At 44.3% G+C, this 57433-nt stretch carries 55 protein-coding genes and 1 riboswitch; of the genes, 17 read left to right on the forward strand and 38 right to left on the reverse strand.

Features of this window, described 5'->3' with window-relative positions; translation table 11 throughout:
* The first annotated feature begins 419 nt into the window (after positions 1-419).
* On the forward strand, positions 420-872 hold the full coding sequence (locus ACED25_RS18340) for an RNA recognition motif domain-containing protein (RefSeq protein WP_371695843.1): 453 nt from the start codon (positions 420-422) through the stop codon (positions 870-872).
* Here ACED25_RS18340 and murI read toward each other — a convergent pair.
* From murI to ACED25_RS18355, 3 genes are read right to left on the reverse strand one after another with little or no spacing between them, the layout of a single operon-like run.
* Entirely contained in the window at positions 835-1641 is an 807-nt protein-coding gene (gene murI / locus ACED25_RS18345) for a glutamate racemase (protein WP_371695856.1), read from the reverse strand. The two genes, ACED25_RS18340 and murI, sit on opposite strands and share 38 nt — an antisense overlap.
* Positions 1642-1701: 60 nt before the next feature.
* On the reverse strand, positions 1702-2367 hold the full coding sequence (locus tag ACED25_RS18350; RefSeq protein ID WP_371695844.1) for an ATPase: 666 nt from the start codon (positions 2365-2367) through the stop codon (positions 1702-1704).
* A 48-nt stretch (positions 2368-2415) separates the two neighbouring features.
* Positions 2416-4176, reverse strand: coding sequence for a TonB-dependent receptor domain-containing protein (locus tag ACED25_RS18355; protein ID WP_009848255.1), 1761 nt, complete (start codon positions 4174-4176; stop codon positions 2416-2418).
* A gap of 39 nt (positions 4177-4215) precedes the next feature.
* Positions 4216-4419, reverse strand: a riboswitch (cobalamin riboswitch).
* Between the two features lie 154 nt (positions 4420-4573).
* Here ACED25_RS18355 and trmA point away from each other — a divergent pair.
* Positions 4574-5683: a tRNA (uridine(54)-C5)-methyltransferase TrmA gene (trmA, locus tag ACED25_RS18360; protein ID WP_371695845.1), complete on the forward strand. Its 1110-nt coding sequence runs from the start codon at positions 4574-4576 to the stop codon at positions 5681-5683.
* A 91-nt stretch (positions 5684-5774) separates the two neighbouring features.
* Here the strand turns inward: trmA and ACED25_RS18365 are convergent, their stop codons facing one another.
* Both ACED25_RS18365 and fabR read right to left on the reverse strand, forming a co-directional pair.
* The gene (locus tag ACED25_RS18365) at positions 5775-6146 is read right to left on the reverse strand and encodes a YijD family membrane protein (RefSeq protein ID WP_012605017.1); all 372 of its coding nucleotides are present in this window, start codon (positions 6144-6146) and stop codon (positions 5775-5777) included.
* The gene (gene fabR, locus ACED25_RS18370) at positions 6146-6787 is read right to left on the reverse strand and encodes an HTH-type transcriptional repressor FabR (RefSeq protein WP_010438693.1); all 642 of its coding nucleotides are present in this window, start codon (positions 6785-6787) and stop codon (positions 6146-6148) included. The genes ACED25_RS18365 and fabR overlap by 1 nt, the downstream gene beginning before the upstream one ends.
* Before the next feature lie 327 nt (positions 6788-7114).
* On the opposite strand from fabR, the gene sthA reads away from it, so the two are divergent.
* Complete coding sequence (gene sthA, locus ACED25_RS18375) at positions 7115-8515, forward strand: Si-specific NAD(P)(+) transhydrogenase (RefSeq protein WP_009848252.1); 1401 nt, start codon at positions 7115-7117, stop codon at positions 8513-8515.
* A 106-nt stretch (positions 8516-8621) separates the two neighbouring features.
* On the opposite strand, the gene dinF is transcribed toward sthA, so the two are convergent.
* From dinF to ACED25_RS18395, 4 genes are all read right to left on the reverse strand, one after another.
* Positions 8622-9977, reverse strand: coding sequence for an MATE family efflux transporter DinF (gene dinF, locus ACED25_RS18380; RefSeq protein ID WP_032499673.1), 1356 nt, complete (start codon positions 9975-9977; stop codon positions 8622-8624).
* 141 nt (positions 9978-10118) lie between these two features.
* Positions 10119-10997, reverse strand: a complete 879-nt coding sequence (locus ACED25_RS18385; protein WP_065679467.1) for a class I SAM-dependent methyltransferase — start codon at positions 10995-10997, stop codon at positions 10119-10121.
* A 97-nt stretch (positions 10998-11094) separates the two neighbouring features.
* Entirely contained in the window at positions 11095-11715 is a 621-nt protein-coding gene (gene lexA, locus ACED25_RS18390) for a transcriptional repressor LexA (RefSeq protein WP_009848249.1), read from the reverse strand.
* 94 nt (positions 11716-11809) lie between these two features.
* Positions 11810-12172, reverse strand: a complete 363-nt coding sequence (locus ACED25_RS18395; RefSeq protein ID WP_269337478.1) for a diacylglycerol kinase — start codon at positions 12170-12172, stop codon at positions 11810-11812.
* Between the two features lie 219 nt (positions 12173-12391).
* Here ACED25_RS18395 and plsB point away from each other — a divergent pair, with 219 nt between their 5' ends.
* Positions 12392-14815 carry a glycerol-3-phosphate 1-O-acyltransferase PlsB gene (gene plsB, locus ACED25_RS18400; protein WP_269337476.1) on the forward strand — a complete coding sequence of 808 codons (2424 nt, stop codon included), beginning with the start codon at positions 12392-12394 and terminating at the stop codon, positions 14813-14815.
* Positions 14816-14919: 104 nt separating this feature from the next.
* Here the strand turns inward: plsB and ubiA are convergent, their stop codons facing one another.
* Entirely contained in the window at positions 14920-15774 is an 855-nt protein-coding gene (gene ubiA / locus ACED25_RS18405; RefSeq protein WP_371695846.1) for a 4-hydroxybenzoate octaprenyltransferase, read from the reverse strand.
* Positions 15775-16317, reverse strand: coding sequence for a chorismate lyase (locus ACED25_RS18410; protein ID WP_162924288.1), 543 nt, complete (start codon positions 16315-16317; stop codon positions 15775-15777).
* 162 nt (positions 16318-16479) lie between these two features.
* Between ACED25_RS18410 and ACED25_RS18415 the strand changes: the two genes are divergently transcribed.
* Complete coding sequence (locus ACED25_RS18415) at positions 16480-16887, forward strand: flagellar basal body-associated protein FliL (RefSeq protein WP_009848242.1); 408 nt, start codon at positions 16480-16482, stop codon at positions 16885-16887.
* Between the two features lie 87 nt (positions 16888-16974).
* Here the strand turns inward: ACED25_RS18415 and glpG are convergent, their stop codons facing one another.
* The 6 genes from glpG to ftsY all read right to left on the reverse strand — a co-directional run bounded on the left by glpG (position 16975) and on the right by ftsY (position 22630).
* Positions 16975-17817, reverse strand: coding sequence for a rhomboid family intramembrane serine protease GlpG (gene glpG, locus ACED25_RS18420; RefSeq protein WP_017104246.1), 843 nt, complete (start codon positions 17815-17817; stop codon positions 16975-16977).
* A 55-nt stretch (positions 17818-17872) separates the two neighbouring features.
* Positions 17873-18193 carry a thiosulfate sulfurtransferase GlpE gene (gene glpE / locus ACED25_RS18425; RefSeq protein WP_009848240.1) on the reverse strand — a complete coding sequence of 107 codons (321 nt, stop codon included), beginning with the start codon at positions 18191-18193 and terminating at the stop codon, positions 17873-17875.
* Between the two features lie 441 nt (positions 18194-18634).
* On the reverse strand, positions 18635-19492 hold the full coding sequence (gene rpoH, locus ACED25_RS18430) for an RNA polymerase sigma factor RpoH (RefSeq protein WP_029223159.1): 858 nt from the start codon (positions 19490-19492) through the stop codon (positions 18635-18637).
* Positions 19493-19669: 177 nt separating this feature from the next.
* Positions 19670-20638, reverse strand: coding sequence for a permease-like cell division protein FtsX (gene ftsX, locus ACED25_RS18435; RefSeq protein WP_371695847.1), 969 nt, complete (start codon positions 20636-20638; stop codon positions 19670-19672).
* Complete coding sequence (gene ftsE / locus ACED25_RS18440; protein ID WP_009848236.1) at positions 20625-21302, reverse strand: cell division ATP-binding protein FtsE; 678 nt, start codon at positions 21300-21302, stop codon at positions 20625-20627. Before ftsE ends, ftsX begins: the two co-directional genes overlap by 14 nt.
* 77 nt (positions 21303-21379) lie before the next feature.
* Positions 21380-22630, reverse strand: a complete 1251-nt coding sequence (gene ftsY / locus ACED25_RS18445; RefSeq protein ID WP_371695848.1) for a signal recognition particle-docking protein FtsY — start codon at positions 22628-22630, stop codon at positions 21380-21382.
* A 230-nt stretch (positions 22631-22860) separates the two neighbouring features.
* Between ftsY and rsmD the strand changes: the two genes are divergently transcribed.
* Together rsmD and ACED25_RS18455 are read left to right on the forward strand one after the other, a co-directional pair.
* Complete coding sequence (rsmD, locus tag ACED25_RS18450) at positions 22861-23463, forward strand: 16S rRNA (guanine(966)-N(2))-methyltransferase RsmD (protein ID WP_017061036.1); 603 nt, start codon at positions 22861-22863, stop codon at positions 23461-23463.
* Between the two features lie 10 nt (positions 23464-23473).
* The gene (locus ACED25_RS18455; protein ID WP_009848233.1) at positions 23474-23740 is read left to right on the forward strand and encodes a DUF1145 domain-containing protein; all 267 of its coding nucleotides are present in this window, start codon (positions 23474-23476) and stop codon (positions 23738-23740) included.
* A 118-nt stretch (positions 23741-23858) separates the two neighbouring features.
* Here ACED25_RS18455 and ACED25_RS18460 read toward each other — a convergent pair whose 3' ends face one another.
* The 4 genes from ACED25_RS18460 to ACED25_RS18475 all read right to left on the reverse strand — a co-directional run bounded on the left by ACED25_RS18460 (position 23859) and on the right by ACED25_RS18475 (position 26899).
* Entirely contained in the window at positions 23859-24443 is a 585-nt protein-coding gene (locus tag ACED25_RS18460) for a YhgN family NAAT transporter (protein ID WP_009848232.1), read from the reverse strand.
* Between the two features lie 205 nt (positions 24444-24648).
* Positions 24649-24885, reverse strand: a complete 237-nt coding sequence (locus tag ACED25_RS18465; RefSeq protein WP_009848231.1) for a YecH family metal-binding protein — start codon at positions 24883-24885, stop codon at positions 24649-24651.
* Between the two features lie 90 nt (positions 24886-24975).
* Positions 24976-25596, reverse strand: coding sequence for a lysoplasmalogenase (locus tag ACED25_RS18470; protein ID WP_041472940.1), 621 nt, complete (start codon positions 25594-25596; stop codon positions 24976-24978).
* 928 nt (positions 25597-26524) lie between these two features.
* Positions 26525-26899, reverse strand: a complete 375-nt coding sequence (locus ACED25_RS18475) for a DUF4145 domain-containing protein (protein ID WP_371695849.1) — start codon at positions 26897-26899, stop codon at positions 26525-26527.
* A 244-nt stretch (positions 26900-27143) separates the two neighbouring features.
* Between ACED25_RS18475 and ACED25_RS18480 the strand changes: the two genes are divergently transcribed.
* A complete protein-coding gene (locus ACED25_RS18480; protein ID WP_009848228.1) occupies positions 27144-27473 on the forward strand; it encodes a DUF2500 domain-containing protein in 330 nt (109 codons plus the stop codon).
* 60 nt (positions 27474-27533) lie between these two features.
* On the opposite strand, the gene ACED25_RS18485 is transcribed toward ACED25_RS18480, so the two are convergent.
* The 7 genes from ACED25_RS18485 to rhtB all read right to left on the reverse strand — a co-directional run bounded on the left by ACED25_RS18485 (position 27534) and on the right by rhtB (position 34132).
* Complete coding sequence (locus ACED25_RS18485; RefSeq protein WP_017104242.1) at positions 27534-28547, reverse strand: acyltransferase; 1014 nt, start codon at positions 28545-28547, stop codon at positions 27534-27536.
* A gap of 183 nt (positions 28548-28730) precedes the next feature.
* Complete coding sequence (gene arsJ, locus ACED25_RS18490) at positions 28731-29951, reverse strand: organoarsenical effux MFS transporter ArsJ (RefSeq protein WP_017097107.1); 1221 nt, start codon at positions 29949-29951, stop codon at positions 28731-28733.
* Positions 29952-30172: 221 nt separating this feature from the next.
* Positions 30173-30664: a cyclin-dependent kinase inhibitor 3 family protein gene (locus tag ACED25_RS18495; protein WP_371695850.1), complete on the reverse strand. Its 492-nt coding sequence runs from the start codon at positions 30662-30664 to the stop codon at positions 30173-30175.
* Positions 30665-30705: 41 nt separating this feature from the next.
* Positions 30706-31707, reverse strand: coding sequence for an ArsJ-associated glyceraldehyde-3-phosphate dehydrogenase (locus ACED25_RS18500; protein WP_017098542.1), 1002 nt, complete (start codon positions 31705-31707; stop codon positions 30706-30708).
* 101 nt (positions 31708-31808) lie between these two features.
* Positions 31809-32150, reverse strand: a complete 342-nt coding sequence (locus tag ACED25_RS18505; protein ID WP_009848223.1) for a metalloregulator ArsR/SmtB family transcription factor — start codon at positions 32148-32150, stop codon at positions 31809-31811.
* Positions 32151-32248: 98 nt separating this feature from the next.
* Entirely contained in the window at positions 32249-33469 is a 1221-nt protein-coding gene (locus ACED25_RS18510; protein ID WP_009848222.1) for an EAL and HDOD domain-containing protein, read from the reverse strand.
* Positions 33470-33514: 45 nt separating this feature from the next.
* Positions 33515-34132 (reverse strand): homoserine/homoserine lactone efflux protein, encoded by a 618-nt coding sequence (gene rhtB, locus ACED25_RS18515; RefSeq protein ID WP_009848221.1) that lies wholly within the window; start codon positions 34130-34132, stop codon positions 33515-33517.
* 81 nt (positions 34133-34213) lie between these two features.
* Between rhtB and ACED25_RS18520 the strand changes: the two genes are divergently transcribed.
* A complete protein-coding gene (locus tag ACED25_RS18520; protein ID WP_009848220.1) occupies positions 34214-35194 on the forward strand; it encodes an alpha/beta fold hydrolase in 981 nt (326 codons plus the stop codon).
* A 190-nt stretch (positions 35195-35384) separates the two neighbouring features.
* A complete protein-coding gene (locus tag ACED25_RS18525; RefSeq protein WP_009848219.1) occupies positions 35385-36212 on the forward strand; it encodes a Cof-type HAD-IIB family hydrolase in 828 nt (275 codons plus the stop codon).
* Between the two features lie 88 nt (positions 36213-36300).
* Here the strand turns inward: ACED25_RS18525 and ACED25_RS18530 are convergent, their stop codons facing one another.
* On the reverse strand, positions 36301-36768 hold the full coding sequence (locus tag ACED25_RS18530; protein ID WP_017098543.1) for an EVE domain-containing protein: 468 nt from the start codon (positions 36766-36768) through the stop codon (positions 36301-36303).
* Between the two features lie 39 nt (positions 36769-36807).
* Between ACED25_RS18530 and ACED25_RS18535 the strand changes: the two genes are divergently transcribed.
* Both ACED25_RS18535 and ACED25_RS18540 read left to right on the forward strand, forming a co-directional pair.
* Positions 36808-38346 (forward strand): COG3650 family protein, encoded by a 1539-nt coding sequence (locus ACED25_RS18535; RefSeq protein WP_017098544.1) that lies wholly within the window; start codon positions 36808-36810, stop codon positions 38344-38346.
* 2 nt (positions 38347-38348) lie between these two features.
* Positions 38349-38945 carry a tRNA-uridine aminocarboxypropyltransferase gene (locus ACED25_RS18540; RefSeq protein WP_371695851.1) on the forward strand — a complete coding sequence of 199 codons (597 nt, stop codon included), beginning with the start codon at positions 38349-38351 and terminating at the stop codon, positions 38943-38945.
* Between the two features lie 180 nt (positions 38946-39125).
* Here ACED25_RS18540 and ACED25_RS18545 read toward each other — a convergent pair whose 3' ends face one another.
* The 8 genes from ACED25_RS18545 to ACED25_RS18580 all read right to left on the reverse strand — a co-directional run bounded on the left by ACED25_RS18545 (position 39126) and on the right by ACED25_RS18580 (position 49186).
* Positions 39126-41606, reverse strand: a complete 2481-nt coding sequence (locus ACED25_RS18545) for an EAL domain-containing protein (protein ID WP_371695853.1) — start codon at positions 41604-41606, stop codon at positions 39126-39128.
* A 191-nt stretch (positions 41607-41797) separates the two neighbouring features.
* Positions 41798-44296 carry an EAL domain-containing protein gene (locus ACED25_RS18550; RefSeq protein WP_029224012.1) on the reverse strand — a complete coding sequence of 833 codons (2499 nt, stop codon included), beginning with the start codon at positions 44294-44296 and terminating at the stop codon, positions 41798-41800.
* 165 nt (positions 44297-44461) lie between these two features.
* Positions 44462-45178: a 5-amino-6-(5-phospho-D-ribitylamino)uracil phosphatase YigB gene (yigB, locus tag ACED25_RS18555; RefSeq protein WP_017098548.1), complete on the reverse strand. Its 717-nt coding sequence runs from the start codon at positions 45176-45178 to the stop codon at positions 44462-44464.
* A 15-nt stretch (positions 45179-45193) separates the two neighbouring features.
* Positions 45194-46126 carry a tyrosine recombinase XerC gene (gene xerC, locus ACED25_RS18560; RefSeq protein WP_017098549.1) on the reverse strand — a complete coding sequence of 311 codons (933 nt, stop codon included), beginning with the start codon at positions 46124-46126 and terminating at the stop codon, positions 45194-45196.
* Positions 46095-46793: a DUF484 family protein gene (locus ACED25_RS18565; protein WP_012605049.1), complete on the reverse strand. Its 699-nt coding sequence runs from the start codon at positions 46791-46793 to the stop codon at positions 46095-46097. The genes xerC and ACED25_RS18565 overlap by 32 nt, the downstream gene beginning before the upstream one ends.
* 43 nt (positions 46794-46836) lie before the next feature.
* Complete coding sequence (dapF, locus tag ACED25_RS18570; RefSeq protein ID WP_009848210.1) at positions 46837-47667, reverse strand: diaminopimelate epimerase; 831 nt, start codon at positions 47665-47667, stop codon at positions 46837-46839.
* An 11-nt stretch (positions 47668-47678) separates the two neighbouring features.
* Positions 47679-48932 carry a diaminopimelate decarboxylase gene (lysA, locus tag ACED25_RS18575; RefSeq protein ID WP_009848209.1) on the reverse strand — a complete coding sequence of 418 codons (1254 nt, stop codon included), beginning with the start codon at positions 48930-48932 and terminating at the stop codon, positions 47679-47681.
* A 41-nt stretch (positions 48933-48973) separates the two neighbouring features.
* The gene (locus tag ACED25_RS18580) at positions 48974-49186 is read right to left on the reverse strand and encodes a lipoprotein (RefSeq protein ID WP_009848208.1); all 213 of its coding nucleotides are present in this window, start codon (positions 49184-49186) and stop codon (positions 48974-48976) included.
* Here ACED25_RS18580 and cyaY point away from each other — a divergent pair.
* On the forward strand, positions 49166-49480 hold the full coding sequence (gene cyaY, locus ACED25_RS18585) for an iron donor protein CyaY (protein WP_009848207.1): 315 nt from the start codon (positions 49166-49168) through the stop codon (positions 49478-49480). The two genes, ACED25_RS18580 and cyaY, sit on opposite strands and share 21 nt — an antisense overlap.
* A gap of 71 nt (positions 49481-49551) precedes the next feature.
* Here the strand turns inward: cyaY and ACED25_RS18590 are convergent, their stop codons facing one another.
* Positions 49552-52080 (reverse strand): class I adenylate cyclase, encoded by a 2529-nt coding sequence (locus tag ACED25_RS18590; RefSeq protein WP_017098550.1) that lies wholly within the window; start codon positions 52078-52080, stop codon positions 49552-49554.
* 344 nt (positions 52081-52424) lie between these two features.
* On the opposite strand from ACED25_RS18590, the gene hemC reads away from it, so the two are divergent.
* Genes hemC through ACED25_RS18610 form a run of 4 tightly spaced genes read left to right on the forward strand, consistent with a single transcriptional unit; the run spans position 52425 to position 56520 of the window.
* Positions 52425-53363, forward strand: a complete 939-nt coding sequence (gene hemC / locus ACED25_RS18595) for a hydroxymethylbilane synthase (RefSeq protein WP_009848205.1) — start codon at positions 52425-52427, stop codon at positions 53361-53363.
* Between the two features lie 2 nt (positions 53364-53365).
* Positions 53366-54094: a uroporphyrinogen-III synthase gene (locus ACED25_RS18600; RefSeq protein ID WP_009848204.1), complete on the forward strand. Its 729-nt coding sequence runs from the start codon at positions 53366-53368 to the stop codon at positions 54092-54094.
* 18 nt (positions 54095-54112) lie between these two features.
* Entirely contained in the window at positions 54113-55339 is a 1227-nt protein-coding gene (locus tag ACED25_RS18605) for a uroporphyrinogen-III C-methyltransferase (RefSeq protein WP_371695854.1), read from the forward strand.
* Positions 55339-56520, forward strand: coding sequence for a heme biosynthesis protein HemY (locus tag ACED25_RS18610; RefSeq protein WP_371695855.1), 1182 nt, complete (start codon positions 55339-55341; stop codon positions 56518-56520). Before ACED25_RS18605 ends, ACED25_RS18610 begins: the two co-directional genes overlap by 1 nt.
* Positions 56521-57433: the final 913 nt, after the last annotated feature.

The following is a 57433-nucleotide window of genomic DNA, read 5'->3' on the forward strand; positions in this document are numbered from 1 at the left end:
TGATATTCATCAACGAGTGCCCACACAGATTGATAGGTTTAAATTGTTAAAGAGCGTTAGCGTTTTGTGACTCACATCTCAGTCGCTAGGGGTGCGTACTATACCTGCACCACTTAGAGAGTCAAGGGTTATTTTCAAACTCTTATTCTCTACCGATTTCGCTGCGTGACTTTCGTCTCACTCCTTGTCGGTGAGGCGGCATTATAGAGAGTTCGATATAGAGCACAAGAGCTTTTTTAAATAAAAGTTTTGTTCGCCTAAAAAGCCACCACATCCGCATTTTTCGAATAAAAACTAAACATTTGAGACGTATCACAGCAATACATTGGCAAAATGGAAGCCATGAACGTAAGATTCATGTGTCTATTTTGTTAATGGTAGATGCGTATATTTCGTTTATTAATATGTAGTATTCCGATATGAACTCAAAAAAATCGATGTTGTTAATTGTCGCGCTAGCTGTATTGGGCGGCATTGTTTTCTCTCAGGTAGATATATCGCCTGCAATTACCTTTATCCTTGGTGTCTTGGCTTCCGCTTTTGTTGTTAATTTTTCAAGCACCGACTCAAAATCAGAGTCAGAACCTAAGGCTTCAACAAAAACACTTTATGTAGGTAACCTTCCATACAAGGCGAATGAATCACATGTACGTGAATTGTTCTCTGAATATGGTGAAGTATTTGCTGTACGTTTAATGAAAGACAAACGTACTGGTAAAAGAAGAGGTTTTGGATTTGTTGTTATGGCAAGTAATGATGTGAATCATGCTATTTCAGAACTTAACGATAAAGATTACATGCAACGTACTTTAAAAGTACGCGTTGCAAACGATCCTAAACATCCAGAAACGGACGAAGCTGAACTGAGCTAAACCCTAACTGCTTCAGCATACTATTTAGTGCACTTTCTTTTTTAGGAAGTGCACTACAAAAAGCCTCACGCACTCCCCCTTCTTCAGTACTGCTCTCTAAATCCAATAAATCTTGAACCCGCTTAGCAATAGCCTTACCTGAATCAATCAACATCACGTTTTTACCTAGCACTTGCTGAATCTCTGATTTGATCAGTGGGAAATGAGTACACCCTAAAACAGCCACATCAATTGTGTTGATCATTGGTTGAAGGATTTGCTGCAGCTCTTCAAGGTTAATCGCCTCACCTCTAAGTTTATCTTCGGCCATATCCACCAGCTGAGTCGAACCTAAAAGCTCAACTCTTTTATTACTAGAGAAGTTTTTGATGAGCTCGTGTGTGTATTCACGAGTAATCGTTGCGGGTGTCGCAATAAGACCAATGGCTTTATTGGCAAGTAGCGATGCAGGCTTGATTGCCGGAACAACCCCGACAATAGGGATTGGGTTATTTGCCCTTAGTGTAGGCAACACAATTGTACTTGCTGTATTGCAGGCTATCACCACAATATCAATAGCGTGGCTAGCCACAAAACTGGCGACGATGCTTTGAACTCTGTGGATAAGGACTTGCTGGTCTAGCTCACCGTATGGGTAAGCCTCGTTATCGAATACATAAGTATAGTTATGATTCGGTAGTAACTGGCTTATCTCTTTATATACGGACAGGCCGCCAACTCCAGAATCAAAGATCAATATGTTTTTTTGTATGCTTTCCGACACAACCATTACCTGTAATAAGTTCCGCTGCAATGATACCCCTTCACTTAGTTTTCGCCAATCATCACTCTACATAATGCAAGCTCGGTAGCGTTGATGCACAAAGCGCTCACCCTGCTCTACATTTTCCAGCTCTATCTTAAGCTTTCCTTTAAAGCATGGCGCTGACGTGACTAAAGTATGAAACTCACCATCTTCGCCGCATGGGTCGACGTGACTCGGTAAACTGCCGATTAGCTCAAGCGTGTATTCTTTCCCGCAATAGCTCATGTCTAATACATCGGTATCGACCGTGACGAGAAAGGTTTCGATTCCTCTCTCTATTATTTCACTCGCAAGTGCCTGACTGCTCTCTCCCATTAAGGGAAACACACACTCCCAACCAGCTGGCTCTATATAACTTCTTCGGTAATCGGCAATGCCATTACAGAACATATCTCCAAACGCGACCGCATCGATTGATAAGCTAGAATCTTTAAGTGCCGAGACAATCGTACTTTGGTAAACCTCATTACTTGGGAAGACTTCCGGTAGCTCAATCATGATTAATGGTAAACCGACCAATCGAGCTTGCATTGCAACTACCTCAATAGGAGTTACCTGGAAAGGAACTTCATCTCCAACATACGTAGTATACAGAGCAACAACTTCATACTCGGTGCTTTCAAGTAGCCGCTCTAACGTTAACGTAGAGTCTTTACCTGATGACCAACTTATGACGACTTTCTTTTTCATTGATATATCCAATAAGAAAAAACCGCCCGAAGGCGGTTTAGTTGTTAATTAGAACTGGTAGTCAGCGTTTATAAAGAAACTTCTTTCTTGTGTTTCATACCCTTTGGCTAACGTGTAATCTTTATCAAAAAGGTTAGCAATACGCCCTCTCATTGTGAAATGATCCGTCACAAAGTAGCTCGCAGCTATATCTACTAGCGAGTACTCATCTAACTCAGCATTGCCGCTATCCATACGTTTACCTTGATATAAATAGCTCAAGTCCGCCTGCCAGTTGTCCGCAAAATACGTCACGTTCCACTTAGCATTTTGTTTCGCTCTACGTAAAAGTTGAGACCCATCGCTTTTATCTGTCGGGTCCATAAAGTCAAGGCTAACTTGGTGAGAAAAACTGCCTGTATCGAATTCTCCCGATAGCTCTAAGCCTTTAATTTCAGCGACACCAATGTTTTTTGAAGGCCATCCAACTATCATGTTTTTAATATCATTTTTGTAAGCCGATACTCTCCAATCAACCAATGATTGATGGGCTTCGAACGCGACTTCATAGTTTTTTGACTCTTCAGGTTTCAAGGTTGGAACACCTGAGCCCGGCCAATATAGTTGATTAAATGTCGGTGCTTTAAATGCCGTACCAGCATTAGCCGTCACGCGATAATTAGCTGCTAACCAATATCCTAAACCCGCTTGCCATGTAGTATTCTTGCCGTAGCGTTGGTTATCGTCACCGCGTAAAGCTAATTCAGCTTGTACGGCTTGGTTGTCATAAAAGCCACTAACATATAGCGAGTTATTCGTACGAGATTTCTCGGCATAGTCTTTTGAGGACTCTGATACGTCATCTTTAGACCAATCAAGACCCGCACCAATAGAAACTTCATTGTTCACAGTGAATAAATTTGTGAAAGCAACGGCCTGGTGGTCCGTTTGATAAGTACTTTTGTAGTAATAATCTTTACTAGAATCTTGAGCTTTACTTAAAGAAAAGTTGCTCGACAACGTTTCTCCAGTATAACTAAGACGGCCAATTGCACTGTAAAGTGTCTGATCTTTTGTAGCATTTTTCGGATCGTACTCTGTTTCACCATCCGAGTAAGTAGAATTAAACTTAAGCTTAAACTCGTCATTCAGCTTATGAGTTATCGCAAGTGCTAGCTCAGTCACTTCATGTCCATCTGCGTCTTGATCACCAGCTGAGTTTTGAACAGAAAACCCATCAGTCTCTGCTCGCTTTACAGCTACAGAACCACTTGTCGAGTCTGTAATATTACCAGACACTGCCACACTGCCTTTTTTGTATGAATCAGATCCAAACCCTACGCTAACTTTTGCTTCTGAACTTGATGTGTCTGTAATAATATTAATTACACCACCAATCGCATCGGCTCCATAAATTGCTGCTCGAGGACCACGCACAAACTCAATGCGCTGAACACCAACTAGTGGAATAGCAGCAAAATTTGCTCCTCCTGATGTTGCACTTGCTGTTTTTACGCCATCAATAAGTACTAAGATGTGGTCAGAGTTAGTACCTCTAACAAAAACACTCTGCTTTTGTCCGTAACCGCCGTTGCTCGCTACCTGAATACCAGGTAAACGACGTAGTACTTCGTAAATATCATTAGCTTGAATCGCTTCAATCTCTGCTCGAGTAACAACTACAACAGGTAACGTTGTACTTTGAGTGCTTTGCTCAAAACGGTTAGCCGTAACGACCATGGTTTCGTCAGCAGATGCTTCTTGTGCGTGTAAATTGGAGATAGGTGAAAGCAGCGATGCTACAGCAACCGCTAAAAGGGATTTGTTCATGTTGTGATCCTAAATCGCGTAAAGTCCTACCAAACCACATTTTATGGTTTGGCCGCTGGCAGGTATTCGGACTTAAGAGCACAACCTTTCGGTTACCTAATATTCGACTTCCCACAAAATGCTATTTGCAGTGTCTATGAATACTCGTTCTCTTTTACCGCTGCGCGTCAGTTCTGGATTTTCACCAGATTCCCTCTTCAGCCATCTATACATCCACATGGCACCAGCTTGCCGGAAATAGTATTGACCTATGAATCATTTGTCTAGTCTAAGATAGTTATAAGCTATAGTTTTCGTCGTCTATTTAGACTGAATGGCTCTCAACACTGGACAAGCGCCTGTGATTGAATAAAATCTGCGCTCTTGATTTAAAAGCACGATAGCAAAAGGCATAACAATGGCGAATTTAGAAGTAAACCCGCAACGCTACCAAGAACAACTGGCAGAAAAGACTGAGCGTCTTACTGAAATGTTCTCAGAATATAATGTGCCTGAGCTGGAAGTGTATGAATCTCCAGAACAACACTATCGTATGCGTGCAGAGTTCCGCGTGTGGCATGAAGGTGACGATATGTATTACGTCATGTTCAATCAAGAGACCAAAGAAAAGTACCGCGTAGACCAGTTCCCTGCTGCTAGCCGTCTTATCAACGACCTAATGCCTCTATTAACGGATGCAATGAAGGACAACCACTCTCTACGCCACAAACTATTCCAAGTAGACTTCCTTTCTACATTAAGCGGCGAGATTTTGGTGTCACTGCTTTACCACCGCCAACTAGGTGAGCAGTGGATTCAAGATGCTAAAGCACTTAAGCAGCAATTAAACGATGAAGGTTTTAACCTAAACCTGATCGGCCGTGCGCGTAAGATGAAAATCGTACTGGACCGCGACTACGTTATTGAAAAGCTAGATGTGAATGGTGATAGCTACATCTACCAGCAAGTTGAGAACAGCTTTACTCAACCAAACGGTAAAGTAGCAGAAAAAATGTTGGAGTGGGCAGTCGACTGCACTCAAGACAGCAAAGGCGACTTGCTTGAACTTTACTGTGGTAACGGTAACTTCTCACTAGCACTGGCACAGAACTTCGAACGTGTACTGGCAACAGAACTAGCGAAGCCGTCAGTAGAATCTGCGCAATACAACATCGCAGCCAACAAGATTGAAAATGTTCAGATCATCCGCATGTCTGCGGAAGATTTTACCGTAGCAATGGAAGGCAAGCGTGAATTCCGTCGTCTACAGCAAGCGAACATCGATCTTAAGAGCTACAACTGCAACACTATCTTTGTTGATCCACCGCGTTCAGGTATGGATGTTGACACTTGTAAGATGGTTCAAGGCTACGAGCGCATCATGTACATCTCTTGTAACCCTGAGACATTGAAAGAGAACCTAAACATTCTAAGCGAAACACACGACATCACTCGTTTTGCTCTATTTGACCAGTTCCCTTACACACACCATATGGAAGCAGGTGTGTTCCTAGAGCGTAAAGCGTAAGCCTCGCTCTCTAGGTCGAGGTTAAAGCTAAGCTAAGCAGCAGATACAAAAAAACGAGCCAATTGGCTCGTTTTTTTATTTATAGATTGGTTTAAGCGGTTTTACCGATAAAGCCTAGCTTCTTACCTACCCAAGCGAGCAGTAGCATCGCGACGATAATCGCAAAGAAGTTTGAACCTGCATCAGGGTGTTGTGCTTTCACAAAAGCCGAGTGGCCAAATGCACCTACAAAGAAACAAGCTAAACCCACTAACGGAATATCTTCAGATACTGGATTTGTTAGGTATTCTTGGTATAGCGCTTGTACAGCCAGCACTAAAGCAATCAGCGGGAAAATAGAGAAGCCCACTTCGCTCATTGTTACCCAAGATAACAGTGCATCACCACACACACCTGCTACAACAGCAAGTACGAGTGTCTTTCTTTCAGAACCATGGTTTACAGTATTATTTTCATTCGACATTATTCAATCCCGCCTTTTAATCGGTTACGTTCACGTTCTTTACGATACCAAAAAGCTCCTTTGGCCATCATTCGCAATTGCATGATCAAACGCTCAGCCAATTCATCTCGCTGACGTCGATCTAAATCTAATGCTTCTGCCCCTGAGTTAAAAACCAAGATGACGGAGGCTTCCGCTTGAGTAAAAGCTTCGTCTCTTGTCATTCCTGTTGTGATTAAATATTCGGTTAACTCAGCAGAGAAATGCTGTATCTCACGAGCTACCGCTGCACGAAACTCAAATGAAGTTCCTGAGCGCTCCCGCAATAACAGTCTGAATACGTTTGGGCTGCTTTCAATGAATTCCATAAAGGTTTCAACCGATGTGCGAATCACGCTGCCTTCTTTTACTATGCGTTGCCTAGCTTGACGCATCAACTGACGCAACAATAAGCCACCTTCATCGACCATGGTTAAGCCAAGCTCATCCATGTCTTTGAAATGGCGATAAAAGGAAGTCGGAGCTATTCCAGCCTCACGAGCGACTTCTCTCAAGCTTAGATTAGAAAAACTACGATCGGCACTGAGTTGGCTGAATGCCGCATCGATTAAGCTACGACGAGTCTTTTCTTTTTGCTGTGCGCGAATGCCCATTGGTTTCATACTTTATCAACATCTTCTTTTACAGCCTAAACAGGCATGTCTAATACTCTATTCAATATAACGCGAATCACTTACTTATATAAGGCACTCTGGTTATATAAGACACTAAACACACCTCTTTGTTCACGTATCGAAGTAAATACGTTCAAAGAAAACATTTCAATATCCGCACCGTCATTTGGAGACATACGACATACCAAATATTATTTTTTCAGTAGCATGACGTGATCTCACCGACTCTCTGATGCCCTTTTCATGTACCCAAGAACAGAATCAGTTAAAATCTCGCTAAAGCAATGTTAATCAAATATAACAAGGAAGATATCTATGTCGCACTCCAACCACTTTGATGTAATCGTAATTGGTAGTGGCCCCGGAGGAGAAGGGGCAGCGATGGGATTAACCAAAGCCGGGTTGAACGTTGCTATCATTGAAAAAGAGAGCAGCGTTGGTGGTGGTTGTACCCACTGGGGGACCATTCCTTCCAAAGCACTGCGTCATGCCGTTAGTCGTATTATTGAATTCAACAGTAACCCTCTGTTTTGTCAGAACAATAAAAGTATCCACTCAACATTTTCCAATATTCTGGGGCATGCTAAATCGGTCATCGACAAACAGACTCGCTTGCGCCAAGGTTTCTACGATCGCAACCAATGCACGTTAGTCTTCGGTACTGCACGTTTTATCGATACCCACACGATCTCCGTAATGCAAAGCGACGGTACTGAAGAACACTACAGCGCAGACAAATTTGTTATCGCGACAGGTTCTCGTCCTTATCAGCCAGACAACGTCGACTTCATGCATGAACGTGTCTACGACAGTGATTCGATTCTTTCTCTGAAACACGACCCACAACACATCATCATCTATGGTGCTGGTGTTATCGGCTGTGAATATGCCTCTATATTTCGCGGTTTAGGCGTTAAAACCGATCTCATTAATACTCGCGATCGCCTGTTGTCCTTCTTAGATAACGAAACCTCAGATGCACTTTCTTACCACTTCTGGAACAGTGGTGTTGTTATTCGTAACGATGAGACCTTTGAGAAAATTGAAGGAACAGATGATGGTGTAATCATTCATCTAGAGTCAGGTAAAAAAATGCGTGCCGATTGCCTACTGTATGCCAATGGTCGAACGGGTAATACTGATAAACTGAACCTTGGTGCGGTTGGCTTAGAAGCGGACTCTCGTGGACAAGTATCAGTCAACAGCAACTACCAAACCAGTGTTGAACATGTTTACGCTGTCGGTGATGTGATTGGGTATCCTAGCCTAGCAAGTGCTGCTTATGACCAAGGTCGATTTGTGGCCCAAGCCGTGGTGAAAGGTGAAGCAGAACGACACCTTATCGAAGACATCCCAACAGGTATCTACACCATTCCTGAGATCAGCTCTGTCGGTAAAACCGAGCAAGAGCTTACTGCAGCTAAAGTACCGTATGAAGTGGGACGTTCTTCATTCAAGCACTTAGCTCGCGCTCAAATTGCAGGTAAAGATATTGGTAGCTTGAAGATACTTTTCCATCGTGAAACTAAAGAGATTTTAGGTATCCACGTGTTTGGTGAACGTGCCGCTGAAATCATTCACATTGGTCAGGCGATCATGGAACAAAAAGGTGAAGCAAACACCATCGAATACTTTGTGAATACTACCTTTAACTATCCGACGATGGCCGAGGCGTATCGCGTCGCAGCGCTTAACGGACTTAACCGTTTGTTCTAAACAAAGAACCAACAGGACTATTTGACCACCTGTAGGCCAAATACATAAACAGCAAGCCATGAGCTTGCTGTTTTTATTTTTTGTTCCCTGAACTAAGCTATGCAAGCTAAGCGAGAAACTCTCCTTTCTTCCACTGAGAAACAAATAAAACACCAAGACCAATCCCACGCATCGCCATAAAGCTCAACATTGCTAGCCACAGCGCATGGTTATCAAAACCTGATGCTAAGTAGAAAATTACGAAGAAACTGCAGGTCGCAACAAACATACTGTTACGCATATCTTTGCCTTTGGTTGCGCCCACGAAGATACCGTCCAGCAAGAAGCACCACATTGAAACCAGTGGCATTGCGATCAACCAAGGCAGATACACCTCAGCTTGGCTTTTTACATCTGGGATGGTGGTGATCATATTAATTAGATTAGACCCAGCGATCGCGAACACTATGGTTAGAACCAAACAAATATTGAAGCTCCAGAAAAAGGTACCAATCAACGACTGATTTAATTCATCTTTATCTTTCGCGCCTATCGCTTTACCGACCATCGCTTCCATTGCGTAAGCAAAACCATCCATCCCATAAGAGATGATCATCAAGAAACTCATCAACACTGCATTGGCCGCAACAACATCATCGCCAAAGCTTGCACCTTGGAAGGTCATGAAAGTGAAAGTCGCTTGTAGGCATAGTGAACGAAGGAAGATATCGCGATTCAGTTTTACGAAACGACTCAAACCTTGGCTGGTTTTCTTAAGCAGCTCCCATGGCGATGGTAACTGCTTCTTCACCCAGATTCGGTAAACACAAATCAGGCCAAATGTTAAACCGGCATAATCAGCCATTACAGATGCCAATGCTGCGCCTTCCACTTGCCAGCCGAGGCCAATCACAAATACGATATCTAAAACGATGTTGGTGATATTAGTAATGATCACCATCCACATGGGTGCTTTGGCATTTTGGGTTCCGAGTAACCAACCTAACAGCACAAAGTTAGTCAACGCAGCAGGCGCACTCCATGCTCGGATAGAGAAATATTGCTGACCATAGTGTTTCACTTGGTCACTGGCACTACTCAGAGAGAAAACCGCATCAGCAACAAAGCTATGCAATAGCAAGAAGAAACCAGCAAACCCTAGTGCCATGGTCACGCCTTGCACAAAGACTAAACCAAGTTGCTTGCCATCGTTAGCCCCATAAGATTGCGCGGCCAGTCCCGTCGTCGACATTCGTAAGAAACCGAGCAGCCAAAAGGTCACGCTGATCATTGTGCCACCCAGCGCCACACCACCTAAATACCAAGAATGCTCTAAGTGACCGATAACCGCAGCATCGACTAAGCCCAACAGTGGAACCGTAATATTAGAAAGAACCATCGGGATCGCGAGTAACAGCACTTTTTTGTGCATCGCCTGATTGGATAGCGTTTGAAAAATAGTTTGGGGATTAAATAACTTCACGATCACCTCTTAGATTAGAGGCGATAGTTTAACCTAGTGAGTGGGCTTTCACTATGTTGTGGGGAGGTGCTTGCCTTTTATCGATAACGAATACCTATAACGAGGCAAGCATTCAGATACCTGTCAACAGAACCGCTAGCACTACCACTTAACAAGCACTAACTGCGGCGTTAAACGCTTTTTGACCTGAGAGATTTTACAAAGAAGTCGCTGCCACAATTTCCAACGATTACACTGCTGGTCAAGTGGAGAAAACGCTTTTACCCACTGAGCCCATGGCAGCCAATTAAGGACGCTGTCTATCGGAGAAGATAAGCCATGTGAGTATTTTCCAGAACCGAGCTTTTGCCCCAGAGCACTAGAGCTTTTATCTCCAGCTAACACTAAACACGCATGTGCGTGGGTAAAATAACGGCTCAAAGACTGAATAAAGTTCGCCGTCTGTTGTTCATTGCAATCCAGCAGAGCATGTTCACACACCACCATCACTGAGGCTTGTTCTGGAATATTAAGTTCATCCAACCAGGTCAGATCATCCACCGAGCCACACTCTAGACGGTAGCGTTCATTCTTGTGGAACAGGCGTTGTCGCCAAACTAAGTTCTCGGTTACATCTAGCTCAACCCAATGACAGCGGCCATTATCTAAACGGTAGAAACGGGTATCGAGCCCTGCTCCCACGTTAATAATCCAGGCATCTGGGTTATGAGATAAAAACTGTTGAACTTGAGAGTCACAAAGTTGAGTCAGTGTCGCGTAAAGGAGTTGTTGCTGGTCGAGTTCACCGGTAAGGCATTCAGGTGCGAGTTGGCAACGCTTGCAGGCTTGTGCTGCAATAGGGTCATAAACAAGACCGTCATCGGCTAGGCTTTCGCGGCTGCGAAACCAAAGGTGTTGAACAAGATTGGTCGGTACTTGGAATTCTTGATGTGCTGACCCGAGATCAGAAGAAGCCTTTTGATCATAGGTGTGCGACTTACGAATAAGCGGCTTCATTTGAGGTTTGGTTGGGTTTGGCATCATCATCTTCCTTGTATCTCGACAAAGAAGATGATAATGAATATCAATTACAATAACAAGTTATTGAGAGTAAATATCAATAAGCTGTTTGCACTGACTACATCCAGTCCGTGTTACGAATAATACCAACCGCAAGTCCTTCAATAGACAAGTGTTGGGATTCTAAGTCCACGTGAATTGGAGAAAACTCTTCATTTTCAGCATGCAACAGAACGGTAGAACCTTTGCGCTCTAGGCGTTTTACCGTTACATCATCGTCGACACGAGCCACGACAACTTGTCCATCACGCACGTCTTGTGTTTTATGCACGGCCAGTAAATCGCCATCCATAATACCGATGTCTTTCATACTTTCGCCATTTACGCGAAGTAAGAAGTCAGCTTGTGGCTTAAACATACCTGGGTCAACTTGGTAATGCATTTCTACATGCTCTTGAGCCAAAATAGGCTCGCCAGCGGCAACCTGACCGATTAATGGTAAACCTTGCTCTTCATTCGCTGCATCTTCAAGCAAAATACGAATACCGCGAGACGCACCCGGGATAATCTCAATCGCTTCTTTACGAGCAAGAGCTTTCAAATGTTCTTCTGCAGCATTTGCAGAGCGGAAACCAAGTTCACGTGCGATTTCTGCACGAGTCGGTGGCATACCGCAATCTTCGATCTTACTTTTGATAAGGTCAAAAACTTGTTGCTGGCGGGGCGTTAACGGCTTCATGATTCACCTGTCTTTTTATACAGTTGACTGTGAGTATATCCAGTAACTGAATAAAAGCAAAGCAATTGGTTGTTTTTAGTTCATTTTTAGCGAGTTACAAAAACAAGATCTCTAACCACACGTAACCAGCTAATACTAAACAGATAAAAACGGCAGCTGAGCCAACATCTTTCGCCATCCCAGAAAGCTCATGATGTTCGCTACCGATTCGGTCAACGACCGCTTCAATCGCGGTATTAATCAACTCGACAACCATCACCAACACGACGGCTGAAATCATTAAGATTCGCTCAACTTGGTTTACATCTAAGTAGAACGCCAACGGAATAAGCACTGCGGCCATAAAGACTTCTTGTCGAAATGCAGCCTCGTTTTTAAACGAGCTCGTGATGCCTTGCCATGAAAAGCCCGCCGCTTTGACGATACGTTTGACTCCGGTGTTTGATTTTTTGGTCATTTTTAACTCTATACTCAATCAGTCGATGAATGATTTTCCACAAACTTAACGGCAATATGACTATTTCCATTAAAAGGTTAGACCAGTTTCTGGTATTCTTGCATCGATTAAATTTACGCCTAGGCTTATCCCTATTTCACTCATAGGATTTATCCTCTCATTATAGAAATAGAGATACGCTTGAGCACATTGAAATAACTATTGAGGCAGTGAACCTATATGTCTTCTGGACAATCTTTTTCACGTTCATTAATGAAGCTACCTTTATCCCTATTGGTAAAGAGCACATCAATCCCTTCAAACCCTGTAGAGGATTTGAACATTGATTTGAGCAAACCGATTGTATACGCCTTACCGTTTCGCTCAAGTGTAGACATTCTTACATTGCAAAAACATGCACTTGAACTAGGGTTGCCTGATCCATTGAGCAAACTTGAAATCAATGGCAAATCACTGCAACGCTACGTTTTTATCTCTTCTCGCAAAACTCTACTGCAAGACGATGATTATGTACCAAGCTCATCAATTGAAGTCTTCTCTGAACTGCTTTCACTGCATGCAGAAGACTCTGAGCTCGACGTTCAAGTTATCCCTGCCACCGTATTGTGGGGTCGAAAGCCTGGTAAAGAGAATAACCAGAAGCCTTACCTACAAGCAATGAACGGCTTAGAGAAATCGAAAGCTGTATTGCTAGCAGGTCGTGACTGTCTGGTTCGCTTTAGCCCAGTGGTATCTCTACGATACATGGCTAACTCACACGGCACCGACAGCACCATCGCGCATAAACTGGCGCGCGTGGCACGCATTCACTTCTCTCGTCAAAAACTTGCAGCATCGGGCCCTAACCTACCAAGCCGCCAAGCTCTGTTCGACCGCCTGCTAAAGTCAGAAGCAATCAAAAAGGCGATAGAAGATGAAGCTGAATCAAAAAATATTTCCATAGAGAAAGCGAGCAAAGAAGCTCAAGACATCATGGACGAGATTGCTGCGAACTTCTCTTACTCGCTAATCAAACGCGGTGAAAAGATTCTTGGTTGGTTGTGGAATAAGTTGTACCAAGGCCTGCATATCAGCAACGCTTCAACCGTTCGTAAGCTGGCTCAAGATGGTCACGAGATCGTTTATGTGCCTTGTCATCGTAGTCACATGGATTACTTACTGCTTTCTTATGTGCTTTATCATGAAGGCATGGTTCCTCCGCACATCGCAGCAGGGATCAACCTCAACTTCTTCCCTGCCGGCCCTATTTTCCGTCACGGCGGTGCGTTCTTTATTCGTCGTAGTTTCAAAGGCAACAAGCTTTACTCAACGATTTTCCGTGAATACCTAGCCGAACTGTTCGCTAAAGGTTACTCAGTAGAATACTTCAGTGAAGGTGGTCGTTCTCGTACGGGTCGTCTATTGCAGGCGAAAACCGGCATGCTAGCGATGACAATCCAAGCAATGCTGCGCGGCATGAACCGTCCGGTAACTTTGGTTCCTGTATACATCGGCTATGAGCACGTAATGGAAGTCGCGACCTACGCGAAAGAACTTCGTGGTAAGCGTAAAGAGAAAGAAAACGCGAGCCTAGTGATTCGTACAATTCGTAAGCTGCGTAACTTTGGTAAAGGCTACGTGAACTTCGGTGAGCCAATTCAGCTGAACCAATATCTGAACGAACATGCTCCTGAGTGGACTAAAGATATCGACCCAATGGGAACCAGCAAACCACAATGGATGAACCCGGTGGTTAATGACTTGGCAACCAAAATGATGACGCACATTAACGATGCGGCAGCGACCAATGCCCTGACTCTTTGTGCAACGGCACTATTGGCTTCAAGACAGCGCGCATTGTCTCGAGACTCTTTGGTTTCTCAGATCAACTGCTACCTGTCTCTACTTAAGAATGTGCCTTATTCAGATACATTCACAGTGCCTAAAGACAGCGCTGAAGACTTAGTAAAACACGCAGAGTCATTGAATAAGTTCTTAATTGAATCAGACACTATGGGCGACATCATTTCACTTGATCGTCACCAATCGATTCTGATGACCTACTATCGTAATAACATCATTCACTTGTTTGCATTGCCATCATTGATCGCTCAGATGACCATTCGTCAGCACGGTTTATCAATCGACGCTATTCAAGAAAATGTTGCCGCTATCTACCCATTCTTAAAGAAAGAGTTGTTTTTAAGCTACGACGAAGATCAGCTTGAAAGCGTGGTTGCGAACATCATTGATGAGCTAGTCGGTCAAGGCATGCTTGTTGTGTCGAACAACCAAGTAACGATCAACCAGTCAAACAGCCAAGCACTGATGCTACTAGGCCGTACGATTTCAGAAACGCTCCAGCGCTACTCAATTGCTCTGAACCTATTGGCAGAGAATCCTGATCTAGATAAGTCAGACCTTGAGCAGAAGAGCCAAGACATCGCACAGCGACTGGGTCGCCTACAAGGTATCAACGCACCGGAGTTCTTCGATAAAGGCGTGTTTGCGTCGATGTTCGCAACTCTGAAACAGCAGCAATATCTGGATAACGATGGTAACTGTGATTTAGAAAAGACTCAGCAATTCGCTAAACTTCTCTACTCAATGCTTTACCCTGAAGTACGTTTGACGATTCAAGAGAGTATCCACCAAGCAGAATAATCTCTTGGTTAGCATTCACTTTAATCACTAGACTGAATACGATCAAAAAAGGCACCCAATGGGTGCCTTTTTCTTTAGCGTTCATTTACTTGTAAAGCGGATGCTTACCAGAAGGTAATGAACAAGCCTACAGTCACCGCCATTCCAACATAGTTATTGTTCAAGAAGGCTTGGAAGCAAAGGTCTCGATCGCGGTGACGCATCAGATGCTGTTGATACACGAACAAGCTTCCCGAAACTAACAGTGCCCAGTAGAAAGTATCACCGAGTTGGTAGTGCATGCCCAATGCAATCAACATCGCCAGTGTAACTAACTGCAGCGCGCCAACCATAAGCTTATCAAAACGACCAAACAGAATAGCCGTCGACTTGATGCCAATCTTCAAGTCATCATCTCGGTCAACCATCGCATATTGCGTGTCGTAGGCTATCGTCCACAACGCATTAATCACGAAGATAAACCACACAATGCTTGGCAGTTCATTGGTTTGCGCCGCCCAAGCCATTGGTATTGCCCAACTGAAAGCCAATCCGAGAAACAACTGTGGAAGGTGTGTAAAACGCTTCATGAAAGGATAAATGAACGCGAGACCAACCCCAATAAAAGAGAGCTTAATGGTCAGCGGGTTCATGGTGAGTACCAACAAAAAAGAAACCACAGCTAACACTAGAAAGAGCACAATGGCTTCCTTGCTGGAAACCAAACCTGAAGGTAATGGACGTTGCTTGGTGCGTTTGACATGACCATCAACTTTACGGTCAGCAAAGTCATTAATCACACAGCCAGCCGATCGCATTAACACCACACCGAGTATGAAAACAACCAAGACATCAAAATCAGGTATGCCTTTCGCAGCAATAATCAGCGACCACAAGGTCGGCCAAAGGAGTAACAGAGTACCAATCGGGCGATTCATTCGCGTCAATTGCCAGTACGCCTTCGCTTTGGTGGCAAGCATTTACACACTCTCCTTAGAGTAAATGGGGGATGTTGGTAAAAAAAGTTCGGCCACAAGCATCGGTTTATGATTCATCCATAATCGAGAACGACGCGCGAGTAATCGCTCATCGCCAGCGATAACCCAACCGACTTGAAGCGCATCTCGCTCCACGTTCTCAGCACTGAAAACCGTTAATCCAAGCGGGACATCCCCTTGTTGAGAAAGGTCAGAGTGCTGATGATCTTCTAGGGTAATTCGAGGTATTAAGGTTCGACCTAACACCCACGGCTCATCATCACCCTTTAAAATCACTTTACGCAGTAAGCAATCATGTGATGATAAAAGGCGTTCTTCGTCCTGTTGCAGAATTGATCGTTCCACAACTTGATTATGAAGCAACTCAACAGACAGGTGCTTGCAGCACTTGCCCAACTTACGGGAAAGCGATCCTTGTTCCATAAGCCACTCTTTGGTGGTTTCATTAGGAAAATTAAATTTTTCTGTGCTTTGCCAATCTACATTCATTAATGAATTTAGATACAATGATATTGACTGATTCATACTAGTATTCAATAGGTGACTTTACACGTACAATAAAGCTTCAACTTTCGAATAAAATTAAAGCGTCCTTCGAATTGTAAACGTATTTAGATTTAGACCGCTCATTGTAACAAGACTAATGCGTTTCGAATATCGCGAATAAACTAAAGAAAAGTCTCAAATATGCACAAACGTTATGTAGCCCAACTATTTATTGCGATTAATCTACTGTTTTCAGCATCAAGTTTCGCTGAAGAAGAATCGACACCCAAACTAGCCTACTTCACGCTAGAGCCCGATCTCACCACCAATTTTTACACTAAAGGTAAAAAACTGGGCTATATTCAGGTCCGTCTCGACATAATGGTCGCAAATAGTAATGACTTAGAAGCCATTGAGCATCATCAGCCATTGATTCGTGATGCGGTGATTGAATTACTCGGCAAACAAAATGAAGAGACAATTAAGTCTCTATCCGGTCGTGAAGATTTGAGAAAGTCCTTAGTTGAGCACCTCAATAAGATTTTACTTCCAGAAACAGGTAAAACTCTCATTGCTGACTTATTGTTTACCAAATATCTTTATCAGTAATGATGTAAAAACGAATCCCAATAAAAAAGCGGCTCATCTGGCCGCTTTTTTGTCTCTATCGTTTGGCTACTCACTAGAAAAAATGAGTTAGCTTCTTGCCGAGCTCGGTGCTTTCATCGCATCGATAAAGCCAATAATGACACCAGCGGCTAGGCCAGCTAAATGCGCTGTATTGGCGATCGCCATAAATGGCTGCATGTACCCAAGCACTAACCACACCAACATAAAGCCGACAATCTGTCTTGGGATACCTAAACCAAGTTGTGGCGCCTTCGCACCGACAACCCATAAGTAACCAACCAAAGCGTACACAACACCAGACAAACCACCGAAGTTCGCCCCTTCAACCCAATACTGACCAGCACCTGAAAGCGCAGAAGAGACAGCAAAGATCTGAAGTAGCTTGAGGCTGCCTAGTTTCTTCTCAATATCCCCACCTAGCTGCCACCACCACAAAATATTGAATGCGATGTGCATAACAGAGAAATGCAGAACAGCATGGCTCAACCAACGCCACAGCTGCCATTGCTGTCCATCAACTGCTGGGAAATGCAGGGCATTGAAAATAGCTTGGCCAAAACCAATCTGTTGCAGCGCAAAAATCACCACACACACCAACATTAGGCTCAGTGTCACAGGACCTGCTTTTGCTTTGATCATGCCCAAAAAGCTTGGTGTGTGGTAATGGAAATGACTCTTTCTAGACTCAGCCATATCCCAAGACGCCGCTTGATAGCGTTTATGATTGGGTTCAGCAAGAAAACGATTCAGCTCAGCTTCGGTTTCAACCTGAAATTGACCATCAAGAAGCCACAAAGCAAAACGCCCTTCTCCCTCTGGAGACATCTGAATAGGGATCTGACGAGAGGCCATATAATCAATAAATGCTTGAGCAAGACGTGGGTTGTCTAACACCATCAATCTAATCATTGTTACTTCCTATTCATACTATGGAGATGCTTGAAGCGTTTAAGTGATAAAGCTATTAACCCGCAATCACCGGAAGTTCAGCACGATGCCAAGCTTCGAAACCGCCATCAACACTATATACCTCTTCAAAGCCTTGGTTCACTAAATATTGTGCCGCGCCTTGGCTACTAATACCGTGGTAACACATCACTAAGATAGGCTGTTCGAACTCAACCTCATCCATAAACGACACCATTGTATCGTTAGTCAGGTGGTAGGCGGTTTCTGAATGGGCTACCGCAAAAGATTGCGGATCTCGTATATCGACAAGTCGAGCTTCACTTTGTTCAATAAGGGCTTGAGCGCCTTTAACGTCGATATGTTTAAACTGGTCCATGACTTTCTCTTTTTATACTGATTTACTTTGCTGCCATTGTAACCTATCCCAAGGCTAACAATCACACTCACTTAATAAGGTTATCCACCAGCGATCACTTTTACACCATTTGTGGATAAATCTGTGAATTGCGTGAATAAAGTGCCTTTTTAAAAATAGATCCACAACATGTAGTAATGATCCTGATCTAACTGTGGGTTAACTGAAACATATCCCCACTCAAAAAACCCTGTCAAAGCCTTACTACACCCTGCTTTTAGACAGCTGACGAATAAATTCCTCACAGAGTTATCCACAAAATCATTTTGCAAATTTCGATCGCAAAAGTTGAGAAATCGATCCAAAACAAAAAGGCCGAGATCTCTCGATCTCGGCCTTTTCAAAATTAAGCTATTTGCTTGCTACTATGAGAAACCAAATACTATTAAAAATTAAATACTATTAGAAGTCGCCAACTGCTTGCTTCAATTTCTTCATCGCATTCTTTTCTAACTGGCGGACACGCTCTGCAGAAATGCTATAGGTATCCGCTAAGTCTTGCAGTGTTGCTTTGTTGTCGTCTAACCAACGTGAGCGAACAATGTGTTGACTACGCTCGTCTAAGCTCTTCAATGCGAGACCTAAGCGATTATTAGTATGAGATTCCCAGTTAGCTGCTTCAACCGTCTCAGCAACGTCTGACGCTTTATCTTCTAGGTAATAAACTGGAGCTGTGTAAGCAGAACCACCGTCGTCGTCGTCCATAGGCGCTTCAAACGTCGCGTCTTGTGCCGCTAAGCGAGATTCCATTTCACGAACTTCTGAAGGCTCAACACCCAGTTCACGCGCAACCGTCTCAACTTCACCGTTATTGAACCAACCTAAACGCTTTTTAGACTTACGAAGGTTAAAGAACAATTTACGCTGCGCTTTAGTCGTTGCGATCTTAACGATACGCCAGTTACGCAATACGTATTCATGAATTTCAGCTTTGATCCAGTGAACAGCAAAAGAGACTAGACGGACACCAACTTCTGGATTAAAGCGCTTAACAGCCTTCATCAAGCCGATGTTACCTTCTTGGACAAGATCAGCCATTGGCAGCCCGTAGCCAGAGTAGCCTCTTGCAACGTGCACCACGAATCGTAGGTGTGAAAGGATCAAGCCTTTCGCAGCGTCGATCTCACCTTTGTAATGTAATCGCTCTGCAAGTCCACGTTCCTCGTCAGGCGTCAGCATTGGGTAACTGTTCGCTGAGCGGATATAGCTATCTAAACTATCTTGTGTGACTAAAGCCATTTGATACGCTTGGTTTGCCATTCGGTTCCTCATCAATCTCTGATCTGGAGTAATACATCTATTAAAACCCGACAATCTTGAACCTAAAATGAACAGGTTTCAAGGAGGGGGAAGTAATTATGCATAATCAATTCGTCTATACAAGGCAAAAACTGGTTAAGAACTGCCTATTTTTCGTATAAATATGACTCTATTCACCTAAACTGGTTCAATTTCTTTTAGATGACGCTGTGCAGAAAGCTTCGCAGCTACACTACCAAGCAAGGTTCCGACGATCAAAAGCAGTAAAGATTCATCCCAACTCAGGCCAATTAAGCGGAAGTGGCTATCGTACAGCTGAGCCAAGTCATCCACAGCACTGTTCAGTAATACGGTAATCAATGCCGTCATTACCCACGCGCTAATCGAACCTAAAACACCAAACCACATTCCAGCATAGAGGTATGGTCGAAGAATGTAGCTGTCGGTAGCACCAATCAGCTTCATGGTTTGAATCTCTTCTTTATGCGCCAACACATTAAATCGTAATGTGTTGCCGATAATCAGAAATACTGCGCCCAGCATCAACACAGTTAAGGTAATCACGATGACAGCCGCAAGTGCTTTGATAGCATCCAGTCGAGCTAACCAGTCTTCATCTAAACGAACATCGGTGACTAACTCTTGCTTCTTAACCTTGCCTGCCAGTTCTTTAATTAACGTGTCGCTGTGTACGCTTGGCGTAATCACCAAAACACCTGGCAATGAATAATCATCTAGGATAGTTAGGGCGTCCTCAAAACCAGAATACTGGCTAAGATCTTCAAGACCTTGCTGCGGAGAAATGTACTCAACCAGATCGACTTGGTCCCAACTTTCAATTTCATCCTTAAGCACCATGACTCTCGGCTCAGGGATACCATCCTCTACATAGGCACTAACTTGTGACGGGCTGGTGACATCTTGCGCCACTTCACCAACGTTCTTGCCCAGTAGGTACAAACAAGCGGGCATAGCTAAAGCCATTGAAATCACCGCAAGCGTCAGCAAGTTACCCAACGGACGCTGCCACATTTGCGAGAACGATGACTTGGCTTGTTTCCAATGAACAACAAAGAAACCGTCGCTTGAAGCTCGGTTTGCTGCTCGATTGGATTGAGGTTTCTTAATGCGCTTATTCGCGGCCATAATCTTCAACCTCACTCAAAAAGCCTTGGTTTAATTCCAGATGACGATATTGAGGGCGAGTGTTCACTAACCCGATATCGTGCGTCGCTAGCATGATCGTGACACCCGCACGGTTGAACTCTTCAAACAAGCGTAATACACGACTCGATAGTTCAGGATCTAGATTACCAGTTGGTTCATCCGCTAAAAGCAGAGTTGGACGGTTAACCACAGCGCGAGCAATACCGACCCGTTGTTGTTCACCTCCAGAGAGCTGGCTTGGCAAACAACGGGCTTTATCTAATAAACCGGTTTTGTCCAACGCGGCGCTGACTCGACGTTTAATTTCGTTTTCAGAAATAGATTCTATACGCATAGGCAGAGCGACGTTATCGAAGATCGAGCGATCCATAAGTAGGCGGTGATCTTGAAAGACAATCCCGATGTTACGGCGTAAAAAGGGAATGTCTTTGGCTGGGATACGAGTAATATCGTGATCGTTAAACCAAACACGTCCGTCAGTTGGACGCTCTATCGCGCAGATCAACTTCAGCAAGGTACTTTTACCAGCACCAGAGTGCCCGCCTAAAAATGCCATCTCTCCTCGTTTGAGATGAAAGTCCACTTTTTGGAGCGCTTGTCGTCCGCCTCGGTAGGCTTTGCTCACTTGCTGAAATTTGATCACCGAAAATTCCTCTTACGATCACTCATATCAAATTTAAAACGGTAGCAGGTTAAGGATAAACCACTTTGCTACACGCGTTACTCTTCGCGGCTAAATAGTGCTTCAATAAAGTCTTTCGACTCAAATGGACGCAGGTCGTCAATGCCTTCACCCACGCCAATGTAGCGGATTGGAATCTGGAACTGGTCAGCAATTGAGAAAATTACGCCACCTTTCGCCGTACCATCTAGCTTAGTTAGCGTAATGCCCGTTACTGGTGCCACGTCACTAAACAACTTCGCTTGGCTAATCGCATTCTGACCGGTACCTGCATCTAGCGTTAACATGATTTCGTGCGGTGCAGAATCATCGATCTTCTTCATTACACGAACAATCTTGCGTAGCTCTTCCATCAAGTTGCTCTTGTTCTGCAAACGGCCTGCAGTATCTGCAATCACAACATCAACACCACGCGCTTTCGCCGCTTCAATCGCATCGTAGATAACAGACGCGCTATCGGCACCAGTGTGCTGAGCGATAACCGGAACATCATTACGCTGCCCCCAAACCTGAAGTTGTTCAACCGCTGCTGCACGGAAGGTATCGCCCGCCGCCAGCATAACTTTCTTGCCTTCACTTTGGAATTGTTTCGCCAGCTTACCGATAGTGGTTGTTTTACCCACGCCATTCACACCTACCATTAAGATAACGTAAGGTGTTTTAGTGGTATCAACAACCAGTGGCTGTTCCACTTGGCTCAAGATTTCTGACATCTCTTCTTTAAGCAAACCATAAAGCGCTTCACCGTCTTTTAGGTCATTACGGGATGCTTTTTCTGTTAGGTTTTCAATGATCTTCACGGTGGTATTCATACCCACGTCGGCGATCAGAAGTTGCTCTTCTAATTCTTCAAACAGGTCTTCATCGATTTGCTTGCCTTTGAACAAACCAAAGAAGCCAGCACCAATGTTTGCTTTAGTACGGCTTAGGCTACGCTTAAGTCGTGCAAAGAAGCTTTCTGTCGGCTTCTCTTGAACTTCTTCAACCTTAGATTGAGGAGCAATCACTTCTTCCTGTTCTGCTTCTGCTTCTGCTGCGACAGGCTGCTGATCTTGTTGAGCCTCTTCAAGCGCTTGCTCTGACTCCGCAAGTTCAGATTCAACAGACTTAGGTTCCGTTGATTTAGCGTCTTCAACTTCAGGTGCGACCTGTTCAGCCTCAACTTGTGATTCAACTTCAGTTTGATCTTCAACGTTTTCTACGTTCGCTTCATTCTGAGTTTTTGGGCTTTGTTCTTCTTCACCAAAACCAAGCCACGATAATAATCCGCGCTTCTTTTTTTCCGTCATCAGAGGAGTTTCCTAGATCTACTAATTAGCTGTATTGACTTAATACACGTCGACTCTTTGCTATTGTTATACAATACAAGCTTGTACAAACGAATAGTAAAGAAAAATGACAAAGCAGTGATAAGTTTGCTTTTAGCTTGATACACTTTGTCATTGTAAATTTATTTAATACTCGAACCCACTTAAATTGGGCTCGGTATAGTATCACTTTATTAGCGGTCAAAAAATCTATGGTAAGACGTCGCCAGCAAAACACATCACAAAAAAAGCCATCCGGAGGCTTTGTTCGAATTATTAGTGGCTCATGGAGAGGTAGAAAGCTGCCTGTTCATGATTTAGAAGGATTACGCCCAACCATTGACCGAGTCAAAGAAACACTCTTCAACTGGGTGGCACAAGATATCCCACATTCGACCTGCTTGGATGTATTCGCCGGTTCTGGTGGTCTAGGTTTTGAAGCCGCTTCTCGCCAAGCAAAAATGGTGACACTGCTCGAAATGAATCAAAAAGCGGCCAAACAGCTTTCTGATAACGCGAAAGAGCTCAAAGCAGACAACATCAATGTGGTCAACACTGATGCTATCTCTTTTCTTAAGAAGCCAGGCACTCCTTACGATATGGTCTTTCTCGATCCTCCATTTCGTAAAGGCTTACTCGCAGAAACAGTACAACTGCTTGAGAGCAACGGTTGGCTTGCAGACAACGCCATCATTTACGTCGAGACAGAGAAAGAGCTAAAACTCGAAGCTATGCCAGAAAACTGGGAATTACATCGCGATAAGACCACTGGCCAGTCGAGCTACCGACTGTTCAATCGAATCACTGAAGAATAGGAGTTATTGAATGAAGTTCTTGCTTCCACTAGCAAAAGCAGCCATCGCCTTTGTTTGGTTTATCTTGATCGCCAATATTTTCTACCCATTCCCGGGTAATGCTGCGATTGCGCTTTATATCATGACAGCATTCTTATTCTTCATGCACGGCCTGCAGATGCTGATTTTCATCGGTGCTTTTGGCGATAAGATCGAAATGTCACGTTGGGAGAAGTGGTCAATATTGATTTTCGGTGTCTTTGCCCTACTCGATATCCGACGCAAACACATGATGTAATAAAGCTTAAGCTTAGATATAAAACGCTTAGCGACAGAAAACATCATGACAGAAACAATTGATACAAAAGCGCCGCTCATTTGAGCGGCGTTTTTTTTATTCAGCGATGATACTGATGTTAGCCCATGTAGCCCTTTACGCCATCTAGGAACATTTGCGTCGACAGCATAACCAACAACAAGCCCATCAAGCGTTCGATGGCTTTAAGGCCTCTCTCACCCAACACTCGCAGGAAGAAGCCATTAAACATCAGAATAAAGAAGGTCGCACCCCAAGCCAGCATCACCGCGCCTGAAAGCTCTAACATATTGTCAGGGTGCTGGGTCGACAACAGAATCAATGCCGCAATCACTGAAGGGCCAGCAATCATAGGGATCGCCATCGGCACAATAAACGGTTCTTCACCCGCCGCGAGGCCAGTAATACTACCCGCACTTGGGAAAATCATCTTAATCGCGATGATAAACAGAATAATACCGCCAGAGATACTCAAGGTTTCAGGCTGCACATGCAGGAAGTTCATGATGCTTTGACCAGCAAACAAGAACAGCAGCAGGATAATCAGCGCAAACATTAGTTCACGAACAAGAACAATACGGCGACGCTTCGGATCAATATGCTTAAGGATAGAAAGCACGATTGGTAAGTTGCCAAGCGGATCCATAATAAGAAACAGCATGGTCGCTGCAGATAAAATTTCCATAAGTTTGTCTCGAAAGCGTAAGTGCGCGGAGTATAGCAGCCTCAAGATTGATTTTCGAACGCAGTAACAAACTTAGGAATTTACGTTATTGGAAGTGTATTTATGAGAGCCAAACAAGGAAGAAATGGTCGGAGTGGAGCCAAGAATATCGCATCCACTCGCTAATCACAGTTCACTGGTGACAAGAACTGATGGTCATTCAAGATCAGTGATTACAAACACGTTCGCGATTAGTGCAAAGCTTATCATCAATGATCACGACCTTTTCCATTTTCAGGAAAAACTTCAGCAATCCATCTAAATCCAGACCGTTCAGCTTACACGTATGAAAGCGAGCTTCAGCGCCATAGGTTTGAGCGAGCTCTTGCGTCAACTCTTCACGAGTCAGTGGCTTTTCACTCAGTAGGTTTAAAACGTTGTGTGCGTGGATTTCAGTGGTCATAACTCTATCTCATGTTTAATGAAGTAGACGTAGAGTACCTATTTTCATCTAAGCTGCCTTGATGTAGCTCAGAATTAAGCTAGCTCTACCCTAAATGGTGAGGGAAGCAACGATGAGAGCGTGTGCAAGAAAATAACTGCCCGTTACCCAAAAGTAAGCGCCCTTGATTGGGCTGCGATAGAAATTTAGGGCGTACGCCAATGCGGAAAGCAGCAGCACGCAGCAACCAACAAAACCAACAGCATGTGATAGCTGAGGCTCAAGTAACCAGACTTCACCAGAGGCCCAAGCAAGCTGAATGAGCACAATACCCATGATAACCACTGGAAAAACGAGTTTGTCTAAGCGAGGGAGTAATAGGAAGAAAGCAACGATACATGCAGCTAACAGCAGCGCGAACAACCACCAGACCATTTCTCCTGATAGCTGTAACCAAAATGCTTTGCTGTAACAAAGTTGAGCCAACAGGAAACACACAAAATGCAGAAGACGTTTTTGAGTAACAGTATGAAGCACATCTGCGATCGCGGATATCGCTAATCCAACGACTACCCAATAGGTAAAATCAACGACAACAGATTGAGTTAGAGCAATAGTCGCCAATAATACAAAGGTAAAGACCTTATACAATAAAGCCTGACCGATATGCCCATGTTTCGTTCCTGTTATTGCTCCAATACCAGACAAGGAAACCGCCAACCAACTCCACATATCATTTGCCCTATTGCTTTTAATCGTCGCCAGTCTAGGCACACGGGTGTTGATGTAAAGCCTCAGCCCTTCAAAATTGGATCTTGATTACGCTTCCACTAAAAAGAGCATCTTTAGATTGAAGTCGTCACAATACCCGCAGCGATAGTGATTATTCCTTTTAAAATAGACTCATTGTTCGGAAAACTCATATAAATTGACGCTAGAGAACCCAAACTTAAATTCCAATCACTTCTATCCTGCCAACTCCACAATATGTCGCTATATATTGCAAATACCACATAACTAAAAGTTCAAAATAAAATATATAAACAACTTTAAAACAAACACTTAAAATCAAAAAGAAGACTTACATAGAACTTTCCAACACTATACAAACCTAGACTTACAAAGTGCGTAAATTACCTTTATAAAAACCACTTTGTCAGGTTTCGCTAAGCTTCCTGTCAAAAAACCATCACAAAAATCAAACCTAAAACCTATAAAGCTTAATTAAACAAACCTAGACACCACCAAGCCCCATTAATACAGTTTAACAACCTTTAACAATATAAATTACACAAAACGACCATTATAAAACAATCACTTAAAACAAATGAGAACAAAAAAAAATCATAACGAACAAAATAAGAGCTCCCCAAAATACACAGTAAAACATAGCAAAAGTGATAGAAAACCCAATAGTTTTCTATCACTTTTAAAGGCTTCGAAAGTAATTCTTGATCTATAGCCATAAGTAGTGCTATTCTTTAAAACATAGCGAGAGACAACCAAATTTAGGAGTAGTGTTATGATTTCATCTTCGCAAAGACAAGGACTTGTAATGATCGCGGTAGTTGTAGGTCTAATGACACTACCGATGATGTACTAAGCAAGTTACAGATAAAAAAAGGGACGCCATTAGCGTCCCTTTTTTTGTTCAATTTTTTCATTTCGAAAACAGATGCAGTGTTAACACATCCCAGTTCGCATAATAGAAACCAGCAGCAGCTAAAGTCATTGCCATCATCAGTAAGATTGCAACTCGCCAAATAAAACGACCACTACGTGGAGTCAACTCCTTCTCACAGTCGTTACACATCATGATGAACTTATGCTGGTCTTCCAACTTAGCCTCATGCTCATTGACTACCTTATTACGACACGTTGCGATATAACGCAGTTTGCTCACCATATCGTGCGGTAGCCTTTCTTCACAGCTTGTTACAAGCTCATGCAATCCTTCGCCTTCGGCATGATATTGAAGCCTCAATAATTTCTCTATATTACGAGTTTTTGTCACCACTTTTTCAATATCGGTCATATTAGCCCTCCCACTCCACACTATAATTCTAGTCGAGCATTTCCCTATTCTTATACAAAATCACTGTTATTTACGAGAGAAAGAGACAATAAATAACAATGCTTTATCCCAAACTGGCCTCTAAATGTGATGTCTGCCGAAAAATAATCAGCTTGGCTTACAACAGTTCACGAATAACGGCTTGAAACACATATCCCTATTGCTTGAAAGATTAGAATAACCATCACGACTACATGGAGGTTACATGCCTAATTCACTCTTTTTTGCCATCTTTGCACTCGCCGGTCTAGCGGCTTGGGTATTTCTTGGTTTCTATCGAAAGCACTCACAAGGTGAAAATGCGCCAGAAAAGAAAGTGAACGTCACTGTGTTGGACAAACAATCCATCGACCTTCCTGATGCAGAACCAGGCCAAGAAGATCAAGAGTATTGGATTTACGTTCAACGTGGTGTGGTTGGTCCAAAACGAGAGTTCCAAGTCGGAATCCACTACTTCCATGCCCTGAACCCTGGCGACAAAGGTACCTTAACCTACCAAGGCGATAAGTTCTTACACTTTGCATTGAAGCGCTAAACATTAGGTACTTCAACTGTATCTTCTAAGCAATCCATCAGAAAGCCTTAGCCCCCACCGCTAAGGCAATAACCAACGTGTTTTCTCTGACTTAGAGACCAACCAGCTCATCCATAACGCGCCAGCTCCGCTGATCACGATCCATAATGGAATAACCCAAGCAGGGTGTCCTTGGTACCAACCGAACTCTTTCATTGGCCATAAGAAAATCGGGTGCAGCAGATAAATACCTAAGCTGTGTTTACTGATAAAACCAACCACTTGATTGCTCTTCTCAGACAAGCCTTCACCATAGTAACGGCACACCATGAACACCATGCTCGCCGCTAATACGGTGTTCAACGTCTTGTAAGATAACCAACGCCCTACCGTGTATTCTTCTGCGACCAAACTTGCATCAACCACCATATAAACCGTGGTCAGTAACGCTAATCCACCAAGTAACACACTCACGCCGACAGTCATCTTGTTAAGTGGAACCATCTTATACAGCAGGTAACCCAACGGTAAGTACCCGGTGTACAACCACAACTCGTGACTCCAAGGGCCATCGATTTTCAATAAGAACAATAACGTTGTGAACAACCATACCGCCGTAAAGGCATAGACAGATCTATCACCGTACTTTCTGACCATGACCTGTAAAAAAGGAATCACAAAGTAGAGTGGGATGAAGTAATAGAAGAAACCAAGGTGATAGTACGTGTAGTGATGATAACTATTGAGCAAAACCTCCCAACTGACGTCCGCATCAAAACCCATTAGCGACCAACCTGATAGGTAGGTATAGAAAAGCGACCAAACAATGAATGGGATCAGTACCTTACCCAGACGGCGCTTGAGGTAGTATTTAGCATCAAACGGGCGCTGATCACTCAGCATCAATGCACCAGAAATCAAGATGAACACAGGCACTGCCCATCGGCTGAAACCATTCACCGTAATGGCAGTCAGCCACTCACCGAAAGGAATGGTGCTTAATTCATTACGATAAGGCGCCAAAACATGAATCGCGATAACAGCTATGGCCGCGACACATCGTGCTAAATCAAAAAAGAGAACTCGCTGCTTCATGTAAATGCCTGATTAATATTCAATCATTCTACTATAGCAATAAAAAAGCTGACCGGAATAAATACCAAGTCAGCTTAGTGTTAAAGAAGATACTTATCGCGAATTTAACTTATTCGACTCTAGGTTACCCGACCTAAGCAATGCGACTTTCACTCTTACAAATGAGGCTCATGCGGCTGAAGCTTATGCCGCTGAGATTTGCGGCACTTTAGGTAAACGCAGAGAGATCACCGTCGTTATCGCTAAGAATGCGAAGGATACCCACAGACACGCAGACAAACCGGCCATCTGGAATACCAAGCCCGACAATATCGTGCCAATCAAGCGACCCATCGCGTTTGCCATGTAGTAGAAACCAACATCAAGAGAAACCCCATCGCCTTTCGCGTAACTCACAATCAGGTATGAGTGAAGTGATGAGTTCACCGCAAAGATGGCACCAAATACCATCAATCCACCGATGATAACTAGCTCTGGTTGCCAGCCAATTTGCACCGCATAGGCAATACCGGCAGTCACAATAGCCAATGCACCCGCCCACAGTAGCGCTGCATGTCCATCAGGCACCTTGCCTTGTGCTTTACCAGTAATCTTAGGTGCAATGCCCTGCACAAAACCGTATGCGATGGTCCAAGCCGCTAAGAAGCCACCCACCCATGAGTGGTCCCAACCAAACACACTGCCTAGATAAATCGGCAAAGCAATCACAAACCACACATCACGAGCACCAAACAGGAACATACGCGCAGCCGACAAGATATTGATGGATTCAGACTTAGAGAAGATTTGTTTAAACTTCGGTTTGGTTTTCGCTTTGCCCATGTCTGCTTCTAAGCTCACTAAACTGCCAATGAAGACCAAGGTCAGCACAGCAGCCATCGCGAGCACTGCGTATTGGAAACCAATCGTCGAAAGCAGTAAGCCACCGATAAAGAACCCGGCACCTTTCAGTGCATTCTTAGATCCGGTTAGAATCGCAATCCACTTATAAAGCGCACCTTGCTGCTCATCTGGGACTAAGGTTTTAATCGAGCTTTTAGCACTCATCTTATTGAGATCTTTAGCGATACCAGACAAGGCCTGCGCCGCCATTACCCAAGGAATGGTCAACATTGCGGTTGGCACCGCGAGCATGCCCAAAGCGACAACTTGCATCCCTAAGCCGATATTCATGGTCTTATTAAGGCCAAGACGCGCCCCTAACCAACCACCAATTAGGTTCGTCACCACACCAAAGAATTCATAAAAAAGGAACAGTGAGGCGATCTCTAACGAACTGTAGCCAAGGTCATAGAAATACAAGACCACCAGCATACGAAGTGCACCATCAGTAATGGTGAAGTTCCAGTAATTGAAGGTCACCAGCATGTATTGGCGAACGCTCTTACTTAGATTTGAAAACATAACGCTATCTCTGCAATCTAAACAAAAAGAGCTTTTAGATCATAGGTGTCCAAAAGCTCTAATTCTTACTTTCCACTTAACTTATACTCAAAATAATTGGAGTGGCAGCTAGGCAACAAGCAAGTTCAGCCCTATGAGCATAGGTGTTCTATGTGATTAGGGCGGCCGGCGATCCGGTGAACTTGCGCAGTTAACAACGCTGCTGGTTCAAGTATGAAGAGCTACGCAGAAGCTACGCCATTAATGTATTCAACCTGAATGGCTTTAGTGAATGCGCCCGGACGCAGTGCCTGCACCTCTTGAACAATCTTGTTCATGTCCCAGCTCTTCTCTAACAACAGGTGTGCAGCCAGCAAACCCGTACGGCCAGAACCGCCCATGCAGTGCATTGCTACCTTGCCGCCGTTATCCACGATTTGGTGTAAAACTGGACTAGTCGCCCGCCACTTCGCAGCAAAATCGGTACCCGGTGCACAATCGTCTTCGATTTCTATTTGGAACCATTGCATGCCTAGCGCACGTGTCTTCTCACCAAGTGCCGCAACGTCTTTGCTTGCAAGCTCATGGTCATCAAGTGCTGTCACGATAGCTTCAACGCCTTGTGCTTTCAGTTGCGTTAACGATGCATCTAGGTCAGCGTCTTTAGTGCCTGGGCACGGAGTAAGCACTAACGCACCAGTTTCTAGATCTAGTTGCCATGTTGGATGTGTCATTGTGTATTCTCCAAATTCTACTATTTCTTAAGTACGCAGGCTTAAGCTAAACCAACGGTACGAACTAGCTCAGCGGTACGTGTCGCGTAACCCATCTCGTTGTCGTACCAAGCGTAGACCTTAACCATGCGCTTACCGACCAACATCGTTGATAGTGCATCCACGATTGTTGAACGTTGGTCGCCTTTGTAATCGATAGAAACCAGGGGACGCTCTTCAAAGCCAAGAATGCCTTTCAGTTCATTCTCAGACGCTTCTTTCAGCATCGCGTTGACTTCTTCAGCAGTGGTGTCTTGCTTCACTTCGAAGATGATGTCGGTCAGAGAGGCGTTCGCTAGTGGTACACGAACCGCGTGGCCATTAATACGATTTTCAAGCTCCGGGAAAATCTCAACAATCGCTTTAGCGCTGCCTGTCGTTGTCGGGATAAGACTCATACCACATGCACGAGCACGACGTAGGTCTTTGTGCGGCGCATCTAATATAGTTTGCGTGTTAGTTAGATCGTGAATAGTGGTGAAAGCTGCGTTTTCGATACCCAACTTCTCGTTGATCACCTTAACCACTGGCGCAAGACAGTTAGTCGTACAAGATGCCGCAGTCACAATCTTATGTACCGCTGGATCGAAGATAGCGTCATTCACACCAACTACGATGTTTGCAATGCCTTCTTCCTTTACTGGTGCCGATACCACAACACGCTTCACACCTTGCTCAAGGTATTTGTTTAGGAAAGATGTCTTACGGTGAACACCCGTCGCTTCGATAACCACATCGCAACCAGACCAGTCGATTGCATCGATATCGCGCTCTTGCGTAGTTCTAATGCGTTGGCCGTTGATGATCATCTCATCGCCTTCAACCGTGACTTCGTGGTTCCAGCGACCTTGAACCGAATCGAACTCAAGAAGGTGCGCCAGTGTTGCTGTATCGCCTGCTACATCGTTAATTTGAACAAACTCTAGCTCAGCCCAATCGAATGCTGCGCGAAGTGCTAGACGGCCGATACGGCCAAAACCATTAATACCTACTTTGACTGTCATACTCTTTTCTCTCAGTTAATTGCCTTCATATTTGAAGCCGCAGTGTTGTTGACTATGCCTAGCTGCAATCTCAACGATTTTGGCAATAAATTTAAATGTATTTAAACGCAACATTGAGGGCGTGAAGTCATGGCTTCTAGGCGCTCAATATCCTGTTGGTATTCAGTTTTCAAACAGTTCGATGCGATAAGGTCATCAATTAACTTTAGCATCCAACCCGGTAAATCTTGTGACAGACGGTAGAACACCCACTGCCCTTGGCGAACGTCAGTTAAAATTCCGTTTGAACGCAACTGCGCAAGATGGCGGGAAATCTTTGGCTGACTTTCTTGTAATGCCTGAGTCAACTCACCAACAGATAGGCACTCTTGGCGCACAATCAACATTAAGCAACGCACTCGCGTTTCATCAGACAGTAATTTAAAAAATTGGTGAGGAAGCATAACTACATACTCATATATGGATATGCATATATATTAGTTATAAAAAAACGCACGTCAAGGCGTGCGTTTTCATTGTCATAAAAGTTTAACGAAAAATATCAGAGTTTGTTGGTAACAATATGGCTCCAACGTCGAGCTTCAGTGAGTTCTGTTTTCACTTGTTCCACGTTCAAACCTAGATCAGCACAGTGATCATCAATCTTTTGCCAATCAGCATGTTCGAAACTTTCTTCAAGCGCTAATAATGCGCCATATGGACCTTCTCTGCGCAGCAAGGCCACCTTAATACTTGTGCATAACGGTAATTGTTCAATTAAGTTCTCTAACGACAGATCGAGCAACGCATCAAGCAATGAGAACAAACCAATCATAAAGGCTTGTTCAGTATGCCCTTTAAATACTTGGTAACGAGACATCCGTTGGCAAAACTGCGCACGCTGCAAAGACAGGCCATACAGCTCTTTGGGCTTTTTATCAGAGACATAAGACGCTACTGCTAGCGAGACAAACATTTTCAATTTCTCTTGCCCTAAATAAACCAAGGCCTGACGAAATGAAGAGATGGTGACCTCAAGGCGGGGTGACATAGTATTCACAAAGCGCAGAAGCTTATAGGATAAGGCAATATCTTTCGCGACGATGCTTTCAACACGTTGGAAGTCGACATCCGGCTTACAGACCTCTTGGAATAGCTCCATCGCTATCACTTGCTCTGGGCTAATATACTTAGTCTTTATGATTTCGGGCTTACTAAAGAAATAGCCTTGGAAAAACTTAAACCCTGCTTCTTTCGCTTGTTGGAACTCTTGTTCCGTTTCAACCCGCTCAGCAAGAAAACTATACTTCTTCCCTTCGTGCTTTTTGACTAACTCACACGCCGCATCCAACCCCATCTGCATGATATCAAGCTTAACAATATGCGTATATTGAAGGAAACGTTCCCACTCAGGTGTCGAAGTAAAGTCATCTAGGGCAATCATATACCCTGCTTGATAAAGCTCTTTGATTACCTCTAATAGCTCATCGGTCGGTTGGCAGGTTTCAAGAATCTCAACTACGACCTTATCTTTCGGTAAGCTCATTGGAAGACGACGAATCAAGCTTTGATACGGAAAATTAATGAAGCAGCGTGAAGATGGGATCGAAGGGTTAAGCCCAACGGACAAGAAGTTTTCAACGATCAGGCGATACGTTGCTCGATTAGACTCAATATGCGCGGGGTAGGCATTCCTATCACCGTCACGAAACAGCAGCTCATAACCAAGCGTGTTCTTGTTACGGTTTAAGATAGGTTGTCGAGCAACGTACGTAGCGGTCATTTATTGATAACTCTAATTGATTTAACTATAACTCTATTACTTTCATTAAGCTTTGGCAGCAGCCAGCAAAGCGCCGCAACCCATGAACATACCACCAAATATTTTATTTATCTTACCCATTATGCGATCTGAGCGAATAAAACGTCCCATTTGTGAAGCTAATGAGGTGTAACCCAACATAACCACGCTATCAATAAATACAGTGGTCACTCCAAGCACCAACAACTGCGGTGCTTGCGGTTGTGTCGGATCGATAAATTGCGGAAACAGAGCAACTAAGAACACGATAGATTTTGGGTTAGTCAAATTGATAAGCACTGCATTTCTGAGCAGCTTGCCACTCGATAGCGTTGATTTTTCTTCTGAAGCCACCAAGCTAGACTTATCACGCCACTTTTGAATGCCTAACCATAGAAGATAAACCACGCCCACCCATTTGATGATGGTAAATGCCAAGGCGGATTTTGCCACTAGTGCACCAATACCCGCTCCCACCAGCATAATATGAAATGCAAGACCGAGCTGTAAGCCTACGATCGACGCAAGTGACTTCTTGGTGCCATAGCTGAGCCCATTGCTGATTGAGTTAACGGTACCTGAGCCCGGTGCCAAACTAAACAAAATCGCCGTGACGACATAAGCAAGCCAAACATGAGTATCCATTTGCATTTCCTTACTAGTTCTTTAATCTAACAACATTAGTAGCGATGACGCTCTCACATGCATCAGTTCAGGTAATTTCCCATGGAAAACCACAGTGCCACCCTGTTTTCATACACGCAAGAACCTGAGTTCGAGCAAGCGATTAAACACCCGATCTCCACCCTTTGGCAACAACGAAAGGATGGTTATGTTACATCATCTGGTAAAAAAAGGTTGTACTGGTGTAGCTTAACTTCTCCGACACACACCAAAGCTATTGTTATTTCAAATGGTCGCATCGAGTGCTGCTTAAAATACCAAGAGCTCTTTTATGATTTCTATCAGCAAGGTTATGACGTTTATTCATTTGACCACCAAGGTCAAGGTCAGTCGGAACGTATGGTAACAGACTCTGACATTGGTCACATTCACGAGTTTGATGATTACGTATCAGATATGTCTGACATTATTGCCAGTTTTGATCTTAGCAAGTATTCCAATCGCTACCTGCTCGCACATTCGATGGGCAGTACAATCGCCACTCGCTACTTGCAAACTCATCCCAACCACCCGTTTGACAAAGTCACTCTGTGCGCTCCGATGTTTGGGATAAATACTGAATGGTACTTCAAGCCTATCGCAATGCTTGTTGGGCAAGCTCTCACCGCTTTCTATGCCAAGCCGACTTATGCCCCCGGGCAACAGGCGTATTACTCTAAGCCCTTCGAAAATAACTTATTAAGCCACAGTAAGGTGCGCTATCAGTGGTTCCGTTGCTTATATGACGGTTCCCCTTCTTTGCAGGTTGGCGGACCAAGTACTCGCTGGGTATGGCAAGGGTTAATGGCCGCCAAGCAGGCAATACAACAAACTCGTCAAATCAAGATCCCACTGCTATTGATTCAGGCAGGGGAAGAGAAGATTGTGAGTAACGATGCTCAAGTGAAGTTCATCAATAAGCTGAAAAAAACCAACTCTGATTGCCAGTTTAAGGTGATTGAGGGTTCTAGGCATGAGGTACTGTTTGAGCAAGATGAATACCGTAATCACACACTGGATGCTATCAATCAGTTTTTTGCCTAGATCGAATAAGCTAATAGGCTAAGTAACCGACCAAGAAGATAAGCGCTAAAGAGGAAGAGAAGTAAGTGAGCTTTGCCCTCTTTTCTTGCATGAAATTGGCATACAATTTCCACCTAGAGATATTGTGGTTAAAACGATGCTAGCGTTGGCTAGTATTGATATTTGCTAAGCATTTTGCAATGAGGGTTAAATGACTATTCCTGCACTTAAAGATTCCGTGAAAATTGTTGCTTCTGATTTAGATGGTACGCTTTTGGCTCCCAACCATCAGCTAAGCGACTTTACCAAACTAACGCTTAAGAAGTTACACGAGCAAGGTTACACCTTTATCTTCGCTACGGGTCGCCATCACGTCGACGTAGCAGGGATTCGTCAAATTGCAGGGATTCCGGCATACATGATCACGTCAAACGGTGCTCGCGTACACGACCAGAACGATCAACTGATGTATAGCCAGGACGTCCCTCAGAAATTAGTTCAACCGGTTATTGATATTGTTCGCCAAGATCCAAATATCTTTATTCATATGTACCAGAATGAAGATTGGCTACTCGACCGTGAAGACGAAATGCTCGCTAAGTTCCATAGTGAGTCTGGCTTTAGCTACAAGCGATTTGAAGCTGATAATGCCCCAAGCGACGGCATTGCTAAAGTCTTCTTCACACATCCAGAGCAAGACCACGAATATCTGGTCACGTTTGAGCAAAAGCTAAAAGATGCGTTTGGAGACAAACTGAACATCGCCTTCTCAACACCTTGGTGTTTAGAAGTGATGGCCGCTGAAGTATCTAAAGGCCACGCCTTGGACGCTGTTGCGAAATCATTGAACCTGACACTGGATAACTGTGTTGCCTTTGGTGATGGCATGAATGACGCAGAGATGCTGGCGATGGCGGGTAAAGGTCTAATCATGGGCACATCACATGAAAAGGTGATGAAAGCTCTACCAGACAATGAAGTGATTGGCAGCAACGCAGACGACGCCGTTGCTCACTATCTAGAAAAGCACCTGCTCTAATCTCGTCTCGTCGAAAAGATCTGAATAAATAAAAAGGCAGCCAACTGGCTGCCTTTTTTGAACCTTACGTAAAAAGCTCTCTCTAACGCTATCGAGAACCCTGTATTTCTTTGCTTAATATTGCCTGCCACTCTTGTTCGGTAACCGGCATGATCGATAATCGGTTGCCCCGTTTAACCAGTGGCATTTCTGACAGTTCAGGCATGGCTTTAAGTGTTGCCAAAGGAATCAAGCGTTCAGTCACTCGCACAAACTCAACATCAACCATTATCCAGCGCGGATTATCGGGCGAAGACTTAGGGTCGTAGTAATCACTCTCTGGGTCGAACTGAAAGTGGTCTGGGTAGGCTTCTCTGGTTACTTTCGCGATCCCCGCCACGCCAACTTTTTTACATGATGAATGGTATATCATCACCAAGTCTCCAAGCTTGACGTCATCACGCATCATGTTTCGAGCCTGATAGTTGCGTACACCCTCCCAACAAGAGGTTTTTTGTACTCTCAGAGTCTGAATAGAAAAGGTGTCGGGTTCTGTTTTAAATAACCAATATGCCATAATAAATCCAATTAACGGTTGCTCCGAGGAAGATATAACATGAAGGTAATGAAAAACCCAGTGACATGGCTAGTCGCATTCGCTCTACAAGGCTGTGTTACGGCACCTGATACGCCACAACAACCTGAATTGCCCCCAGCAACCTTGGATGAGCCACTGAGCATTCAACCGCAAACCTTCATCATGCGTGGTCAGGTTGTGGTTGGCCATGAAAGCCGAACCTTCACCCCTTGCGGTAGCCAACAACAATACTGGTTAGACTTATCTCCAGAGTTAGCGCTAGAAGCACAAGGGCTCTCAACGAGACCTTACCAAGCTTTATATGGCGAGCTGATTGGTCACCTAACCGTACCGAGCCAAACCGGGTATAACGCAGATTTCACGGCACGTTTCGTGGTTGATCAAGTGAATATCCTAACCGCAGAAAATCCTAATCGTTGTGACCAACCACTGCGTTCAACACGAGTATTCGGTAATGAACCCTTCTGGTCAGCAACCTTCGATAAAGACCAGCTCAAATACACTAAGATGGGCGAACAACCACAGCTCCTCGATATTGAATCAAGCCGCACCACACCAAGTAGTCGTGATTACCAATTAGAGGGTAAAACAGCACAAGGCAAACTCAACCTTACGAAGGAGAGCTGTAGCGACGGTATGAGTGATTCTATCTATGGATGGCATGCCAAGCTTAACCTCAATGACAGTAACTATAATGGCTGTGCAACGGTCTCAAACCAAGATCCAACATTGGACTGGAGCGGACTCTACTTCGCTAGCTCAACGCAAAACTCAGGGTTCTCTATCAACCTTGAACTCAACAATGACCACAGTGCTATCACGACTTATTCATACAGCAATGGAGACCCTTCTATTGTTGAGCAGGGCTTCTGGCAGCAACTGAACCAAAATCAGGTACAAGTGGTTATGACTCGCCACCAGCAACAGTATTTAATCTCCGAGCGTATCTTCACACTCGATAATGGCAAGCTAATCGCTGAAAAAGAGAAAGTGGGCAACGTGGTCTATCCGATTGCCAATGGCGGTCTGGTGCTATTCGAAGCTAAGAGTGCGCAAGCAAACACCCCCGCTAACGTTGATCTAACCGCTAAGCAGGTCAACTCCAGTGATCAACTTGATCCAAAAGTCGACCAAGCGATCCGCGAGTATTTTAAGATCAACAATACCGATCCAGACAACACTCAGTACCGCTGGCTAACCTACGATCTAAACGGTGATGGTAAGGAAGAGTTGTTTGCTCAACTGGACTGGTGTGGCTCGGGTGGCTGTACACTGCTGATTTTCGAAAACCATCAAGATAACTGGCGCTTCAATAGCCGAGTGACACTGGTTAAGGGCGACATACGCTTAGGTAAATCGCAAAACCACGGCTGGCAGGATCTGATCTTCAATGTCAGTGGCGGTGGAGCAACACCTGCGAAGCACACACTGTCTTACACCGGTGTTAGCTACCCACTGAATCCAAGTGTCGCTCCAGTTGCAAATGATGCTGATATCAGCGACGTGGTTCTGTTTGCTGATGGCATATCACCAGCGCAAAGCGGAGTTAAGCTATAACCATGAGTAATCAACAAGCTTGCCCTGGTTGTGGCTTCACTCACCAGTGCGTTTGTCATCTAATACCGACGGTTGAAAGCCAAACTGATCTTGTACTATTGACTCATGAGAATGAGCTGTCGCGAGACACCAACACCGGAAAGCTGCTTCAGCAATCTCTTGAGCAGTGTCAGTCCTTGGTATGGCAAAGGAAAACACCACCAGCGGATCTAATGGCACTGCTTGAAGATGAAACACGACAACCGTTTCTGTTATTCCCAAGTGATCAAAGCATCGAGTGTCAGCAAGCTGTGATGACCCAAGCCCAGAATCGTAAACCGCTATTCATCATCTTGGATGGCACATGGCAAGAAGCGAAGAAGATGCTTAACAAGAGCTCGTGGTTACAAGCAGTCCCACAAGTTCATCTCGACATCACCAGCGAATCCTCTTACAACTTGCGCCGCAATCAAGACAGTGGCCATTTGTGTACTTGCGAAGTGGGCATTGAATTGCTCAAATCTTTAGGTGAAAGCGAACCTGCCAAGCTCATTGATGACTACTACCAACAGTATCTAAAAGTATTCCACGCCGACAAATGTGGCCATGCTCTCAAATAGTTCAAGCAAGAGCGCGGGAAGACAACAGACACATTTCAGAACGGGACAGATACTGAAAACAAAAAGGGTGAGCCATGAGCTCACCCTTTTTACATCGTACTTTAATCTATTGAACCATTTAGTGTTTCACGTGAAACGCACACTCTAGCTGTTCCTTGAAAAGAGATTTTACTCTCCCTATCAGAATAAGCGTTGAGGCTGACCAAAGTAGTAACCTTGCAGGTAATCGACACCCATGTCTTCGGCAATACGGCACACTTGTTCGTTATGAACAAATTCAGCCACCATCTTAGCATTCAGAATCTGACATAAACTCACCAGTTGCTGAGCGATCTTGCGCTGTTTCTTATCTTTATCAATATTCCGAATTAAACTGCCATCAAGCTTTATGACTTGTGGTTCTAACTTCAATATCTCATCAATGTTCGAATAGCCGGAACCAAAGTCATCAACAATAATATTCACACCAAGGTCGCGGAAGTGATTACACACCTCGATCAAGCGACCGTAATCCTGAATTTGTTCCGTTTCTAACACCTCTAAGCCAAGACGCTGTGGGTGACTGATTTTCTTGATCGCTTGCTCAAGGTGAAGAATGGTTTTCTCATTGCTAAAATCTTGTGGCGCCAAGTTAATTGAGAACGAATCGGTTCGCTGACTCATAAAATCAAAGGTACGCGTTATCATCTGGCGACTCAGACGCGTATAGAGATGCGTTCCTTCTATGATTGGCAAGAACTTACCCGGCACAATCAGTTGTCCATCTTCTTCAATTCGAACCAAGCACTCGTAGCTTTCTACCTGATGGCTGTGCGCAGAGACAATAGGTTGGGAACACGCCACAATATTCTGATTAAGCACCGCGCGACTGACACACGACAGCCAGCCAAGCTGCTCTTGGCGATGCTTCTCCAATTGAATGAGCGTCTTGGCGCTCACTAGATGCTTGTTCTGACTCACAGCGCTGCGCCTAGCATCAATCGCCTTCAACAACAAATCATCAATCGAGGTCGTAGGAAAATCTCGACGGCTGGCTATACCCGCACAGATGGATACCGACAGGTAATCAATATCAGGCAACCCCGTTGGTTCAAAATTCACATGTTCCGTTTGGTCTGCAAATTCAGAAAAACGCTGATGAATATGTTCTTGCCCCACCCAGCTATCAAACACCACCGCCCACTCACCAATACCAATGCTATAGAGCTGACACCCCTCATCAAAGAACTGCCACAGCGCCTTTTGAAAATACTCGCTTAAATCATGCAGAAGCTTGTCACCGACTCGATAGCCATACTTCTCATTGATTTGGCCAAATGTCGTGACTTTCAAAGCCAACAAATGACTATCGGTACTCATTTTTGACAGTTTTTCACGCAGTACGCTTCGGTTAGGTAAACCTGTACGGCGATCAATTCGGTAGCTCGCGGTCAATGCGGTCGCTTGCTGTTGAATCTTACTCGCCATACTGTTGTTCATGTCATCGACATCAAGCAGAGCATTTCGTATCAATGAAAACAGAGGGGAAATATTGGTCGCGGGTTGTGTCTCTAATGGCAATACCGCCTTGCCTTCACCTTCCCTAAGCGCAAGATAAGTGAGGCTATGATGCAAAATTCGTTGCTGGTCATTATCTTGATAGAGCTCTCCCATGCAGTACGCGCCATAGGTGTCCGCTAATGCTTGGAAAACCTCAACCTCTTGGTTGCCATCAATGAAATCAATGCGCGAAGTGCAGTTATAGATAAAAAACTGTTCTGGTTTATGGGAAGTAATCTGTTGAACGCCCAGTCGGATTTGTTCTAGGGTCAATGAAGGGTGGTCATAACAAAACCGCACCTCATCACCAACCTGAAACGACCCACTGAATTCTATCTCTCCGCCCTCTGTCACCTTGAGCGGTAAGTGAGTGTTCTGGTCTTTGGGTTCACCGACCATCAAGGGGAAGTTATACAGTTGCTCAAAAGGGATTTCGAGACCGTCAGCGAGGTAACGATTATAGACTTCTCGGACAGGTATACCGTCCAATTCAGCTAGCCGATTATCTTGAGCGCCAGTCACTCGGAAGGTACGACCAATGGGGTTCCATTCGCAGTAATACCCCTTAGTAATTGCGAGTTCAACACTGTGCAGTGCTAACATGACATAGGCATTTTCATAGCAAATACCATCGAGCATCACCCATCGTCCATGCTCTGTAATGGTCGATGCACCGCCACAAATAGGTAATGAATATATCGACTGCTCAAACGCTGAAAATAGATCTTGGTTATTTATCTGCAAGCGATCGGCGAAACAGATAATGCTTTGAGTATCAGCATTACATTCAAGCTGCTGCCACATCGCTTGGCTATCCCGTCGAGGCTGCTCGCTATATTCGACAACACCACAAGTGTAAGACGTCGCCTCAAAGCGAGTAACAATAACATAGAGACCTTTATGCAGGATCACACCTTGGCTGATGTAGTGATTAGCGCTACAACCAATCAATTTGGCGTTGGGGAAAGTCGACTGAATTACTTGGCAGGCAGCCAACACCGAATCTTTCTCGAAAGAAGAAAACACCTGAATCAGTAGATTGTCATGTTGATGAAAATCTATCTTTTGCAATTCACGCTGGGTGCACTTAATGTCTTGTATCTGGAAAGAGGTCGATTGCATATTCACATTAATCGTTACGTTAATGATTTGTTATTGTGCTTATTATAGATAAAGCTTGCACGGAATACTTACAATCGTCTTATAAATAATGTGACGCTAGTTAGACATCATTCATTCCACTAAAGAGCCATCATCAGTGCCAGTGAAGCACTTTAAAAGCAAGTAACGTTAAGATCTGAGGGTTTTAATAACTAAAACAGTCGCTTAGGCTCACCAAAGTAATAACCTTGCAGATAATCGACACCCATTTGCTCTGCAATTTCACAAACCTGTTGGTTATGGACAAATTCGGCAACTGTTTTGGCGTTAAACACCTGACACAAGCGTACTAATTGAGAGGCGATATTCCTTTGCTTTGGGTCTTTGTCGATATTGCGAATCAAGCTACCGTCGAGCTTAATGATCTGCGGCTCAAGTTTAATGATCTCATCAATATTGGAATAACCAGAACCAAAGTCATCAACAATGATTCTCGCCCCAAGAGCACGGAAGTGATCACACACTTCTATCATGCGGCCATAATCTTTGATCTGTTCAGACTCGAGAACCTCTAGACCAAGTCGAGTGGGGTCGTTCATACCACTAATCGCTGACTCGAGAACCTCAAGCGTCTTATCGCTCAGTAAGTCTTGTGGGGATAGGTTGATTGAAAAAGAACTCTCCTTATTTGCCATGTAGCCAATGGTGTTTCGAATCATGTGCCGGCTAAGGCGAGTATAGAGATGCGTGTCAGCAATAATGGGTAAGAACTTACCAGGGAGTACAATGGTACCATCCGACTCCATGATTCTGACCAAGCACTCTTGGCCAATCATTTCGTGAGTACCAGACGCCACAATCGGCTGTGAGTAGGTGATAATGTTCTGATCTAAGATTGCGCGGCTTACACAGCTCAACCAGCCTAGTTGTTCTTTACGATCTTCCTCACTCACCTGAATGTTTTTGGCATTAGTGATGTGAGTATTGTTCCGCACCCCGTAGCGTCGAGCTTCAATCGCTTTCAACAAGATCTCATCACCGCTATCAGCTAAGAAATCACAGCGACTAGCGAAACCACCACACAGAGAAACCGAAAGGTAGTCTATGTCGGTTAATCCATATGGCTCAAAATTAATATGCTCAATACCATCAGCAAACTCGACGAAACGTTGCTCTATCTTCACGCTATCGACACTCGCGTTAAAGATAATTGCCCACTCACCGACACCAATACTGAACAGTTCAACCTTTACCTTGGATTCCTTAGCCACACTAAGGTGCAATCGGTCGACAAAATGATTCGACAGATCAAGCAGTAATTGGTCACCCACTTGATAACCGTATTTTTCGTTAACTTGATGAAAATTAGTCAGCTTCAGCGTCAACAGATGTTCATTGAATAAAATCGTATTGAGGCGTTCTTTTAATACAATACGGTTGGGTAGCCCTGTGCGAGAGTCAATACGGTAGCTTTCAGTTAAGCGACGTGCCTGTTGATGGAGTTTGTTCTCCATCTGAGTGTTCATACTGTCGAGGTCTGCGACCGCATTTCTGACTAAGTTGAGTAGTGGCGATACCGTTGAGTCTCGCTTGAAATCTTCGCAACGAAACTCATTAATCTCGTCCGACTCTCTCATCGCAATATAGGTAAGGCTGTGATGCAGTATCTCTTGGCGATCGTCGTTGCGATATAGTTCTCCCATGCAGTATGCACCACACGCGTTTACTATCCCTTCAAATGGTTTGAGCTCAAGTTTACTGTCGATAAACTCTAGTCGAGATACACAGTTATAGATGATCACAGATTCAGGCTGATGCACGGCAAGCATCTCAGCGCCGTGACGAACTTTTTCTGCGGTCAAAGAAGGATGGTTATAACAAAACTGGGCCTCTTCGCCGACATGCCAAGGGCTATCAAACTCAATACTACCATCATCATTAATACGTAGAGGCGTCGAGATGCACTTCTTTCTGCCGAGCTCTCGATACAGGGGGAAGCTCATCAACTGACTAAAAGGGAGATCTTTACCATCAGCAAGGTAATGTTTGAACACCTCGATAGCCGGCTTGTCATTCAACGCATATAAACGATTTCCAACTGCGTGTGTCACTCGCAATTTCATCCCAATAGGATTCCACTCAGAATACGCGTCCGACCAAATCTTTAAGCTAGGGTTAGTCAATGCAACCGCAACACAAGCATGTTGGTAGGTTTGCTCATTATGCATAACCCAACGGCCATATCCATTCTCGTGGCACAGCCCACCAGCAACTGGTAATGCGTAAGGTAAACTCTCAAAGGCGCTATAAATAGGATAGTCACGCCCTTCAACCTGATCGCACAAGCTGATAACCGTTTTGGTTTCTTCTGTAAGGTTTAATTGAGAAGCGAGATCTTGGCTGTCTTGATTTGGGTTTCCGGTAAACGTCTGAACTGTAGACGTTAAATGGGTATCGTTAAATTCACTGACGACGACTAAGGTACATTCATGCTTCAGGCTGTTATCACAGATAACATAACGGGCGCTCTGACCGATTAACGTCGCATGCCCTATGCGATTGAGGGCTGCATTGGCAATTCGACGAGCGATATCAGAGGACTGAGCAGAGAAAATTTGAATAAGGTACTGTTTGCTGTCACACCACTCTCGCTGATCAAATTGAGACTTAAATAACTCCTCAGTATTTGCGAGAAATGTAAATGTTTGCATGCCAACCCTTGTTCGAAATCGAGTGAAATGAGAACCCGTACTACTATGAATCAAAAATTCCGATCAAAAGTAGTCGCCAATTATCCTAGCCTAAACAGGCATTTAATTGTGACTAATGTAACAATTCAATATCATAAATGCGACACATTAAGCTTACTACGGCCATTAAGTTAATCGCATAAGATCACTAAGTTGCTCTATTTCAACATCAGGCAGCACTGTTGCCTTAGGGGAATCATATAAATTGGAACCAGTATCATTAAACCAGCATGCTTGGAAACCATTTGTCTTCGCTCCATAGACATCGGTTCTAAGATGGTCACCAACATGGAGAATATTCTCAGCGTCACAATTTAGGTATTGCTGAGCTCTATCAAACATATCTGGGTAGGGTTTTGCTCTGCCGTCAGGACCGGCTTTAAGGATTAATTGGAAGTACTGCCCCAAGCCAATTTTATGTGGGTCGACATTGCCATTAGTAATCGCAACTAAAGGAATACGTTGGCTCAGCTCAGCCATCACTCGATGCGTTTCCTGTGGCACATCCACCTGATTACGCAGCCACAAGGCGTGTTCTATGCCTTCACGAGCCGCTTGTTCTGCTTGCTGCTGAGAATACCCCAGTTGTAACAAACCACGCTTAATCTGTGTTTCTCGCCACACGGTGACATCATGCTTTAACGCTGGGTTTTCAGAGGCGACTTGCTGTTTGATACCTTGCCACTCTTCTAACGAAAGAGAAGCAGACACCGGATGCTTTTGATAAAGCCACTGCGCCATCTCTTTCTCAACCTTCATGATCACAGGCCAGTTGTCGTACAAGGTATCATCCAAATCAAAGGTCATGGCTTTGATGGGCTTTAACCCTCGATAAATTCGCATAGTTAAACCTTTAATCTAATCTTTATTCTTCTTACGAGCTCTTGGATGAGCTTGGTCATAAGCTTGTGCTAAATGTTGGAAATCTAAGTGAGTGTACACTTGGGTTGTCGAGATGTTTTCATGCCCGAGCAACTCTTGAACCGCACGAAGGTTTTGGCTCGACTCCAGTACATGCGTTGCAAAGGAGTGACGCAGTTTATGCGGGCTAATATGACTGGCAACAGCCTGCTTCTTGCCCCACTCCTCCATACGCTTCTGAACACTGCGATGAGAAATACGAGTCCCGAGTTTAGAGACAAACAGAGCGGTTTCACCCGGCGAAGCTAGTGCACCACGAACTTTGAGCCATTTATCAACCCACTCTTTCGCTAAACCAGAAAAAGGCGCTTTGCGTTCTTTGTCGCCTTTACCAATCACTCGGATTTCGCCTTGTCGACCCAATACATCTTTAAGATTGATACCGACCAGCTCAGCCAAACGTAATCCAGCACCATACATAACTTCCATCATCGCTCGGTCGCGAATTGACAGTGGGTCGTCCTCATTCACATCAAGCAACTGACCGACTTCATCAACATCGAGGTTTTTAGGCAAAGGACGTTGTTTACGAGGTGCTGAAACCCCTTTGGCTGGATTGGCGGTCATTTCGCCACGCAAGACAAGGAAATCAAAGAAGCTGCGCAGTGACGATAAGCGAGTCGCAATACTGCTCGCTTTCATTCCTTCGCGCATGCCTTTACTTGCAAGTTGTCTTACCCACGCCGCATCGACTTGTCCCCAGTCCGTTAGTCCCAGAGTAACTAAATGAGCGGCCATGGTTTCAAGTTGTTGTTTGTAGTTACGTTGGGTGTGTAAGCTGAGTCCCTTCTCACTTCTAAGATATTCATAGAAGCGAGAAAGCGACTTTTGAAGGCTGTTAGGAAGAGGTATTTTGGGCTCTAGGCTCATTATTTATCTGCCAAGGTAAGGTGTCCGCCAAATGAGCGACAACAAGTGCTAAATGGCGTAAAAAGAGCGTGTCCATATGAGGCTGGAAATGTCCGCCATCTTCACTAGAAAAAGCGAGTACACCCAGTGGAGATCGCTTAGCAAGGGGTAGCACTACATAAGAGCCTAGCTCTGGAACTGGATAATCACCAAACAAATCGTGTCTGTCTGCCTTTCTCAATCGCCCTAGATAAGCATCTTTGCCATTGAAATGGTTAAGTGAAAATTTCGAGTAACGCTCTTCATTCAGCTGATAAAAACCTAATTGTGAGAGAACTCGTACATGAGCCTTAAGCCCTAGTTCCAACGCTTTTTGTTCAACAGCCTTGATAACCTGAATGAAGTCACTGCATTTCAACACTTGAGTTTGCAGATCCATGAATTCATAGAAAGTTTTATCGTTATTCGCCGCTAGTGACATCAGGCCAGTGATCTCTTCTTCCAGCTCTTCGATTCTATGACGCTGACGTTTAAGCTGAATCTCAACCAGAGAAACAGCGCCCTGCTCAACATTATTAATAGCAAGGCGATCAACCAAATCTTTCCTGTTTTGAAAGAAATCTGGGTTATCACGTAAATATTCCGCAACCACCTCTGCAGTCAGAGTGTCGCCTTCAACGTAAGACAAAACCTATCCTTTATTTTTTATAAATCTATTTGTTATATCGTTATTAGCAAGAAAGCTGACCATCAAACACATGCGTTGCTGGGCCAGTCATCAACAGAGGTTTCCCAGGGCCTTGCCAGCTAATGTGTAAGTCACCACCAGGTAGACGAACCTTCACATTCTCAGCCAGTAAGCCTTGTGTTATACCAACAGCAACTGCACCACATGCGCCACTGCCACACGCCTGAGTTTCACCCGCACCGCGTTCGTAAACACGCAGGCGAACCTCTTCACGATTAACCACTTGCATAAAGCCAGCATTAACACGCTCAGGAAAACGTTCGTGAGATTCAAGCAGCGGACCTAAGGTATCCACATCTGCTGTATCGACGTCATCAACTACGGTAACCACATGTGGGTTACCCATGCTAACAGCACCACAGAACAAGGTGTGTACATCCGTTCTTAGGATATACGTCTTTTCTGGCTGCTTCGCCTTAAATGGAATCTTGCCCGGTTCGAACTCAGGAATACCCATGTTGACAGTGATTAAATCATTGTCTTCAATCTTAAGAACCATTTTCCCTTTCTTGGTGCTCACGTTGATGCTGTACTTATTCGTTAAGCCTTTCATGCGAACGAATCGAGCAAAACAACGCGCACCATTGCCACACTGCTCCACTTCACTGCCATCTGCATTAAATATGCGGTAATGGAAGTCAGTTTCAGGATCATAGGGAGCTTCAACTACAAGTAGCTGGTCGAAACCCACACCAGTGTGACGATCCGCCAAACGACGGATCAAATCTGGAGAAAAGAAAATATTTTGAGTAATGCAGTCCACGACCATGAAATCATTGCCCAAACCATGCATTTTAGAAAAGTGGAAGTGCATAACGCTTAAAATTACTCCGGAAGAATGTTTTCAAGTTCCCACAGACTCGTAAGCTCTTCACGCTGACGAACCAAATGAGTTTTATCGCCATCAACCATCACTTCTGCCGCACGCGAACGAGTGTTGTAGTTGGATGACATTGCGAAGCCATAAGCACCTGCTGAACGAACAGCCAATAAGTCGCCCTCTTCAAGAACAAGGTCACGATCTTTACCTAGGAAGTCACCCGTTTCACATATAGGGCCAACTAAATCGTAAGTCACAGCTTCACCCTGGCGCGGGCTAACTGGAACAATATCTTGCCAAGCTTGGTAAAGTGCAGGGCGCATCAGGTCGTTCATTGCCGCATCGATAATGGCAAAGTTCTTATGCTCTGTTGGCTTAAGGAACTCGACTTTTGTTAATAATACACCAGCGTTAGCCGCAATCGCTCTTCCTGGCTCGAAAATCAGCTCTAGATCAGAATGATTGTCTAGGCGAGCCAACAAGGCTTTCGCGTAGTCAGAGGGCTGTGGTGGTAATTCATCACGATAAACCACCCCCAAACCACCGCCAACATCAAGATGCTTGATGTTGATATCGTTAGCTCGTAGTTGATCGATCAACGCAAGCAAGCGATCAGTGGCATCGATGAAAGGTTCGATATCCGTTAACTGAGAGCCGATATGGCAATCAATACCATGGATAGACAAGTTATCGAGTGTTTTAGCAAACGCATAAACAGCAGGAGCACGATCGAAGGCGATACCAAACTTGTTATCACGCAGACCCGTAGAGATATAAGGGTGAGTATTGGCATCAACATCAGGGTTGATTCTCAGTGAAATCGGCGCTTTAACTCCAAGTTCACCGGCCACTTTATTCAGTCGCTCCAGTTCTGGCTCAGACTCTACGTTGAAACATTTAATGTTCAACTCAAGCGCTCGCTTCATTTCTGCGGCTGTTTTGCCGACACCAGAGAAAACAACTTTCGCCGGATCGCCACCTGCAGCAACCACACGCTCTAGCTCACCACCAGAAACGATGTCAAAACCAGAACCCAAACGAGCTAAGGTATTCAACACACCTAGATTCGAGTTAGCTTTAACGGCGTAACACACCAAATGCGGGTGCTCACCTACCGATGAGTCAAATGCGTTCCAGTGACGTTCTAATGTGGCACGAGAATATACATACAGCGGTGTACCATATTGCTCTGCTAGTTGTGAAAGTGCGACGTCCTCAGCCCAAAGCTGGCCATCTTCCTGATAGTTGAAGTAATCCAAAGTTCTTATCCCTTATAAATAACGATTTCTGCGTGTTTCACTTATTGTGATTGTTCAGTCTGTTGAACTTCATCAGGATCATACAAAGGACCCGTTTGACCACAACCAGAAAGTCCAATAACGGACACCATAAACAGAGCGGTAATTAGTTTTTTCATTTTGCACATCGTGATTATTAACTCAATGCCCCCTATAATCGCACCACACTCAGGAAAAGCAATAGGATAGAAAGGATGAACGAGACTGAATTTCATAAGCTGGTCGATATACAGATGCAAAACATCGAAGAAGCGATCGATGAATCAGAGGCAGATATTGATTATGAAGTGACTGGTAACGTAATGACGTTGGAGTTTGAAAACCGCAGCCAAATTATCATCAATCGCCAAGAACCAATGCGTGAGATCTGGTTAGCGTCTAAATCTGGCGGCTTTCACTTCAAGCTAGTTGACGACAAGTGGACATGTTCAAAGACGGGCATGGCGTTGTTTGAGATGGTCAAAGAAGAGTGCGAAAAGCACGCAGATGAAGAGATTAATTGGGTCTAATCATTTGTAAGCAAAACTAAAAAGGAGTGAATCAATCACTCCTTTTTTAATATCAATCAGTCTTGGTAAGACTAGATATTGACTATCTTTGAGCTCCGAGAAGCTAAAGTCGCATCGTTACGATATGGCACCACATAAGAGTTACCTTCTTCAGGGTGAACAATTTGGTAGTACTGAGGTAGGTTAAAGTTAATCAACTTAGACGACACCTTTGACTCATCTTTTACTGAAGTGTAGAAAGAATTCACGCTTGCGATCATCTCATCTTTTTCACCGCTGTACTGGTGATACACCTCAACCTGATTCGACTCGTCCAATACATAAATATTGAAACCTTTGTCGGTATCCTCAAAGAAAAATTGAATTAAACCTTCACTCGCAAAACCATCAACCACTTCTGGTAGCTGATACTCTTGCTCTTTATCGAGCATCAGTAAAGGTGAGCCCTTCAGCTTATTCGTCGAGATACTACGATAGAAATCGACCGAGTTTTCCAACATCTGTACCGATACGCCACGACGTTCAAAGAACAGACCAAACATTTTGTTTGCCAGGCGAATAGCTTTAAATCGGCGGCGTTTCTCTGGCTCAATTGGTTTTAATCGCAAATCGATACACTCAGCAAGCAGTTGATACACCATATTACGCATCACACCGCGTAGGTTTTTGCTGTAACAGAACACATCAACCGACTCTGGCGGCAACGCATCCTGGTGCATTTTACCCAGTACCGTCTTCAGCGCGTCGAGCATCGCGGTTTCACCTTGGAAATGAAGTGTACGAACTTCATGCCAAGAGTTCCGATAAACCAGATCGACACTACCGACTAAGCTCTTACCTTCTTCACCAAAACTGAAAATATCGGCATTCTTAAGATCCACTTTTAATGCGCGACCACTTAATTCAGACGTCGGGTCATTTTCAAAGTTGATGAACATCGCCAGTTGGCTTATCTCACACGGGCTCGCCAGTGCCTGCATACTCGGTCGACGCTTACGCAAAGAGAAGGTATTACGTAGATCGCTCACCATTTGATAAAATTTATCGATATCAATATGAGCATCTCGAACCACAGAGTGCAAACGCGTCGACTCTGTAATTAGGCCATTAAAGAACGACCAAGCAACCAACTTACTCAAGTACTCATGGTGCTCAAGTGAAGGCTGACCGAGAATGCGATGTGCAATCAAAGGCTGTTTGTACAAGTACCAACCCGCTTTATTTGACTGACCCTGACGAACTTCGATAAAGCTCAAATCAGGCTCATGGAGATCCGGGGATATTTGTGGATTCAGTAGCGTCACTTTGCCTGGTAACACCTCAAACGCAGCGTAAAGTTTACGTGCCAAGATACTGATATCTTGCGGGCTGATAGCTGAAGTGATGTCGTTACGACGTGCAAATTGAATCAGGTTACGATAGCTCAGCATCAAGGCATCAAGCAGGGCATGGTGCACCACTTTAACCTGCTCAACCTTCCAGTTACGGCGGTTGTCGAGCTCAGCAATGGTTTCCTGTCCCCAGTTCCAAGATTTAGTCATCTCGGTTAAGGCTTCACGACGCCATGCGACAGAACCAATACCCGCATCTCGTGACAACTTCTCGTGGGTCTTAAGATAGAAGCAGCGTCTCACCAAATCCAATCGAGTATGGTCGTTGATACGTTCTAGGTAGCGAGTTACCTTCTCAAGCATCAGATAGTAGCTATCCATGCCATACAGATCAGGTTCATCTGCGAAGAAACGACGCTTGGTGTCAATACTAAGAAGCTGGGTGTTTGGGTATTCCCATGAATAAGCTTCTAACAGGATCGCCTTCAACACCGATTTATACGGTGAGTCGATACTCTTATAGAGCTGCCATAGGTTTGAACCAAAGTACTCTTCAGCAGGAATACTGTTCAGCTTGCCGAAATCGATCCACTGCGAGCAATCAAGATAACCATCGTTACATAAACCTTGGACATACTCGTCGTAGCACTCCTCCATTTCTGGCGGGATGATTTGCCACAACAAACGCTGGCCAGCCAAACGAACGGCTGAGCGATAGAACTCATCAAGCAGTAGTAAGTGCTGTGAAGAACCACAGTTATCACCGGTCATCTCTTCAGAATGATTCGAGCGGAAACGCTGTTCATCCATCAAAAAGAAGTTCGCTTCAACCCCTAAGGTTTCAGCCCAATCAGTAATAAGCAGACATTTATTGGTCAGGCTATCGCGAGATGCGCCATCCATATCTGGAGATACACACACCCAGATATCAAGATCACTTGAGGTACTTTGACCAATAGAAGAAGTACTGCCCATGGTGTACAAGCCCAAGATTGCTGGTTCAGCGGCCTCGGTAAGTTTTCCGCCCAGAGTTAATTCAGTATCAGAGACAAATTGCTTTTGGAATTCATTAAGCGTGAAGCTACGAATTCCAAAAGGAACTTGTTGGTCATAATAACCAGGCATCATCGGATGATTGAAGTGAAGCAGCGCGGGGATAAGGTTAAAAACTCGCTGGCCCTGCACATTCATCAACGCCAACGCACGATCAATGCGCTGCTGATTTAGATTGTCTAATCGTTGAATCAAAGTTTGAGTGTAAGCCTGCAAGGTAAGTCCTTGGTTTGAGATTAAGTGTACTTCTGTTTAGTTACTGAACGAAAGCAGCAACAAAACGTGATCAATTTAACACTTTTACCCTTATCGGTAAAGCAAAGGACGCCGTCATACTTACGAATCCCTTGATGACTGAAAGTAAAACTCGCGGCGCCGTAGTGTCCTCTTTATTGACTATTTCTAATAATAGCCCATGTTTCAAATGAGATACCAATCACACTATTTTGGTGAACTCATGAAATTCCCTCTGCTATCAAAGTATCGAATGATCAAACAGTAAGAATTTTCGCCTCACAATGGTAGGATTAGCCTATTACAGAACCTATATCGGAAACACCATGACAAATTCAGCACCAATTCGTATCGCGACCAGAAAAAGCCCTCTTGCCCTTTGGCAGGCATACTTTGTAAGGGATGCACTGCAAGCTGCTCACCCTGGTTTAGAGGTTGAGTTGGTAACTATGGTGACCAAAGGTGACATCATCCTAGACACGCCACTTGCTAAGGTAGGCGGTAAAGGGCTATTCGTTAAAGAACTTGAAGTAGCAATGCTAGAAGGTCGTGCTGACCTCGCAGTTCACTCAATGAAAGACGTACCGGTCGACTTCCCTGAAGGTCTAGGTCTAGTAACTATTTGTGAGCGCGAAGATCCTCGTGATGCTTTCGTGTCAAATACTTACAACAACATCGATGAGTTACCACAAGGTGCTGTCGTAGGTACATGCAGCCTGCGTCGTCAATGTCAGTTGCTAGAATACCGCCCAGATCTCATCATCAAAGAGCTGCGTGGCAACGTTGGTACTCGTCTAGGTAAACTCGATGATGGTCAATACGATGCTATCGTGCTGGCAGCAGCTGGCCTTAAGCGATTAGAGCTAGAAGAGCGTATCCGTAGCTTTATCGAACCTGAACAGTCTTTACCTGCTGTAGGGCAAGGCGCTGTTGGTATTGAGTGTCGTCTAGATGATGAACGTCTAATCAAGCTTCTTGAGCCACTGAACCACAAAGACACAGCCGATCGTGTGCTATGCGAACGTGCAATGAACCTAACTCTAGAAGGTGGTTGTCAGGTTCCTATCGGTAGCTACTCATTATTAGATGGCGATAATATCTGGCTACGTGCATTAGTAGGCGAACCAGATGGTTCTAAAATGGTTCGTGGTGAGATCTCTGGCCTTCGCAAAGATGCAGAAGCACTTGGCGTTACTCTGGCAAATCAATTGCTGGATGATGGCGCGAGAGAAATCTTAACCAAGCTATACGCAGACCAAGAATAACTATGACAGTGTTGGTGACTCGTCCCGGTTCAGAGGGACAATCGCTTTGCCAACAACTAGCGGATGAAGGGATTCAAGCAATCCATCATCCGCTTATTCGTATCGTTGATAATCCACACTCATCGGATTTAAGCACCCAGCTTAATAACAGCGATATCATTATTGCAGTCAGTCACCACGCCGTGACCGCTGCCCAAAACATCCTTTCGAAAACTTCATCTATTTGGCCAACTTCGCCGCTTTATCTTGGCGTTGGTCAAAAAACTGCGCACGTTTTAAGCAAAGTTAGTAAACAAAAAGTAAACTATCCCAAAGTGAGTGATAGTGAACATCTTCTCAAACTTACTGAACTTAATGGCGTAGATAATAAATCCATTTTGATACTGCGTGGAAATGGTGGGCGTGAGCTCATTAGAGATTCTCTACTCAATCGAGGTGCAAAAGTCTCTTATTGTGAGACCTACCGTAGAGAATATATTCCTATTAGCGACCACAATACCTATCAAACATGGATAAACAAAAAAACGTCCAAAGTTGTCATCACTAGTCAGGAACAATTGGAGTATCTCTGCTCAATTACCCCTGATGAGTATTTGGCTTGGCTTTCAACAAGACATCTATTTGTCCCAAGCCAGCGCATAGTAGAACGAGCACAACAACTCGGCTTCTCGAACGTGACCAATACTCACAGTGCTACGAACCAAATATTACTGGCTGCTCTCCGGCCCTAGCTAGAACAGGAAATAAGCATGACAAGCAAAAAAAATAATGAGCATATTGAACCTGAAAAGAAACAAGACACTCAGCCAGTAGTTGTTGAAAACGAAAAAGCTGACTCTACAGAGACAAAACAACCTGAAAAGACGCTCGATGCCTCTGCGCCAAATACCGCTCAAAATGAACAGCCTCAAACCGAACATAAAGAGCAAATAGAGAAAGCGGAAAAGCAAGGTAAGCGCGGTGTCAAACTAGGCGCTATTGCGATCGCTATTTCTATTATTTTTAGCGGCGGCATCGCGTTTCAAATGCAGCAAAAGAGCGCTGAGTACTCAGCTCAGATCGCAGCTCTTCAAGCACAACTGCAAAATACTCAATCTGCAGTAAATAAAGACCTACAAACCATCAAGCAAGAGACCATCCAAGAAGCATCACATGCGGTGGAGAAAACTCAAGTCGTACAATCTCAGCAACAGAAGAGCATTCAAAGCCTACAGCTAGCGGTTGCTGACGTTAAAGGTCGCCGTCCAAATGACTGGTTGCTTGCTGAAGCTGATTACCTTGTGAAACTAGCAGGACGTAAACTGTTCCTCGAGCATGATGCCGTTAGTGCAACCAAACTAATGGAAAGCGCCGATCAGCGTATCGCCGCACTGAATGACCCAAGCTTGGTCTCTCTTCGTCAATCAATGACCAATGACATTACTAAGCTTCGCACTATTCCTCTTATCGACCGTGATGGCTTAGTTCTACGCATCACAAGCCTACAACAACAAGTCGATACGCTGCCGCTTGCCAATGCAATCCTGCCTGAGGCTGCCGTTGTTGAGAAAAAAGCCGTATCTCAAGATATTAATGACTGGCAGAACAACCTGATGACGTCGATGAAAGACTTTTCAGAAAACTTCATCACATTCCGCAGTCGTGATGGTGAAGTTATTCCTCTACTCTCTCCTGAGCAACACTTTTACCTGCGTGAGAATATCAAGGGCAAACTAGAGACCGCAATTCGCGCTGTCTACAAAGAACAAGGTGATGTCTACAGTGCAGCACTACAAACAGCTAACGAGTGGTCGAAGTCCTACCTAAACCAAGATAACAACTCAGTGATTGAGTTTGAGAAGGCAATTAAGCAGCTGAGCGAGCAGAATATTTCTGTGAAATACCCTGTGAAACTTGAGTCTCAAAATGAGTTATCAGACGTTATACGTGAACGCCTACGTCGTGAAGTCACCGTTATGACCCCGGAGGAAAAATAATGATTCGTTGGATTTTTCTTTTTCTCGTTCTAGGTGCTGGGTTAATTGTTGGTACTCAGTTCTCTGGTCAACAAGGCTACGTCCTGATCTCAATTGCGAATAAGACCATTGAGATGAGCGTGACAACACTGGTTATCTTTGTCATTGCTCTTCTAGCGGCTCTATTCGGCTTAGAGTACCTATTTAAAAAGCTTATGTACGCAAGCTCGACAACTTGGAACTGGTTCAGTGTTCGTAAACTAAAGCGCTCTCGTCGTTATACCAATGAAGGCATCATCAAGCTGCTTGAAGGTGACTGGAAAGGCGCAGAGAAGAAGGTAACTCGTTGGGCTAACCACCACGACATGCCGCTACTTTGTTATTTAGTCGCTTCTCAAGCTGCTCACGAACAAGGCAATACAAGTGAGCGTGATAAGTACATTGAGCTTGCTAGCCAACAAGAGGACTCTCTATTGGCCGTTGAGCTAACGAAAGCAAAACAACAGATCAGTGAGTCGAACTACGAAGCCGCATTCGATACACTTTCAACATTGAAAGGTTCGTACCCGAATAACACCGCCGTACTTGGCCTGCTAAAAGCCACTTACATGCAGCTTAAGCTGTGGCAGCCACTGTTAGAGCTAACGCCTAAGCTGGCTAAGAACAAGCTTCTTACACCTGATGAACAAGTTGAGCTGGAACAGAAAGCTCAATGTGGTTTGCTTCACGATGTGGCACAGCAGCAAGGTAGCGAAGGTTTAATCAGTCATTGGAATAAGCTTTCAAGAAAGCAAAAACAAAGCTCTCACCTTGTTTCTTGTTTTGTGAAGCAACTGATCGCTCGTAAAGCTGATTCAGAAGCCTTCACAGTGATTAAAGAAAACATTGCGAAGAGTGGTTCAAATGAGCTCTATATGTTACTTCCTGAGCTAAATCTTGCCGATCACCACCCAGTAGTTGTGATGCTAGAGCGTGCTATCAGTAAAGACAGTGGTAATGCCGAAGCACACAGCGCTCTGGCTCAGTTCTACCTAAGAGAGCAGAAGTGGGCGGAAGCACAAAACCACTTCGAAAAAGCCCTAGCACTTCGTTCAAATGTCTCAGATTACGGATACCTATCTGACGCACTAGAGAAGCAAAACTTAACGAAAGCAGCTCACGAGGTTTCTCGTAAAGCGCTCGCTCTCGTTCAACCAGCGTAATTCAAAACGACTCAAACTAAGCCGATGTCTAGCATCGGCTTTTTTGTATCTGTTATTTACCCCTAGATAACTTCTACAACACATCTCATCGAACCCTACGCGTCCAACGCTACGCCACCAAACTAACTATTAAATTACGCAATGGAGCCTCTCAAACACACAGAGAACTACTTTAATTGTGTCTGTATGTAGTTTTGCGATTTTTATAAACAAGCCCTAAGAAGAGGCTCGAGAGGAATCATAAAGAAAAGTGACGCCTCTAAGCTGAAGAGTAAAAGGAGCTCACTTTGAGAGAAGACATTTAAAGATATTAACCAACAGACCGAAAGCCACGTTAAATCACGCTGAATTAGCAATTAAATGGCCATCAATATTCCAACTATAAAACGCTAAATCCGGGGCTTCACGTAACAGCTCTGTAGATTCATCTATTAAGTAGAAGGGATATAGCAAGAGTTGCCGAACCAGCAAAACCTTGTGACTAAAGACAAGACATCTTTATCAACCAGTTCAAATTAGTAGGAAGTAAACCTCACTAAGACATTCTCTAAAGGTTAATCATTGAATCGATAGCCACAAACGTAATCAAGCGCTTCTAGAAAGAGCAAGACTTTTATAATAAGTGTTGGAATATCAGAGTTCGTGAGCAACGAAAAACGCTTCAACAAAAGTCGGAGACGAATAATAAACTCAGATGCCGGAAACGACAAAAGCCTAGTCGTCAGACTAGGCTTTCTAATATGTGCCGGAATAGCGTGAAGTGTAGGGGCTCTATGCCTTTACAGCACTCATACAATCTACAAGCAAAACACTTTTCTTGAGATGTAAAAAAGCCCCGCTATTTCTAGCAGGGCTTTTTAATAAGTGGCGGAGTGGACGGGACTCGAACCCGCGACCCCCGGCGTGACAGGCC

Source organism: Vibrio sp. 1F263, from assembly GCF_041439035.1.
Lineage (GTDB): Bacteria > Pseudomonadota > Gammaproteobacteria > Enterobacterales > Vibrionaceae > Vibrio > Vibrio tasmaniensis_A.

Bases quoted from the DNA above. Each gene is read 5' to 3' on its own strand.
- ACED25_RS18385 (WP_065679467.1), bottom strand. From the start codon at position 10,997: ATGCCAAACCCAACCAAACCTCAAATGAAGCCGCTTATTCGTAAGTCG.
- ACED25_RS18510 (WP_009848222.1), bottom strand. From the start codon at position 33,469: ATGACCGCTACGTACGTTGCTCGACAACCTATCTTAAACCGTAACAAG.
- lexA (WP_009848249.1), bottom strand. From the start codon at position 11,715: ATGAAGCCGTTAACGCCCCGCCAGCAACAAGTTTTTGACCTTATCAAA.
- ACED25_RS18350 (WP_371695844.1), bottom strand. From the start codon at position 2,367: ATGAAAAAGAAAGTCGTCATAAGTTGGTCATCAGGTAAAGACTCTACG.
- ACED25_RS18395 (WP_269337478.1), bottom strand. From the start codon at position 12,172: ATGACCAAAAAATCAAACACCGGAGTCAAACGTATCGTCAAAGCGGCG.
- ACED25_RS18415 (WP_009848242.1), top strand. From the start codon at position 16,480: ATGCACAAACGTTATGTAGCCCAACTATTTATTGCGATTAATCTACTG.
- plsB (WP_269337476.1), top strand. From the start codon at position 12,392: ATGTCTTCTGGACAATCTTTTTCACGTTCATTAATGAAGCTACCTTTA.
- dapF (WP_009848210.1), bottom strand. From the start codon at position 47,667: ATGCACTTCCACTTTTCTAAAATGCATGGTTTGGGCAATGATTTCATG.
- rhtB (WP_009848221.1), bottom strand. From the start codon at position 34,132: ATGGATACTCATGTTTGGCTTGCTTATGTCGTCACGGCGATTTTGTTT.
- ACED25_RS18475 (WP_371695849.1), bottom strand. From the start codon at position 26,899: ATGACCGATATTGAAAAAGTGGTGACAAAAACTCGTAATATAGAGAAA.
- murI (WP_371695856.1), bottom strand. From the start codon at position 1,641: ATGGTTGTGTCGGAAAGCATACAAAAAAACATATTGATCTTTGATTCT.
- yigB (WP_017098548.1), bottom strand. From the start codon at position 45,178: ATGCGAATTTATCGAGGGTTAAAGCCCATCAAAGCCATGACCTTTGAT.
- ACED25_RS18465 (WP_009848231.1), bottom strand. From the start codon at position 24,885: ATGACCACTGAAATCCACGCACACAACGTTTTAAACCTACTGAGTGAA.
- ACED25_RS18340 (WP_371695843.1), top strand. From the start codon at position 420: ATGAACTCAAAAAAATCGATGTTGTTAATTGTCGCGCTAGCTGTATTG.
- ACED25_RS18605 (WP_371695854.1), top strand. From the start codon at position 54,113: ATGACAAGCAAAAAAAATAATGAGCATATTGAACCTGAAAAGAAACAA.
- ACED25_RS18545 (WP_371695853.1), bottom strand. From the start codon at position 41,606: ATGCAATCGACCTCTTTCCAGATACAAGACATTAAGTGCACCCAGCGT.
- rsmD (WP_017061036.1), top strand. From the start codon at position 22,861: ATGGTAAGACGTCGCCAGCAAAACACATCACAAAAAAAGCCATCCGGA.
- ACED25_RS18580 (WP_009848208.1), bottom strand. From the start codon at position 49,186: ATGAAATTCAGTCTCGTTCATCCTTTCTATCCTATTGCTTTTCCTGAG.
- rpoH (WP_029223159.1), bottom strand. From the start codon at position 19,492: ATGGCAAACCAAGCGTATCAAATGGCTTTAGTCACACAAGATAGTTTA.
- ACED25_RS18410 (WP_162924288.1), bottom strand. From the start codon at position 16,317: ATGAATCAGTCAATATCATTGTATCTAAATTCATTAATGAATGTAGAT.
- ACED25_RS18540 (WP_371695851.1), top strand. From the start codon at position 38,349: ATGAGTAATCAACAAGCTTGCCCTGGTTGTGGCTTCACTCACCAGTGC.
- ACED25_RS18610 (WP_371695855.1), top strand. From the start codon at position 55,339: ATGATTCGTTGGATTTTTCTTTTTCTCGTTCTAGGTGCTGGGTTAATT.
- glpG (WP_017104246.1), bottom strand. From the start codon at position 17,817: ATGATTAGATTGATGGTGTTAGACAACCCACGTCTTGCTCAAGCATTT.
- ftsY (WP_371695848.1), bottom strand. From the start codon at position 22,630: ATGACGGAAAAAAAGAAGCGCGGATTATTATCGTGGCTTGGTTTTGGT.
- ACED25_RS18535 (WP_017098544.1), top strand. From the start codon at position 36,808: ATGAAGGTAATGAAAAACCCAGTGACATGGCTAGTCGCATTCGCTCTA.
- ACED25_RS18505 (WP_009848223.1), bottom strand. From the start codon at position 32,150: ATGCTTCCTCACCAATTTTTTAAATTACTGTCTGATGAAACGCGAGTG.
- ACED25_RS18455 (WP_009848233.1), top strand. From the start codon at position 23,474: ATGAAGTTCTTGCTTCCACTAGCAAAAGCAGCCATCGCCTTTGTTTGG.
- hemC (WP_009848205.1), top strand. From the start codon at position 52,425: ATGACAAATTCAGCACCAATTCGTATCGCGACCAGAAAAAGCCCTCTT.
- ACED25_RS18495 (WP_371695850.1), bottom strand. From the start codon at position 30,664: ATGACACATCCAACATGGCAACTAGATCTAGAAACTGGTGCGTTAGTG.
- ACED25_RS18500 (WP_017098542.1), bottom strand. From the start codon at position 31,707: ATGACAGTCAAAGTAGGTATTAATGGTTTTGGCCGTATCGGCCGTCTA.
- fabR (WP_010438693.1), bottom strand. From the start codon at position 6,787: ATGAAACCAATGGGCATTCGCGCACAGCAAAAAGAAAAGACTCGTCGT.
- cyaY (WP_009848207.1), top strand. From the start codon at position 49,166: ATGAACGAGACTGAATTTCATAAGCTGGTCGATATACAGATGCAAAAC.
- ACED25_RS18600 (WP_009848204.1), top strand. From the start codon at position 53,366: ATGACAGTGTTGGTGACTCGTCCCGGTTCAGAGGGACAATCGCTTTGC.
- ACED25_RS18470 (WP_041472940.1), bottom strand. From the start codon at position 25,596: ATGTGGAGTTGGTTGGCGGTTTCCTTGTCTGGTATTGGAGCAATAACA.
- ACED25_RS18520 (WP_009848220.1), top strand. From the start codon at position 34,214: ATGGAAAACCACAGTGCCACCCTGTTTTCATACACGCAAGAACCTGAG.
- ACED25_RS18550 (WP_029224012.1), bottom strand. From the start codon at position 44,296: ATGCAAACATTTACATTTCTCGCAAATACTGAGGAGTTATTTAAGTCT.
- ftsX (WP_371695847.1), bottom strand. From the start codon at position 20,638: ATGGCCGCGAATAAGCGCATTAAGAAACCTCAATCCAATCGAGCAGCA.
- ACED25_RS18460 (WP_009848232.1), bottom strand. From the start codon at position 24,443: ATGGAAATTTTATCTGCAGCGACCATGCTGTTTCTTATTATGGATCCG.
- ACED25_RS18365 (WP_012605017.1), bottom strand. From the start codon at position 6,146: ATGTCGAATGAAAATAATACTGTAAACCATGGTTCTGAAAGAAAGACA.
- ACED25_RS18530 (WP_017098543.1), bottom strand. From the start codon at position 36,768: ATGGCATATTGGTTATTTAAAACAGAACCCGACACCTTTTCTATTCAG.
- ACED25_RS18480 (WP_009848228.1), top strand. From the start codon at position 27,144: ATGCCTAATTCACTCTTTTTTGCCATCTTTGCACTCGCCGGTCTAGCG.
- glpE (WP_009848240.1), bottom strand. From the start codon at position 18,193: ATGGACCAGTTTAAACATATCGACGTTAAAGGCGCTCAAGCCCTTATT.
- arsJ (WP_017097107.1), bottom strand. From the start codon at position 29,951: ATGTTTTCAAATCTAAGTAAGAGCGTTCGCCAATACATGCTGGTGACC.
- ACED25_RS18485 (WP_017104242.1), bottom strand. From the start codon at position 28,547: ATGAAGCAGCGAGTTCTCTTTTTTGATTTAGCACGATGTGTCGCGGCC.
- ACED25_RS18355 (WP_009848255.1), bottom strand. From the start codon at position 4,176: ATGAACAAATCCCTTTTAGCGGTTGCTGTAGCATCGCTGCTTTCACCT.
- trmA (WP_371695845.1), top strand. From the start codon at position 4,574: ATGGCGAATTTAGAAGTAAACCCGCAACGCTACCAAGAACAACTGGCA.
- ACED25_RS18525 (WP_009848219.1), top strand. From the start codon at position 35,385: ATGACTATTCCTGCACTTAAAGATTCCGTGAAAATTGTTGCTTCTGAT.
- xerC (WP_017098549.1), bottom strand. From the start codon at position 46,126: ATGAGCCTAGAGCCCAAAATACCTCTTCCTAACAGCCTTCAAAAGTCG.
- ubiA (WP_371695846.1), bottom strand. From the start codon at position 15,774: ATGCTTGCCACCAAAGCGAAGGCGTACTGGCAATTGACGCGAATGAAT.
- sthA (WP_009848252.1), top strand. From the start codon at position 7,115: ATGTCGCACTCCAACCACTTTGATGTAATCGTAATTGGTAGTGGCCCC.